Here is a 57,494-nt window from a genome sequence, read left to right on the forward strand (position 1 = left end):
GGGCTTGAGGCGTGTGATGAGGTCGCCAAGTGTTCGCCGCAGCAGTTTCAGCGCCTGTGAGACCGAGCGCCGCCCGCGCGGCGCATCGCGAGCTGCGCTCGCTCCTACGTTTTTTTCGGGCCAGTTACGCTTGTGACAGGCGCGCGCGACCGCTTTGTTCATACGACGCGAAATCGAGCCATGCGCCAAGGCGTTCGCGCGCAAATCCAACAGGAATTATTGGCCCGAAACAACCGTAGGAGCGAGCGTAGCTCGCGATGCGCCGCGCGGGCGGCGCTCGATCTCACAGGCGCTGAAACTATTGCGTCGAACACATGGCGGCCTTCATGCAACCTAAAGCCAACCCCTCACTGCCTCATGCCCAACATTGCCTGGGCTGGCCCTTTCGCGGGTAAACCCCCTCCACAGGTACGGTGCCACTCTTGAAGCCTGTGGTGAACCTGTAGGAGCGGGTTCACCCGCGAAAGGGCCAGCCCAGGCTACACATCAACGAAGCCTTACAGCAGACACCTGCCCCTGCATCGGGTTGGCTTCAAGAAAAGGGGGGATTTCAGAAACGGCCTATGCGCAACGGGAAAAAGCTGATTATTTCTCGGCAACCAGGTCAAGAATCGTAGCCCGCCCCGTGAGGGCTTCGCATTTATACCCACTAATGGCCGACGGGTATATGACGACAGTTTTGTTGCCTATCAGATCCAGGCAGACCTCAAGAGCAAGGCGATTACTCACAGGAAAAACTGGGCCTGCTTAGACCGATGGCGATCGCGCCCCCTGCTGAGCGATCGCAATCCCTTCAGATCTTTACTAAATATTTAGCCTCTCCAACCCTCAGAAAATGCTAACCGACTAATTATTAGTAGATTTTCTCTAGCCCTTGAAAAAATGTAGGAATCGAACTTCAAGTCCTAGTAAAAAATCCTACGACAGCTTTCCCCAACAAATCTCGAGCAGATCTTGAACCAATAAAAAAACAAGTGATACAACAGTGACGCGCTGAAAGGCGCACTCAAACCCACTCTATAGGAGCACTAGCCATGGGACGTCGTCGTTCTGAAATCCACACTCTGCAGATCCCACGCGTGATGAATTACACATTCACCGAGTCCGAGGTTGAATTTCTCAACCTTCTGTAAGTAACAAACCAGAAGGGGCTTAGCCCCTTCTGGCTCTACCAAGGAGCAGTACATGATTACCGAACGCGAGTTGAACATAGAAGAGGCCTACAACCGTCTGACAAGGCTGCATCATCACTTAGGGTTTCAATCGAAAACAGAACTATCAAAAAAGAGTAGCTTGGTCGCAACATGCCACTTATACGACAGCGCCTACCAAGAAGTTTCTTGCGGCGCAGGAAAAGGGGAACATTGCGAACTAGGAGCCCTTGCCGAGAGCCTAGAGCATTACTTCGTCGACAAGAGCACTCCACCCCTCATCGAAAGCGACCAAATTTTGCAATCGATAGCCCCATTTGACGATTGGCTCCTAAAATCCATTCCCCCGGATTGCCGAATACCCTATTTCAGTCTTCAGGCATTGAACAGCTACGACGAAATAGCCATCCCCGCGATATTGATAGCACCTTCCTCTAGAAACATTGATGAAATCGAAAAAACTGCAGCGGGCTTTCTTTCCAAATATTCGACAAACTCTGGCACAGCACTTGGCTGCACGGAGAACGAGGCTCTGCTCCACGCCATCAATGAAGCTATCGAACGTCACGCACTTTCCAGGTACTACCTATCACTTTGCGGCCTGACTTCGCCACCCAAACTTTACCAACCTTCGAGTTCTTTTCTGGAAGAAACATTTGCCCATGATACCAAACTTCTCCGCCGGGCCAAAAAACTAGAAATATACTTGACGCACGACCACTACGAAGTTTCATTTTGCATTGCTGTTTCTCGTAGTAAAAAAGAAGGCTCACTCAGCAGCATTGGCTCCGGCAGTTCCGTCAACCCCTCCATTGCAATGTACCGCGCCGTAACGGAGCAGATTCAGTGCGAGCAGCTTTCTGGGGCTACAGAAAATCAAGAAGATCTCTCTGCTGAAAAAATGCTTACTCATTCAACCCGCCTTTCAGCACTTATACACCCATGCCCCACATATGCTGTACCCGCTTTTCACCCTCCGCATACCGATCTCAGCGTGCGCGGGCAAGTCAAGCGAACACTGATCAACTTGGAAAAACATAATAAGTTCGCATTCTATCGCACACTTTATGAGCACCCGAATCTCGCTACGGTTGTTCAGGTGTTCATACCCGGACTTGAACGCTTCCACCTGATCAGATCAGGTATTCCAGTCGCGCCACAGAGTGCACTCAAAGGCATAAGGCAATGACATGCAAATCTATAGAGGAATTCTCGCCGCCCTCGGCGCGACACTGCTCCTGAAAATCGCGACCGTCGTACCTGCTCTAGTCTTGGCCGACATCATTGACAACCTGGCCACCTCAGCCGCGTCTTCCCAGCTTCTGCTAGGAGCCTTCATATGCCTTGTCGCATTACAAGCCTCAATGACCCCTCTACAAGCCTGGTGCCTGGCGCGGCTTTGCCAGGAACGCGTGAAGCAACTTTCCATCCGCTGGTGCCGCGAATTGCTGGACAAGCGCTTCGAGGCCTATGGACAACTCCATGGCGGAACACTGGTAAAAGTACTGGATAGGGGCATTACTGCACAGGAGCGGTGGTTAGGCTTTCTGATTGGCTCGGCATGGCCGGTGCTAGCCGAAGCTGCAGTGCTGATAACGCTCTTCGCTTACCTGGGGGCTACTTCGGTATTGATCGGCCTCATCCCTTTGAGCCTGGCCTACCTGTGGGCCAACGATCGCCTGGTGCGCTGGCGTCGGCCACATATCGAGGCAGTGAACGCGCGCGAGGATGAACTGGCGGAACAATGGGTGGATACCTTCGCCAGCGCGGCAACGGTCAAACTGGAAAAGGCCGAGGATGCCGCAATGCTCCCTGTCAACCAGACACTTTCGCACTATGCCGACTCAGCAGTGCAGGTAGCTCACAGTGGGGGTTGGATTCAGAGCCTGCGCACCCTGTTCATAGGACTGGGCAGCGGCGGTTTGCTCATGTGGGGTATCCATGATCAGGCTCTGGCAACACCGCAATTGAGCCTGGGCGAACTGGTTGCTCTCTTCACCTTGGTGAGCGGATTGCTGGCAGGGGTTGCGCAACTTGCTGAGGCCTGGCGATTGCTAGACCAGTTTCGACTAGACAAACGTAAACTCGAACACTGGCTCCAGCTCCCCTCGTTCGGCCCAGCATGCACTACTGAGGCGAAGTCCCAAGACAAGTACGCTGGCCTAAGCATCGTTCCGTGCCAGTTGAGCGCTCGAGATACTGTACAACTTCACATCGAAGAACCCTTGGTACTGCACAAAGGAGAACGGGTCGCACTGATCGGGCCCAGCGGATGTGGTAAATCGACACTTCTGCATACGCTGGCGGGAACGATATTCCCGTTGCGCAAGGATGTGCACCTGCACGGCAGGTGCCTGGCGTCGCTCGACGCTAGTGAACAATTCAATCGATTACGACTCTGCCCTCAGGATGCGCATTTCATACCCGGCCCCCTGCCCCGCGCGGTGCTGTTCGAGCAAGCTCATGATCGCACTCAAATCGAACGATGGCTTGAACGGTTGGGCCTGAGCAAAGACTGGTACGAACTTGATCTGGATGCACGCGCAGAGTCGATATCGGGCGGCGAAGCACGCAGGCTGACGCTGCTACGCCTTCTTAATAAGCCTGGGGAATTCAATTTCTTCGACGAACCCACAGCCGGGCTCGATGCCGCGTCGGCAGAGCGTACCTGGGACCTGTTGTTCGAAGCATTTAAAGGGCGAGGGCTGATTTGCGTGACGCATGATCAGAGCGCACTGTCGCGGTTTGACCGGGTGATCACCCTGAGCGAGGGACGGATCATCAGCCAAGGGCAAACGAACATCGCTCAGATTTCAGCGCTAGCAGGCGCACCGCAAACCTTGTAGGAGCGGCCCTGCTAGCTCAATGGGTTATTCATCATCATCAAAGTTGTACATCCCCGGCGCCAAGTTCTCGAACCGGGTGTACTTGCCGATAAACGCCAAACGCACGAAGCCGATGGGGCCGTTACGCTGTTTGCCGATGATGATTTCCGCCACGCCCTTGTGCTCGGTCTCGGGGTGGTACACCTCGTCGCGGTACACGAACATGATCACGTCGGCGTCCTGCTCGATTGCACCGGATTCACGCAAGTCGGAGTTCACCGGGCGTTTGTTCGGGCGCTGTTCCAGCGAGCGGTTCAGCTGCGAAAGGGCAATGACCGGGCAGTTGAATTCTTTGGCCAGGGCCTTGAGCGAGCGGGAAATCTCGGAAATTTCGTTGGTACGGTTGTCACCGGCCGACCCCGGAATCTGCATCAGCTGCAGGTAGTCGACCATGATCATGGCGATTTCACCATGTTCACGGGCCAGGCGGCGGGTACGCGCGCGCATTTCCGAGGGGCTGATACCCGCCGTATCGTCGATGAACAATTTTCGGTCGTTGAGCAGGTTCACCGCCGAGGTCAGGCGCGGCCAGTCGTCGTCGTCCAGCTGACCGGAACGCACCTTGGTCTGGTCGATACGCCCCAGAGACGAGAGCATACGCATGATCAGCGATTCACCTGGCATCTCGAGGGAGAACACCAATACCGCCTTGTCGGTTCGCAGTACGGCGTTTTCCACCAGGTTCATGGCGAAGGTGGTCTTACCCATCGACGGACGGCCGGCGACGATGATCAAGTCTGCCGCCTGCAGGCCGCTGGTCTTCTCGTCGAGGTCGGTGTACCCGGTGGAAATACCGGTGATGTCGCTGTCGGAGTTGAACAGCGTGTCGATGCGATCGATGGCCATGGTCAACAGCTCGTTGACCCCCACCGGGCCGCCGGTTTTGGGCCGCGCCTCGGCGATCTGGAAGATCTGCCGCTCGGCGTCGTCAAGAATCTCGGCAGCGTTGCGCCCCTGCGGGTTGAACGCGTTGTCGGCGATGTCGGTACTGATGCTGATCAGCTGGCGCAACGTGGCCCGCTCGCGAATGATCGCGGCGTAGGCCTTGATGTTGGCCACCGAAGGGGTGTTCTTGGCCAGCTCCGCCAGGTAAGCCAAACCGCCGATCTGCGAGGACAGGCCTTCCTTGTCCAACTGCTCGTGCAGGGTCACCACGTCGAATGGCTGGTTGGCGTCGGCCAACTTGTGCACAGCGCGGAAGATCAGCCGGTGGTCATGCCGGTAGAAATCGCCGTCCGACACCTGGTCCAGCACCCGCTCCCAGGCATTGTTGTCCAGCATCAGGCCACCGAGCACGGCCTGTTCGGCCTCGATGGAATGCGGCGGTACCTTCAGGGCTGCGGTTTGCAGGTCAAGCTGTTCGGAGGTGGTGATCTCGTTCATGGCCACGAAAGAATTCTGGAGGATGAAAAAGACAAAGGGCACGGCCTGTCGAAAACAGGACCGTGCCCGATGTTAACCGCCTGACTCGCAAGGAGCCAGCCAGTTAGCGCAGCTTAGGCAGCTACGACGACCACGCGTACGGTGGCTTCAACGTCGCTGTGCAGGTGCACGGCTACGTCGTATTCGCCAACCTGACGGATGGTGCCGTTCGGCAGACGAACTTCAGCCTTGGCCACTTCAACGCCGGAGGCGGTCAGGGCGTCAGCGATGTCGTGGGTGCCGATCGAACCGAACAGCTTGCCTTCGTCGCCAGCGGTGGCAGTGATGGTCACTTCCAGCTCGGCCAGTTGGGCAGCGCGGCTTTCAGCCGAAGCTTTCTTGTCAGCGGCTGCTTTTTCCAGCTCGGCACGACGCTCTTCGAACGCAGCCAGGTTGGCGGCGTTGGCAACGGTGGCCTTGCCGAATGGCAGCAGGAAGTTACGGCCGTAACCAGCCTTAACTTTTACTTTGTCGCCCAGGTTGCCCAGGTTAGCGACTTTTTCCAGCAGGATCAGTTCCATTTGGTAAAACCTCTTAACTTTTAACCTTCACCGTTCGCGGAGTCATTCCCCTTGGGGGACTTGCGACCGCGAAAATCAATCAGGCTGTCGACAATGGCCAAAACCACCAGCAACGGATAAATCAGCTGCATGATCAGCGGTAGCGTCACGTACATCCCCACCAGCCAGAAACCGGCCAGTCGGCCCTGTGCCACCAGCCCGTGCATCAAGGCGATGCCGGCCAGCACCAGTACCAGGCTGGAAGCCGATGCCAGGATGATGAACTGCGGGCCGATAAACGGCGCCACCACCATCACTGCCACCAAGACCGCCATGGTCTGTTTCGGCAACTTCAGTTCGCGAAACTCGCGACCGAAGCCTCCAGGGTTGTACAACGCTGCCTGCCAATAGCGCGCCAGCATCAACGCCAGCACACTGAACAATTGCACCGTCACTGCTGTGGAAGCGACCAGCACAGGGCGGATCAGCTCACCGGAGAGCACCGGCTGCCCTTCGATTTGCGGCATGGCTTCGGCAAACGCCTTGGCCAGCACATCGAAGGTTTGCGCCAGCGCCAGATCGAGCACGAGACTGAAAGCCACGGCGAACACGGCACTGGCGAGCAACACCCGGCTCCAGGGATGCTCGGCACGCAACATGGCGGCCAGGGCCAAGGCACCCGCAATCACCAGAAAGGTGATGGGATCGCCCATGACCCACACGGCCAGCCCGGCCAGCAAGCCGCCGGCGATGACCGATGTAGCATCCTTGAACCCACGCCGCAGCAGCACAAGGCTGCCGGCAGCGGCACTCAACCAGAACAGCAGCGGCAGTACCGCGCTGATGACCACCACCAGGGTGGCCTGCACACGACCGCGCATGATGAAACTTGCTAACGCTCGCATGCTTATCCCTTACTGCTTGTCGACGACCCGGTCTCAGCGGCCGTGGCTGTCGGTGTAGGGCAGCAGGGCCAGGAAGCGGGCGCGCTTGATAGCGGTAGCCAGCTGACGCTGATAACGAGCTTTGGTACCGGTGATACGGCTTGGAACGATCTTGCCGGTTTCGGATACGTAAGCTTTCAGGGTGTTGAGATCTTTGAAGTCGATCTCTTTCACGTCTTCAGCAGTGAAGCGGCAGAATTTACGACGACGGAAGAAACGTGCCATTTAATAGGCTCCTCTAAAGGTCCGTGGATTACTCGTCAGCGTTATCGCTGGAGTCGCTGTCATTGCTGTCGTCGCCTTCGGCGGAGTCAGCATGCTCAGGACGCTCGCGACGCTCACGGCGCTCGCTGCGGTTCTCTTCAGCCTTCAGCATCTCGGACTGGCCGGTAACGGCTTCGTCGCGACGGATGACCAGGTTACGGATAACGGCATCGTTGTAGCGGAAGTTGTCTTCCAGCTCGGCCAGGGCCTTGCCGGTGCACTCAACGTTCAGCATCACGTAGTGAGCCTTGTGAACATTGTTGATTGCGTAGGCCAGTTGACGACGGCCCCAGTCTTCCAGGCGGTGGATTTTGCCACCATCTTCTTCGATCAGCTTGGTGTAACGCTCAACCATGCCGCCGACTTGTTCGCTCTGGTCCGGGTGAACCAGGAAGATGATTTCGTAATGACGCATGAATGCTCCTTACGGGTTAGTAGTCTGCCAGTGAATCTGGTCAGACAAGGAGTGAATGACACTGTATGTCTTGCACGGAGGGGAGGCACATGAGCGCCTGCCAGCTCGGCAAGGGGCGCAATTGTAGAGAAACCGGGGCCCACAAGCAAGGTAATTGGTGAATATTTGAACAGCCTGAAACATATTCACAGGCTACCGGCCCATTCGTGGGTTTACCCGCGAATGAGCCGCAAGAGGCTTGAGGTCAGCGCTTGGCCTGACGCTGACGCACGGCTTCGAACAGGCAAACCCCGGTGGCCACCGACACGTTCAGGCTGCTGACGCTACCGCCCATCGGCAACTTCACCAGGAAATCGCAATGCTCACGGGTGAGCCGGCGCATGCCCTTGCCTTCCGCGCCCATGATCATCACCAGCGGCCCGGTCAGATCCTGCTGATAAATCTCCTGCTCGGCCTCACCGGCGGTACCGACCACCCACAGACCACGCTGCTGCAACTTCTCCAGCGTACGCGCCAGGTTGGTCACGGCCACCAGCGGAATGACCTCGGCAGCACCGCAGGCCACCTTGCGCACAACCGGGGTAAGGGTTGCCGATTTGTCCTTGGGCACGATCACTGCCGTGGCACCGGCCGCATCCGCGGTACGCAAACAAGCACCGAGGTTGTGCGGATCGGTCACGCCGTCCAGCACCAGGATCAGCGGTGGCGTTTCTGTGCGTTCAAGCAGCTCTTCGAGCATCAACTCGCCCCACACCTGGCTCGGGCTGACCTCGGCAACGACGCCTTGGTGAACTCCCTCGACCCAGGCATCCATCTCACGGCGCTCGGCCTGGCCCACCGCCACGCGGTTTTCCGCGGCCAGCGCCAACAGCGCCTGCAGGCGAGGTTCGCTGCGCCCTTCCGACAGCCAGATCTGCTTGACCCGCTTCGGATGGTGCTGCAGCAATGCCTGCACGGCATGCACGCCGTAGATCTTTTCCAGCTGACTCATGACTTGCTCTTGCTCTTGCGTGGCGCACCGGACTTCGGTGGGCCTTTACGGTGCTTGGTAGGCTTGCCAGTGGCCTTGCCACCTTTGTCCGACTTGCTGCTGGCATGGCCGCCAGTGCGCGCCTCACTCATCAGCGCCTTCTTCATTTCGCGGCTTTTGCGCACTTCGGCGTTACGCTGCACGGCATCTTTCGGGAAGTACGCCTCGGCGGCTTCGCTCTTGCGGCTGCGTGGCTTGGGCGTGGCTTTCGCTTCGCTCAGCGGCGGCTGCTCAACCTTGTCGCCAGCGGGTGCGGCGCTGCGCTGCTTGCGACCGATCGGTGCGGCAAGGGTCTTCTCCGACACTTCGAAGTCGATCTTGCGCTCGTCCAGGTCGACGCGCATCACCTTGACTTCGATGGTGTCGCCCAGGCGGAAGCTACGCCCGGTACGCTCGCCGGACAGGCGGTGGTGTACCGGGTCGAAGTGGTAGTAGTCACCCGGCAGCGCGCTGACGTGCACCAGGCCTTCCACATAGATGTCGGTCAGCTCGACGAACAGGCCGAAGCCGGTCACCGCAGTGATCACGCCCGGGAAGGTCTCGCCAACACGGTCCTTCATGAACTCGCACTTGAGCCAGTTGACCACGTCACGAGTTGCTTCGTCAGCGCGGCGCTCGGTCATCGAGCACTGCTCGCCGAGTTGCTCCAGGGTGTTTTCGTCGTACGGATAAATACGCGCCTTGGGGATGCTCATGGCACAGGCACGCTTGACGTGCGGGGTATCGACCTTGGAGCGGATGATGCTGCGGATGGCGCGATGCACCAGCAGGTCCGGGTAACGACGGATCGGCGAGGTGAAGTGGGTGTAAGCCTCGTAATTCAGGCCAAAGTGGCCATTGTTCTCGGTGCTGTACACGGCCTGGCTCAGCGAGCGCAGCATCACCGTCTGGATCAGGTGGAAGTCCGGGCGACCGGCGATGCTCGCCAGCAAGGCCTGGTAATCCTTCGGCGACGGGTCCTTGCCCTTGTGCAGGCTCAGGCCCAGCTCGCCGAGGAAGGCGCGCAGTTTTTCCAGGCGCTCCGGCGGCGGACCGTCGTGCACGCGGTACAGGGCCGGTACGCCGTGTTTCTGCAGGAACTCGGCGGTGGCCACGTTGGCCGCCAGCATGCATTCCTCGATCAGCTTGTGGGCGTCGTTGCGCACGGTCGGGCGGATTTCCGCGATCTTGCGCTCGTCACCAAAGATGATGCGAGTTTCCTGGGTCTCGAAGTCGATGGCACCCCGGGTGTGACGCGCCTCCACCAGCACCTTGTACAGGTTGTACAGGTTCTTCAGGTCCGGCACGACCTCCTTGTACTCTTCGCGCAGCGCCTTGCCCTCTCGGGTACGCGAGTGCTCGAGCATGCTGCTGACCTTGTTGTAGGTCAGGCGGGCGTGGGAGTGGATCACACCTTCGTAGAACTGGTAGTCGACCATCTGGCCGGCTTTGTTCATGGTCATTTCACAGACCATGGCCAGGCGATCGACATGCGGGTTCAGCGAGCACAGGCCGTTGGACAGCTCTTCGGGGAGCATCGGCACCACGCGCTCGGGGAAGTACACCGAGTTGCCGCGCTGCTGGGCCTCGACGTCCAGGGCCGACCCCAGGCGCACATAGCTGGACACATCGGCGATGGCCACGTACAGGCGCCAGCCACCGGAGAACAGGCGCAGCTTGCCGAGCGGTTCGCAATAGACGGCGTCGTCGAAGTCGCGGGCGTCTTCACCGTCGATGGTGACGAACGGCAGGTGACGCAGGTCGACGCGCTTCTCCTTGTCCTTGTCTTCGACTTCGGAGCGGAACTTGCGCGCTTCCTTGATCACGTCCTTGGGCCAGACATGCGGAATGTCGTAGCTGCGCAGGGCAACGTCGATTTCCATGCCAGGGGCCATGTAGTTGCCGATGACCTCCACCACGTCGCCTTGCGGCTGGAAGCGTGGGGTTGGCCAGTGGGTGATCTTGATCTCGACGAACTGGCCGATCTTCGCGCCACCGTTGCGCCCGGCAGTAACCAGCACTTCCTGCTGAATTTTCGGGTTGTCCGGGGTCACGTAACCGATGCCACCTTCTTCGAAGTAGCGACCGACCACGCTTTCGTGGGCGCGGGAGATGACCTCGACCAGCACGCCTTCGCGACGACCCCGGCGGTCGACGCCAGAAACGCGGGCTAGGCCCCGATCACCGTCGAACACCAGGCGCATCTGCGACGGGCTGAGGAACAGGTCTTCGCTGCCGTCATCCGGGATAAGGAAACCGAAACCGTCGCGGTGGCCGGAGACGCGGCCGCAGATCAGGTCCAGCTTGTCTACCGGGGCATAAGTGCCGCGCCGGGTATAGATAAGCTGGCCATCGCGTTCCATGGCACGCAGGCGACGGCGCAGGGCTTCGATCTGGTCTTCTTCATACAGACCAAACTCTTTCGCCAGCTCCTCGCGTGCAGCAGGTTCGCCACGGTCGGCAAGGCGCTGCAGGATCAGCTCACGGCTGGGAATGGGGTTGTCGTATTTTTCCGCTTCGCGAGCGGCCTCGGGATCGAGGGATTGCCAATCGGCCATCAGAAGGGGTTCACCTTGGGGTATATAGATAGGAATTCTGGCATAGGCGTATTGAAACCGGAAATGTCGGCCTTGGACAGCCCCCGCTGCAGTGCATGAACAGCAGGAATAGGCCTGTGGAATCAACAAGTTGGATTTTTTGAAATTTTTTTTGCCTTGGGGGTTTACAGCCCCCCGGACCGTCCGTATAGTGCGCACCACAACGACGGACAAGCCCGCAGTTGTAGTAGAGATTAGCGACGCTGTAAAGCATCAAATAATCTCGAATGTGTGCCCAGGTGGCGGAATTGGTAGACGCGCTGGTTTCAGGTATCAGTGACCGCAAGGTCGTGGAAGTTCGAGTCTTCTCCTGGGCACCAAGTATTTTCAAGTAACAGATGACCAAGGATCTGTTACTACTGTGTGAAAGCGAACGTTTTTCGCATTCATCAGATGATTCAAAGCTTTGCCCAGGTGGCGGAATTGGTAGACGCGCTGGTTTCAGGTATCAGTGACTTAACGGTCGTGGAAGTTCGAGTCTTCTCCTGGGCACCATACAAAAACCCACTAGCTTGCTAGTGGGTTTTTTCTTGCCTGCGTTTTTTGCCTCACGCCCTTCCCCGCTATCTCCTTGCCAATGAGGCGTAGACCTGTCGCGGCCTTTTCAGACCGTTGCACCATGGTCTGACCATGAATTTATCGTCACCCGGCCACTTGAGAAACGATTTCGTTTACCATTGTTTCCGAATATGTAGCCGTAAGCGAGGAAGTACCCGCATGACGATCCGCCCGCAACCGCTGATGCGCACCCTGGCCGCCGCCGTGCTGAGCCTGGTCATCGGCGCCCCGGCCGCCATGGCAGACGCACCGGTCACCCTGACCATGTACAACGGTCAGCACAAGGAAATCGGCGAAGCCATCGCCAAGGCCTACGAGGCCAAGACCGGCATTCACATCAATATCCGCAAGGGCAGCAGCAACCAGCTGGCCAGCCAGATCATCGAGGAAGGCGACCGCTCGCCGGCCGACATCATCTATACCGAAGAGTCCCCGCCACTCAACAACCTTGGCGAGTTGGGCCTGCTGGCAAAGATCGACGACGCCACGCTGAACATGCTGCCCAAGGAATATGTGGCCGCCAACGGCTCCTGGATGGGCGTTACCGCACGCACCCGGGTGGTGGTCTACAACCCGAAGAAGATCGACGAGAAAGACCTGCCGACCACCGTCATGGATTTCGCCAACCCTGAGTGGGACGGCCGCGTCGGCTACGTGCCGACCAGCGGTGCCTTCCAGGAACAGGCCGTAGCCATTCTGAAAATGCACGGCCGCGAAGCCACCGAAGAATGGCTGACCGGTCTGAAAGCCTTCGGCAAGACCTACACCAACAACATGGTTGCGCTGAAAGCCGTTGAAAAAGGCGAAGTCGCTGCCGTGCTGGTGAACAACTATTACTGGTACGCACTGGAGCGTGAGCGCGGCAAGCTCGACTCGAAGTTGTACTACTTGGCCGATGGCGATGCCGGCAACCTGGTGACTATCTCTGGCGCCGCTGCGGTCAAGGCCAGCAAGCACCCGAAAGAAGCCCAGGCTTTGCTCAACTGGATGGCCAGCGAAGAAGGCCAGCGCGTGATCACCCAGACCACCGCCGAATACCCGCTACATAAAGGCATGGTCTCCGACCGTGGCCTGAAACCGTTCGAGGAGCTGCGCCCACCGAAAATTTCGCCGGCTGACCTGGGCAATGCCGAGGAAGCTATCGAGCTTGAACGTGAGGTCGGCCTGCTCTGATGACCGCCGCCCTGTCCGAGCCGGCGCCGGTACTCTTCGTACCGCGCCGCAAGCGCCCCTCGATCTGGGTGCTGCTGCCTGTGCTGTTCCTGGTGGCGATGAGCCTGCTGCCATTGGCCTATGTCGCCATCAAAGCCTGGGAAGCCGGCTGGCGAGAGGCTTTGCACCTGCTGTGGCGGCCCTTTGTCTGGGGGCTGATGCGCAACACCCTGATGCTGATGGTCGGCGTGACACTGACCTGTATGGTGGTAGGTCTGGCCCTTGCCTGGCTGCTGGAGCGTAGCAACCTGGCCGGGCGCCGGCTGTGGGGCGTGGTGCTGTGCCTGCCATTCGCCGTACCGTCGTTCGTCAGCAGCTTTACCTGGGTGTCGCTCAGCTCGGACTTCGAAGGGCTTGGCGGGGCGATCATGGTCATGGCGCTGTCCAAGTACCCGCTGGTGTTCCTGCCGTTGGCCGCCACGCTGCGCAACCTCGATACCTCGCTGGAGGAGTCGGCGCGCACCCTGGGTTGCAGCCGCTGGGGCGTGTTCATCAAGGTCACCCTGCCGCTGTTGTGGCCATCGATGCTCGGTGGCGCGCTGCTGATTGCCCTGCACATGCTGGTGGAGTTCGGCGCCCTGTCGATTCTCGGCCTGCAAACCTTCACCACGGCGATCTACCAGCAGTTCGAACTGGAGTTCAGCAATGCCAACGCGGCCATGCTGTCTGCCGTGCTGCTGGCGATGTGTCTGGTGATGCTGTGGTTGGAGTTGCGCGTACGTGGCAAGGCCCGCCATGTACGCATCGGCCAGGGCGTAGCACGCCGCGCCCAGCCGGTGCGACTGCGCGGCTGGGCGGTGTTGGCGCAACTGTTCTGCGCGGCCTTGGCGGTGCTGGGCAGCGGTATTCCGCTGGCGATGCTTGGCTACTGGCTGAGCGTGGGTTCGTCGGCGGCGTTCCCGGTGGCGGCCATCTCGAAGGCGTTGTTCACCTCGCTGTCGGTGTCGCTAGGCGGCGCCGGCTTCTGCGTACTGCTGGCGCTGCCTATCAGCTTTTTGGTGGTGCGCTACAAAGGCCGTCTGGCGATCTGGGCCGAGCGTCTGCCCTATCTGCTGCACGCCCTGCCCGGCCTGGTGATTGCCCTGACCCTGGTGTTTTTTGCGCTGCACTACGTGCCGGCGCTGTACCAGACCACGGCCTTGCTGCTGCTGGCGTATGCGCTGCTGTTCCTGCCGTTAGCGCAATCACCGGTGCGCACCGCGCTGAACAAAGCTTCGCCAACGCTGGAAGAAGCGGCCCGTACCTTGGGTGCCAGCAGCTTTACCGCGTTCTGCCGGGTGACCTTGCCGATCATCTTCCCGGCCATGGCGGCGGCCTTCGCCCTGGTGTTCCTGGATGCCATGAAGGAGCTGACGGCGACCCTGCTGCTCAGCCCGACCGGCATGACCACCCTGGCCACCGAGGTGTGGGCCCACACAGCCAACGTCGAGTTCGCGGCGGCAGCGCCGTATGCGGCGTTGCTGATCGTGGTGTCGGGGTTGCCGGTTTACCTGCTGACCACGCGGATGTATCTGAACAAGGCCTGAAGATGCCGGGCCGCAGCACGGCCCGGCACATCCGCTTCAGCGAAGGAGCGACGTACGCATCGCCCCCTGTTCGGGCACTGCTTCGGGCGCACGCAACTCAAACACCGCAAACACCAGCAACACCGCTGCCAATGCCCAAAGGATGGGCGTGGCCCCCTGACTGAGGGCAAACAGTTGCAGAACAATCACTAGCAACCTCAAGAGCGCATTCAATCGGCCATTGGCAGCCGAAGGTTCACGCCAGCGGGCCACCCCCCAGGCCACGTAGGCCAGCGCACCCAGGTTGATAAAAAACAGCGACGTGGAATCAAGCGCCGCAAAAGCGGTGCCCAAGCCAAGCCAGGCATCCAGCCCGGCAAAGGCCTGCAACGCCAGACTGGCGACCACCGGCAAGGCAAAGGGTAGCGTGGCGATGATGTCGTACACCGCGCCGACACGAACGATGGTTGCGTAGCGGGACTGGCTCATGATGTTCAAACCTCCGTGTGCATACGTTCAAGAAGTTGCCTGACTTCGTAGAATTGCCCCGACTGCAGGGCCAAGGCATGGCGACAACCAAGCAAAGTGACAATATCTTCGGCGCGCTTGGCCGGGCTGACGATATAGCCAGGCTGGCCAGAGCGCTCGCGCAAGGCGACAAGCTCTGCAAAGCGCTCATCCGCGTTCAAGATGGTCTGGGCCACCAAGGTGTCGACGTTGCACAGGCCGAACACGGCAAAGAACACCTCTGGGTTTTCCAGGTGGTAGACCTTGGCAAGGGCATTCAGCGCGGCCTTCGACACACTGTAGGAAAGCATGCCCGCACGCTGGCGAATGCCTGACACCGACGCAGAAAACACCACCTGCCGAGGCTGCGAGTCTCGACACAAGAGCAAGTCGAGCACCCATTTGACGGCCACCACGTTCAAGTCCAACACCTCGCGAAAGGCATCTACCGAGGTGCTGACGGCCAGTTCCGGAGCGTGCCCGAACGTGCCGGCATTAAGGTAGGCGGTGTCGAAACAGGTTTCACCCAGAAACATTTGCAGCGCTGGATAGGCGCGCTCAGGTGCACACAGGTCCAGCGCCCGAAAATGAAACCCCGGATGCTGCTGCAAATCTTCTGGCACACGGCGCGACACGCCCCATACCTCATCCCCGCGCGCCAGGTGCAACGCGGCCAGCGCGTGGCCAATACCCGAGCTGACTCCGCTGATGAATACGTGCCTCATTCGAACTTGCCAATGTGGTACCCACCATCGACGCTCAACACACTGCCGGTGATGTAGCTAGCACTCGCGCCCAGCAGGAACAGCACGGCATCGGCCACCTCGCCAGGCTCGCCAAAGCGCTTCATCACGGTTGCATTGATCTTGCGTTGAGTGCCTGCAGGGTTGGCTGCCAGTCTTTCGGCTGAGTTCATCCCCCCCATGATCGGCCCTGGCGCTACAGCATTGACCCGCACCGCGTGTCGGCCGTCTTGATCACAGGCATTTTCCATCGCCACGACCTGAGTCAAGGCATTGAGCGCCGCCTTGCTGGCGACGTACGCAGCCTGGCTGGGCATGGCCATCACGCCGGCGCAGGATGAAACGTTGACGATCGAGCCCCCTGCTCGCCGGGCGATCAAGCGCAACTCCTGCTGCAGGCAGTACAACGGACCATGCAGGTTGATACGAATCACCCGGTCCCAGTCTTCCACCTGCAGGTCGGCCACCGGCGCATAGGGTGCAGTCACACCCGCCGCGTTGACAGCATGGTCAAGGCCACCGAAGCATCTTTCGATTTCACCGAACGCATCCCGCACGGCACCGGCTTCAGCCACATCACAGGCAATGAACTGCGCACCATCGCCCAATACCTGCAAGGCCGCTCGGCCCTTTTCCAGGTTACGTCCCAGTACCACCACGCGCGCTCCTTCTGCCAGGAGGCGCTGAGCGACGACCAGGCCGATACCGTTGGTGCCGCCCGTCACGGCGACCACTTTTCCTGCAAGTTGCATTGGACTCTCCTTAGTCGTATCGAATCGAATCGGGCCGTTTGTACTTGTCATTCACACAGCAATACACCCGGTCCAGGTTCGGGTTGCTCTTGTCACGGAAGCAATTTCCATCGAAGCGGCAGGCATTGACACTGTTGGCCTTGCCCGAGAGCGACTTGTTGACCAAGTCGTTGTCGGCGAACAGCGCCCGGCTCATGCCTACCAAGTCAGCCACGCCCAGGTCCAGCAAGGCTTCGGCCTGCGCCAGTGAGCCCGTGAACCCCGCGAACCCTACCGGCAACGCGGTCAACTCACGGATATGCCGCACCCCATGCACCAGCAAGGCGTGCACCTTGGGGTCTGCCTTCAACATGTAATGGAAGGTTTCCCGGATAGCCGCCGAGCACATCAGCGCGCTGATACCCGCCCGTTCCAGTGCGGGCACCACCTGCTCCAGCAACGCCGGTTGCTGACCTTTGTCACCCAGACAATCATCGATGCCAAGACGGACCGAAATGTCGACGCCGCCCTGGGTAGCCTCGGCAATCGCCTCGATCACCTCCAGTAGCAAGCGTGCCCGCCGCAGGGGCGAGCCACCATATCGGTCGATGCGGCGGTTGCTGTAAGGCGAAAGGAAGCTGCTGAGCAGGTAGCCGTTGGAGGCCTGCAACTGCACCGCTCGTGCGCCTGCCTGCTGTGCCAGCCGCGCGGCACTACCGAACTGGTTGCAGACAATGCGGGCATCCTCATGGGTCATTACCCGCACACCCGGCTGGCGCTTCCCTGGCAGGCGGCTAGGCGCAAGCATTGCACCGCCACTGCGGGCAAGATCACCTTGTGAACCGTAGTGCTGCAATTGCACGACAACCGGGCAGGCATGCTGCCGGCCGTAATCAATCAAGGGAGCCAGGTGCTCGGCATGCTTCTCTTCATACAGGCACAACCCCCCTTCATGCAGGCGCGTGGTGGCATCTATCGCCGAATTGGCCAACACCACCATCGCGCAACCACCCTCGACGATGCCGCGGTAGAACGCGAACATGTCATCGGTCAGGCAACCATCGCGGGCCAGGTCGATGCCCATGGGCGCGAAGTACACCCGGTTCTTCAATTGCAGGTGCTGCCCCAGATCGATGGGCTGGCGCGTGAGCGGATAACCCGACCCCACGCCGCTCATCCGTTCTGCCAGCTACACAGACTGGCCTGCGCGTCATTGCTGGCCGGGATCACGGCGGCATAATCCTGCAAAGGCTCATGGAAGCAATGGCACTTGATGACTTCCTTGAGCGTCGACAAGGTAGCGCGATCCAGCTTGGCGAACAGTGCCATCTCGACGCCGGAATGCCGGGAAGGCTGACAGTTGGCGATCGGGAAGCTGAGGAATCCAGTGTCCTTGACGTAGATCGACAACTGCCGAACCTGCAGGCCAGCATCCAGATTCACCCCACTGAAGCGCACCGCGCGCAATGACACATGTTCCAGGCGGGCTTCGATGCTCATCCCCTCGGCAGTTTGCAGCAGCACCTGCGGAAGCACCCGGTTGGATGGCGCAAACCAGTGATGCTCGGGGAAGTTGAGGGTACGCATGCGCTTGAACAGCGGCATCTTCATGGCACTGCCTCGCAGGCGCAGCGTCGTCACCAAGCTACCGTTCTGATAAAACTCGGCGGTTTTGTCGACGGTGCGTGGCTGGTACCGCTTCTCACCAGCGGTATGCTGGACGACCACCTCAACCGCGTAGGTCGACTCCGTGTAATTACTGAACGAAACCGACAGGTCCTCGATGGAAATCGACACATCACCACGACGGTAGCCCGAGTGGCTGTAGAAGTAGTGGTACATCGCTTGGCGCGCGACCTCGATGAGCATCAGCCCAGGGACATGCTCATGAGGCTTGTTGTAGAAAAAGTAGTTATTGGTGTCGTTCATCAACGTGTATGACGACAGGTTTGCGCGCCCCCAGCCCGGCAAGGCATACAGCCTGTCGGCCAGCAGCGCGACCTGCGCCTGTGCCACCACCGGCAGGCCATAGTGGCGCTGCAAGTAGTGTTCGACCTGACGTGGCAGCCAAGGCGCACTCAGGTGGTAGCCATCGTCACGGCGCTCATAGAAGCTTTTTACGTCCATCTCGAAGCCATTGACAACCAGCCAGTCCTGCTCGCTGATGAAGGCAGGCACGCTGACCAACACCCAGCCCTGCGACGGATGGCAACGGTATGAATGGTGCAGAGCCTCAAGCCCGGTGGAGTCGAGCGCCGTACAAAGAAGTTCATGCTCCGCCACAGTCAGGCGAGCGGGCAAGATGTCCTGAAAACCGGACAGAAGTACATCCTCCGTCGTGCCCTTATGCAGCACCTGCGGAGTCAACGGTAATTGACGATCCATGTTGATCACCTATGGGTTCAGACGGGAAAAACTGCCACGGCATTGCGCAACATGCGCTTGACGATAGGCCCGTGAGCCGGCCCGACCGGTAACATGTACAAGCGCCCGAATGTGTTGAAGCGCTGCACCGATGTGGTCACGCTCAGGCGCTGTACGCCGTCACCCAAGCGCTCCAGGTCCAGGCAAACCATCACCGCCAGATGCGTATCTCGTGAAGCCAGCACTAACTGGCTTTCGCTGATCGCTTCCACAGTGAAGAAATCCAGGCGCTCGCCAACTGCCGGTACTTGCTCCGGGCTGCGCGGCGAAAAACCCTGGATGTCGGCCACATTGAACCAACGCGAAACGAAATCGCGTACGCGAAAGGCCGAGGCCAACCAGGCAGGGATGTCCGAAGTCATCGCGCAGTAAGCCTGCAGCGCGCTCACCGGCGCTGCGATCTGCACGGCATCACAGTGCAGAAAGGCGAGCCGGTCAGCGGCAGCTACCAGCCGCACGCTATCGGGCGCCAGGGCCAGAACACGAGACATGGGCCACCCTCCGTATCATTGCTGCAGCAGTGCGATCGCAGCCAGCTCGGCCTTGAGCAGTAGTTTTTCGTACGCTTCGTCAGGCGATTCCTGGTTGCTGGTGATCAAACCGGCAATTTCGCGGGCCGCCTGGTCGAGAGCCTCATCAGCGATGAATACCGACTCGAACAGTGGGATCGGCGGCAGGTAGTGCCCTTTGACATACGCGACCGTCTGCTGCATGGGACGCAGCAGCTCGTCGAGGGTGTAACGGTTGAAACCGCCCGCACGATAGCCCGACGCCGGTGCCCCCACGCTCGTCACGATCATGAATTCCTTGCCCTGCAGTTTGTCGCCACCACGAGCATAGGCAAAACCTGGCGTGAACACTTCATCGATCCAGCGCTTCATCAACGCTGGGCATGAATACCAGTACAGCGGGAACAGCAACACGATGCGCTCGTGCTCACACAAGAGTCTTTGCTCGGCGGCGATATCGAAACCATTGTCGCCAAGTGCTGCGCTGAGTGGATGCAGGGTCACCTTGCTGTCGCGCAGGGCCTCTACGATAGCTGCGTTGGCGCGGGAAGTGCTCAGGTCCGGATGACCGATGACGACTAGAATGTTGTCCATGCTCAAACTCCCTTTAAGTGGTTATCGTCAAGGCGCAAGAATGGCGCCTCAGGCGGCGCGGTGCATTGAACGACAGCGCTGGGGCTTTGTAACCTCACCAATTGTGTAGCTACGCCCGGCGACATCGATCCAGCAGGCGAACAGCCAATGCTTGCCGACCTGCATCGGACTTGCCGCCCGATGGGCCGCGTAACCGGCCCGACGCAGCAGGCGTTCGATGCCCAGCGGCGACACGGTGATCAGGCGCCGGGCCCCACGAGCCCCAGCGCAGCGCAACACCGCGTCGAGCAAACAGATGGCAACCGCCGATGAAAACTGGCCGCCCAACGGCTGGCCATTGGGGCTCAGATCCATCGCCGAAAACCTGGAAAGTTCCCATACTTCGGCACTGCGAGGTAGCTGCTGGCCAGCCATCAGCTCTGGGAATACCTCATCAAGCAAATAGGGGCGATGAGTCGGCAGCAGGCGCGCCATGCCGACGATCTCATCCTGCTCGTTGCAGGCCAGCAGGTATAAAGTGTGCTCGTGATCGAACTGGTCGCGCTCACAACCCGGCTCACAGGCCAACTCCCAGCCCAACGCATCGACGAACACCCGATAGCGGTAGCTGTCCATTTGCGCCAGCCGTGCACGTCCCAATTCTTGCTGTGTACCGATGACGATGTGCATACCGCGTCCTCTTGCCAGTTGCGTAGGGACGGGTATTCGACTTGAAGCGCTATTTCAGGAAAACTCCACTATTTGGCAGGTAGCTGACTGGCTGTCAGCCTAGCAGGCCCAGGAGAGCAGCCCTGGCCACTGCCGCAGTACGGTTGGCAGCCCCTAGTTTCACCGCAGCATTGCGGGTATGAAACTTCACTGTTTCCATCGACAACGTGAGAATGTCGGCGACCTCGTTAAGGGTTTTGCCATCCGCGGCCCAGCGCAGGACCTCACGCTCACGGCTGGACAAAGGCGTGGCCAGAGCGGGCTGCCAAGTGGGCGACAACAGTCGTGAAAAGCCTTGGTGTGCAACATTGGCCAGCCAGCGCATCTTCGCCTCGTTGCAACGCAGCTCAGGTTCGCCAACGGCTTCGGCAGAGCGTGCCAGCGTCAACATGCCACCGGCATTGCGCCCTTCAAGAGAGGATTGAGCCCAGCCATGGCACAAGCCCGCCTCCCGCGCATCCTCCCAGAGCTGTGGCGCGTTACCGAACACCTGATCGCCCCACACCACCGGCTGTGTGGACTGCTGGCAGTGCAGCACGGTGGGGTCCATCGCCAGGTAGCCTGAGCGGCGGTAGTGCTCGCACCAGCTCCGGCTGTAGGTGCTAAGCAGGGTCACTCGCGGGTTGGTCACGGGCAACGGGGCGCGTAGGCCATAAGCGCAGTAATCGAAGCCCAAGGTACGCGCAGCTGCCTGGACCCGGTCCAACAGTACGTGTGTATTATCAGCCTCATAAACCGCTGACAACATATCGCCCATCCATTGCATTCTTATTTTCTCCCTGAATGTTCAAACAAACTCTGTGTGCTTCCGAGCCCGCATGGCGCAGGCGAGCTTAGCGCGCGTTGCCGAATTTGACATTGAGTAATATCAATTTGCTACTTACTTTCTACGTATCACGCGCCCGTACATTTATTCAGCCTTCGAGCCAGTCGTCGCATGACGGCAAAGGGCCCGCCCCACATGGCCGCAAAATTGTTAAAGCAGTTTTACAGCGACCTCATCCACTAGGCCCTCATGCCCTGAACTGCCCGAGACTCGCCCGCAGCTGCGCCGCCAACTCATCCAGCACCTTGCTGCTAGCCGTGGTCTGCATCACCACCTCGGCCGAGCGCTCGGCCTGAGCGTGTATCGTTTCCACCCGCCCACGCACTGCCTGCGCGCCATTCGCTTGCTGCTCGGCTGCACGGGTAGCCAGGCCGATGGCCGCATGCACCTGCTCCACTGCGGCCTGCACCGACTGCTGGCGGCGCTCGTTGTCACGCAGCACCAGCAAGCCTTCGCTAGCCTTGAGCCCAGCCTGGCTGATGGTGGCCACGGCTTCCTTCGCGCCCTTCTGCAGCGCTGCGATGTGCGCCTGGATATCGCCCGTAGAGCTCTGCGTTTTGCTCGCCAGCGCTCGCACCTCGTCGGCCACCACGGCAAAGCCGCGGCCGGTTTCGCCAGCACGGGCTGCCTCAATGGCGGCGTTCAAGGCCAGCAGATTGGTCTGCTCGGCAATACCGTGAATCACCGTCAGCACCACTTCAATCTGCTCGCTCTGCTTGGCCAGGCGCTCGATCACCTGGGAGCCGGCATCCACCTGCCCAGCCAGGTTCTCGATCAAACCGGCAAGCTGCGTCGAGGTGCGGCTGTTTTCATCGGTCGCCTGGCGGATATCCACCACCTGCTGCAAGGCCGCCTGCATCGCATGACTTTCGGCTTGTGCTTCATCAGCCATGCTCGACAGGTCGCGCAGGCTGGCGGCCACTTCATCGCGCTGCAATGCGGCGGCAGCATCCGCGCCAGCGTTGCGCTGGGCCATCGCGCCAATCTCCACACCCGTGCGCTGCGCCACCTCGCCGGCTTCGCGCACAATCGGCTGCAACTTGTCGACAAAGCGGTTCACAGCCGAAGCCATGTCGCCAATTTCGTCGCGGCTGTCGAGCGGCACGCGCTTGGTCAGGTCACCCTCACCCGCCGCCAGGTCGTCCAGGGCGGTAATCAGCAGACGCAGCTTGCTCAGTACCCGACGGCCAAGCACCACGGCCACCACCAGCAACACGCCCAGGCCTACCAGTACCAGGCCCAGGCCGATACGCCAGCGCAGCTCGGCAGCAGCGTCGCGCACGGTCTGCGCGGTATTGGCCTGCATGGCCGCAGCACTGCCCTGAGCCTTTTCCAGACGCTGGCGCAGCGTCTTGCCACTGTCGGCGGCAGCACCGACCAAGCTGTCGCCGACCAGTTGCTCACCACTGGCGATCAGCGCCGCGAAGCGCTGGTCGAGGGCCTTGAGTTCCTGGTCGATGCCGGCAGTGGATACACCCATCACCACCTTGCCGATTTCTGCACCATTGGGGTTGATCGAGGCTTCGACGAAATACACCCCCGGGTCGCGTCGAGCAGCATCGATCACTTTGTCCAAGGCGCGCTCACCCTGGCCTTTTTCCATCAGTGCCTGGTTGATCGGATTCTGCCGGTTCAGGTAACGGGTCAGGTGCTGGCCCTGGGCATCGTCGTAGACAACGAACAGCACATTGGGATTGCGCTGGGCACGGCGAGCGAAATCGGAGAGCACTGGCACATCGTTGTCCCAGATTGCCCGCGGGGCAACCGAAGCCAGCAGCTCGGCCATGTCATTGGCAGAATCCTTGAGGTTCTTTTCCAGGGTGCTGCGCAATTGCTGCTGTTCGCTTTGCAGGCGCTCCGACAACCCGGCACTCAGGCGCTGACGGGTGCTGCTGGAAAGGCTGTCCAGGCCCGCGCGCACGTCCTGCCCGGCCTGTTCCAGGTCGCTGGCGAGCTGGCGGCTGTCATCACCAAGGCGTTCACCCAAGTCGGCTTCCAAGGCGGTGACCGTGCTGCGAGTGAGGGCAACTGCGACCAGTACCTGCACCAATAGAGCGATACCAAGGGCAACAAACACAGGCCGCAAAAGGCGGCTTCGTAACAGAGAGAGGATGGCAGACACGGTGTAACCCTCGTGTTTTCTGGCGCCACTATTTTGATGGCATCTTCAGAAACTTCTTACAGCAAGGGTTGTGCCGGAGGCAGCAGGGATAAACGCCAAGGTTCAGCAAGGGTAGCTGCCTGTCGTGGCGTACCGCACAAACGAAAACGCCGCAGCCCCTTTCAGGACCGCGGCGTCAGATCAGCCTGGAGGGCGGATCAGGCGAACGGGTGGCGCAGCACGATGGTCTCGTTGCGGTCCGGGCCGGTCGAAATGATATCGATCGGTGCACCTACCAGCTCTTCGATGCGCTTGATGTAGTCACGCGCAGCTTGCGGCAGCTCTTCCAGAGTTTTCACGCCCAGGGTCGACTCGCTCCAGCCTGGCATCTCTTCGTACACCGGCTCCAGGCCAATGTAGCTGTCGGCATCGGATGGCGCGTCGATGACAGCACCGTTCTCGTTCTTGTAGCCAACACAGATGTTGATGGTTTCCAGGCCGTCCAGTACGTCCAGCTTGGTCAGGCAGATGCCCGAGATGCTGTTGACGTCGATGGCGCGACGCAGGATCACGGCATCGAACCAACCGCAGCGGCGAGCGCGGCCGGTGGTGGAGCCGAACTCGTGGCCACGCTTGGCCAAGGTAGCGCCAGTCTCGTCGAACAGTTCGGTCGGGAACGGGCCGGAACCTACGCGAGTGGTGTAGGCCTTGGTGATGCCGAGGATGTAGTCGAGGTACATCGGGCCAACGCCGGAACCGGTGGAGATACCGCCAGCAGTGGTGTTGGAGCTGGTGACGTACGGGTAGGTACCGTGGTCGATGTCCAGCAGCGAGCCTTGGGCGCCTTCGAACATGATGTCCTTGCCGGCGCGACGCAGGTTGTGCAGCTCGGCGGTGACGTCGAGCATCATCGGCTTGAGCTGTTCGGCGTAAGCCATGCACTCGTCCAGCGTCTGCTGGAAGTCGATGGCTGGCTCTTTGTAGTAGTTCACCAGCTGGAAGTTGTGGTAGTCCAGCAGCTCACCCAGCTTGGCGGCGAAACGCTCGCGGTGGAACAGATCGCCCACGCGCAGGCCGCGACGTGCCACCTTGTCTTCGTAAGCTGGGCCGATACCACGGCCGGTGGTGCCAATCTTGGCTTCGCCACGGGCTTTTTCGCGGGCCTGGTCCAGGGCCACGTGGTACGACAGGATCAGCGGCGCAGCCGGGGAGATGCGCAGGCGCTCGCGCACGGGTACGCCCTTCTCTTCCAGCTTGGTGATTTCACGCATCAGCGCATCCGGGGCAACGACCACGCCGTTACCGATCAGGCACTGTACGCCCTCACGCAGGATGCCGGACGGAATCAGGTGCAGAACGGTCTTTTCACCGTTGATCACCAGGGTGTGGCCCGCGTTGTGACCACCCTGGTAGCGCACTACGGCGGCAGCATGTTCGGTCAGCAGATCGACGATCTTGCCTTTGCCCTCATCACCCCACTGGGTGCCCAGGACGACGACATTCTTACCCATTACATTGGTCCTCATTCACGCAAACTTGGTTGCCGGCCTGTTGCCGACGCAGAAACTCACTGGGCCAGCGGCAGAACCTGCCAGCGCCCGTCTTGCTGAATCAATTGCCGATCACAATCCGCCTCGAGAGCAGCACTCAACGGCTGGCCAGGCAAAGCCTGGACCACACGCTGGCCCTCGTTGCGCAACTGGCAGACTTGCTGCCAGAGGGCCGCGTCGCCACTGTCCGGCATCCAGATGCCGCCAGTTGGCAATACGACCTCCGCTCGCCCCAGTGTGACCAGGGTCTTCAAATCCGTGGAGAAACCGGTAGCCGGGCGCGCCCGGCCAAAGTCGGCGCCGATGTCGTCGTAGCGCCCGCCCTGGGCGATCGATTGACCTTCGCCCGGGACGAACACGGCGAACACCACGCCAGTGTGGTAGTGGTAACCGCGCAGCTCGCCGAGGTCGAAGTACAGCGGCAGGTCCGGGTAGCGCGACGCCAGGCGGTCAGCGATGGCCAGCAGGTCGTCCAGCGCTGCCAGCACGCTGGCCGGGGCACGGCCCAGGCGCACGCGGGCTTCAGCCAGCACTTCGCGACCACCACACAACTCGACCAGCGCACGCAGCATGTTGCCCAAGTCCTTCGGCAGGTCGGCGGTGAGCGCTTGAACTTCATCGACGGCCTTGCGTTGCATGGCGTCGAACAGCTGTTGCTCGACCGCACCGGACAGGCCGGCAGCACGGGCCAGGCCGCGGTAGATACCGACGTGGCCGAGGTCCATGTGCACATCCGGTACGTCGGCCAGCTGCAGCGTAGCGAGCATCAGGCTGATGACTTCAACGTCGCTGGTCGGACTGGCATCGCCGTACAGCTCCGCACCCAGCTGAATCGGGCTGCGCGAGGTGGACAGTGCCCGCGGCTGGGCGTGCAGCACGCTGCCGGCATAGCACAGGCGGCTCGGGCCCTCACGGCGCAGGGTGTGGGCGTCGATGCGCGCCACCTGCGGGGTGAAGTCGGCGCGGAAGCCCATCAGGCGGCCGGACTGCGGGTCCACCACCTTGAAGGTGCGCTGATCCAGGTCCTGGCCGGCGCCGGTCAACAGCGACTCCAGGTACTCGATATGCGGGGTGACGACCAGTTCGTAGCCCCAACTCTGGAACAGGTCCAACACCTGGCGGCGCGCGATCTCGATGCGCGCAGCCTCAGGTGGCAGTACTTCCTCGATGCCATCTGGCAGCAGCCAGCGGTCTACCGTTGCCATTACGCCATTTCCCCTCTGGTCCGGGCGGCTAGCCAGCAGGCGAGCCGTCAGTAAAGCCGGTATCGCGCACAGCAGCGGGCAGCACTGATCCCAGCGCAGCCACCGTACCCGATACCCTCGAATTGCCTTGCGAGCTGACCAAATCGTCAACTGGCGCTGTGCCAATCAACCTTGCAGACGCAAAAAAGCCGGGAAATTTCCCGGCTGCCTCATCATACACCCCTTTTCATTCAGGATGCACCCCGCCTGGTGTTTTAGCTGCCAGGCGGGGCGCCGCTGCTCGAAAATCAGGGCCTGAGCATCACGGCTTGCTCTTGTCCAGGAAGCGGAAGAACTCGTTCTTCGGGTCCAGGACCAGCACGTCGCTCTTGCTCGAGAAGCTCTCGCGGTACGCTTGCAGGCTACGGTAGAACGCGTAGAAATCCGCGTCCTGGGTGTAAGCCTTAGCGTAGATGGCGGCCGCCTGGGCGTCACCGTCACCGCGGGTTTCTTCTGCTTCACGATAAGCCTCGGCCAGCAGCACGCGGCGCTGACGGTCGGCATCGGCACGAATACCTTCAGCCAGCTCGTTACCCTTGGCACGGTGCTCGCGAGCTTCACGCTCACGCTCGGTGCTCATACGGTCGAACACGCTGCGGTTGACTTCCTTCGGCAGGTCGATGGCCTTGACGCGCACATCGACCACTTCGATACCCAGCTCTTTGTTGGCCATGCGGTTCAGCGATGCAGTGATGTCAGCCATCAGTGCATCACGCTCACCGGATACCACTTCGTGCAGGGTGCGTTTACCGAACTGGTCACGCAGGCCGCTTTCCAGACGACGGGACAGGCGCTCGTCGGCGATCTGCTTCATGCCGGAGGTGGCGGTGTAGAAGCGCTCGGCATCCTTGACGCGCCACTTGGCGTAGGCGTCGACCATCACCGCTTTCTTCTCCAGGGTCAGGAACCGCTGGGTAGGGGCGTCGAGGGTCATGAGGCGGGCGTCGAACTTGCGCACCTGGTTCACGTACGGGATCTTCACGTGCAGGCCTGGCTGGACATCCGCCTGGACCACCTTACCGAAACGCAGCATGACTGCACGCTCGGTCTGGGACACGATGTAGAAGCTGTTCCAGGCCACGATGGCCAGGACCACGGCAGCGATCAGGGCGATCAGCGATCTATTGCTCATCAGCGGCTCTCCCTAGTACGCAGCTGCTGCTGTTGCTGTTGCAGGTCCTGCGCTGCACGCGCGGCCGCATCGTTGGCCGATGGCGACACAGTGGCAGCTGGCGCGGACGTGTTGCGACTGCCTTCGACCATCTTGTCCAGCGGCAGGTAGAGCAGGTTGTTCTGCCCGTCCTTGGTCGCCACCATGACTTTGCTCGAATTGCTGTAGACCTCTTGCATGGTCTCCAGGTACAGACGCTGACGGGTCACATCAGGTGCCTTGTGGTACTCGGTGACCAGCTTGCTGAAGCGGTCGGCCTCACCCTTGGCACGAGCGATGACTTCGTCGCGGTAACCGTTGGCGTCCTCGATGATGCGCTGGGCCTGACCACGGGCTTCCGGCACCACGCCATTGGCGTAGGACTCGGCCTGGTTGCGGGCACGCTGCTCGTCTTCGCGGGCACGGATCACGTCGTCGAAGGCTTCCTGCACTTCACGCGGGGCTGCCGCGCTCTGTACGTTGACCTGGGTAACGGTGATACCGGTACGGTAGTTGTCGAGGAAGCGCTGCAGGCGTTCGCGGATATCCACGGCCATCTGCTCGCGGCCTTCGGTCAATACCTGGTCCATCGAGGTGGAACCCACCACGTGGCGCAGGGCACTGTCGGTCGCGTGCTGCAGGCTGACCTCAGGCTGGTCGACGTTGAGCACGAAGTCCTGCAGGTTGCTGATCTTGTACTGGACGGTCAGCGGCACCTCGACGATGTTCTCGTCTTCGGTCAGCATCTGCCCCTGCTTGGTGTAGGCACGCTCGCGCGTGACGTTTTCCATGTACTTGCGATCGAGCGGCGGGAAGTAGATGTTCAGGCCGGGACCGACCGTCTCATAGTACTTGCCGAAGCGCAGCACCACGGCCTGCTCCTGCTCGTCGACCACGTACACGGCACTGTACAGCCAGATGGCAGCCAGCACCGCCAGGCCTATGCCCAGCAGGCCAAGGCCACCGCCCTTGCCGACATTGCGGTCACCGCCGCCACGTTTCTTTTTACCGCCGAACATGCCGTTCAGGCTGTCCTGCAGTTTGCGGAAGGCCTCGTCCAGATCCGGCGGACCTTTCTTGTCACCACCACCGCCACCGCCACCACGGCGGCCGCCCCAGGGATCCTGATTGTTCGAGTTGCCACCCGGCTCGTTCCAAGCCATAGCGCTCTCCATCTGATAAAGCAAAGACGCGCCCACGGCGCGCCGTCCAATGCTACAGAATGCCTGTCACTGCTGCCCGGCGACCTCGACGGGCATTTATTGCAAAGTGTGTTGCTCGACAAACACTTGCGGCTCCATGCCTTCGCGGCTGACCAGGCGATTCAGTTCGACCATGGGCAGTCGCACGCTCAGCAGGCTGCGCCCTTCTTCATCATGCTCTTCACTCTGCACCGCTCCCAGGGCAAAGAATTGCGCGCGCAAGCGGGCAAAACGCTGCTCCAGGCACAGGGTGCCGACAAACAGATCATCCCCCAGCAACTCGGCAATCGCCTGGCCAACCAGCTCCAGGCCACGCCCATCACGTGCCGATACCCAGACCCGTTCCGGCTTGCCATCGGCATTGCGCTGGATCTGCGGCTCGACATCTTCGAGCAGGTCGAGTTTGTTATACACCTCGAGGATCGGCAACCCTTCGGCACCAATCTCGCCCAATACCGCCAGCACTTGCTCGATCTGTTCCATGCGCTCTGGCTCATGGGCGTCGATCACATGCAGCAGCAGATCGGAATTGCTCGACTCTTCGAGCGTAGCCCGAAATGCCTCGACCAGCTTGTGCGGCAGGTGGCGAATGAAGCCCACGGTGTCGGCCAGCACGATCGGCCCCAGGTCGTTGAGCTCAAGCCGGCGCAGGGTCGGGTCGAGGGTGGCGAACAGCTGGTCCGCGGCGTATACCTCGGATTGGGTCAACGCGTTGAACAACGTGGATTTGCCGGCGTTGGTATAACCTACCAGCGACACCGAAGGGATATCCGCGCGTTTGCGCCCGCGACGCGCCTGCTCGCGCTGGCTGCGCACCTTCTCCAGGCGCGATTTGATCTGGCGAATGCGCACTCGCAACAGGCGGCGGTCGGTTTCCAGCTGAGTTTCACCCGGACCGCGCAGGCCGATACCACCTTTCTGGCGTTCAAGGTGAGTCCAGCCGCGCACAAGCCGCGTGCTCATGTGCTCCAGCTGGGCCAGTTCGACCTGCAGCTTGCCTTCATGGGTACGCGCCCGTTGGGCGAAAATATCGAGGATCAGCCCGGTACGGTCGAGCACACGGCACTCGAACACACGTTCAAGGTTGCGCTCCTGACTGGGCGTGAGGGTGTGATTGAAAATCACCAGGTCTACCTGTTCGGCATGGACCAGGTCGTGCAGCTCTTCGACCTTGCCACTGCCAATCAGGTATTTGGCGGAAGGCTGATGCCTTGACACCGTGACCAGAGAGACGATGTCGGCACCGGCCGACAATGCCAGTTCCTGAAACTCCTGCGGGTCTTCGCGCGCCTCAGGGTTCTGACCTTCCAAGTGAACGAGCAACGCCCGCTCACCACCACCGTGGCGCTCAAAGAACAATGCAGGCTCCTATCAGGCGTTGCCTGGCTCGCTGTCGCCGTGCTCGCCGTCGGTCGGGCTTGGCAGGCGGACCGGACGGGCCGGAACGACGGTCGAAATGGCGTGCTTGTAGACCATCTGGCTGACAGTGTTCTTCAGCAGTACCACGAACTGGTCGAACGATTCGATCGAACCCTGCAGCTTGATACCGTTGACCAGGTAGATGGAAACCGGGACCTTTTCTTTTCTCAAGGTGTTCAAGTAAGGGTCTTGTAGCGAATGCCCTTTTGACATATGCCGCACTCCTGTAAGGATAAATAATAGAAAATCAATAAAATCGATATATTAGGCCGCCCCTTCGCAAGAATAGACGGCAATCAGCAGGGACTCAGCTCAATATGGAGACGGCCCCAAGGTATTTCAAGGTGCGGGACAGATTGTCGCAGGCCAGGCTGTCAAGCCAGTGTACGTCAGGCCAGCCACGCAACCAGGTGAACTGCCGCTTGGCCAGCTGCCTGGTAGCAATGATACCGCGTTCACGCATCTCATTCTCAGTCAGCTTGCCGTCCAGGTAATCCCAGACTTGCCGATAACCCACTGCCCGTATAGACGGCAGCCCGGCGTGCAAGTCACTTCTGGCTCGCAGCGATCGGACCTCGTCAACGAAGCCCTGTTCCAGCATCTGCGAAAATCGTAACGCAATTCGCTGATGCAAAATGTGACGATCTGTAGGAGCAATCGCCAAACTGGCGACAGTATAGGGCAAATGCCCGTCAGCGCCTGCGTCTGCGCCGCGACTTTCCGCGAATTGACGTTGGCGATGTGCCGTCATGCTCTGGCCGCTCACCCGGTAAACCTCCAGCGCCCGGATAAGCCGCTGCGGGTCGTTGGGGTGAATGCGCGCCGCCGACTCCGGGTCGACCTCGGCCAGCTGGCGGTGCAGCTCGGCCAGGCCCAACGCTTCGGCTTGGGCTTCCAGCTCGGCGCGTACCGTGGCATCGGCCGCCGGCATGTCGGCCAGGCCATCGATCAACGCCTTGTAATAGAGCATGGTGCCACCGACCAGCAGCGGGATCTTGCCGCGCGCAGTGATCTCGGCCATGGCCTCGAGGGCGTCGGCGCGAAACTGCGCGGCCGAGTAGCTCTCGGCCGGGTCACGGATGTCGATCAACCGGTGCGGGTGGGCGGCGAGGATTTCTTTCGAGGGCTTGGCCGAACCGATGTCCATGCCACGGTAGACCAGCGCCGAATCGACACTGATCAGCTCACACGGCAGCACTTTGGTCAGTTCGATGGCCAGATCGGTCTTGCCGGCCGCCGTCGGGCCCATCAGGAATATTGCAGGGGGCTTGCCGCTCATTTCATCGACCGCGCAGGAAGAGTTTGTCCAGGTCGTCCAGGCCCATCTGGGTCCAGGTAGGCCGGCCATGGTTGCACTGGCCGCTGCGTTCGGTGTTTTCCATGTCACGCAGCAGGGCATTCATCTCGGGAATGGCCAGGCGCCGGTTGGCGCGCACTGCGCCGTGACAGGCCATGGTACCGAGCAGTTCGTTGAGGTGCGCCTGGATACGATCGCTGGTGCCGTATTCCATCAGATCGGCAAGCACGTCCTGCACCAGGCGGTTGGCCTCGGCCTGCTTGAGCAAGGCCGGAATCTGGCGGATCGCCAAGGTTTCCGGGCCCAGGCGCTGCAATTCGAAACCCAGGCGCTGGAACCATTGCGCGTGCTCCTCGGCACAGTCGGCCTCACGCTGGCTGAGGGCGAGGGTTTCCGGCACCAGCAACGGCTGGCCGCTGAGGCCTTCGCTGGCCATCGCCACCTTCAGGCGCTCGTACATGATCCGCTCGTGGGCGGCGTGCATGTCAACCAGCACCAGGCCAACGGCGTTCTCGGCGAGGATGTAGATGCCCTTGAGCTGCGCCAGCGCGTAGCCCAGCGGGGGAATATCACCCTGGCTTTCGGGTAAGGCCGTCCCCGAGCCCGCAGTATTCTCCAGCGGCTTGTAAAATTCGCGATACACCGCCTGCGTCTCGGCGACAGGCAACGGCTGCGAAGGGCGTGGGGTGTACTGGTACTGGTAACCGGCACCGCTTCCGCCATTGGAGATCGTATGCTGCGGCGCCTGTGGTCGTTCAAGCACAGGTGAGGCCAGGCGCATTTCACCCTGGGGCCCGAACTCCCCGGCCTGCTGGCCGGTGGGGCGCACCAGTTCAGGCACGGCAGCGGGCGCTGCGAGTTGGTCCTCCGGGCGGACATCGGCCAAGGCACGGTGCAAGGTGCCGTAGAGGAAGTCGTGCACCGAGCGCCCTTCGCGGAAGCGCACTTCATGCTTGGTGGGGTGCACGTTGACATCCACGCCGTTGGGCTCGAGCTCCAGGAACAGCACGAAAGTCGGGTGCCGGCCATTGAACAGCACGTCTCGGTAAGCTTGGCGCACGGCGTGGGCGACCAGCTTGTCGCGCACCGCTCGGCCGTTGACGAAGAAGTACTGCAGGTCGGCCTGGCTGCGCGAGAAAGTTGGCAGACCGACCCAGCCCCACAGGCGCAGGCCGTTGCGCTCGACGTCGATCGGCAGCGCCTGCTCCATGAAGCCTGGGCCGCAGATGGCGCCCACCCGCCGCGCACGCGCCACTTCATCATGGGCTTCGTGCAGGCTGAGAATGCTTTTGCCGTTGTGGCGCAGGTGGAAGCCCACATCGAAACGCGCCAGCGCCAACCGACGGATCACTTCCTGCAGGTGATCGAACTCGGTTTTCTCGGCCTTGAGGAATTTGCGGCGCGCCGGGGTATTGAAGAACAGATCGCGGACTTCCACCGAGGTGCCGACGGGGTGCGCCGCCGGCTGCACCCGCGGCAGCATGTCACGGCCTTCAGTTTCTACCTGCCAGGCCTCTGTAGCACTCGCGGTGCGCGACGTCAGGGTCAGGCGCGCCACCGAGCTGATCGAGGCCAAGGCCTCGCCTCGGAAGCCTAGGCTCAACACGCCTTCAAGGTCTTCCAGCTCGCGGATCTTGCTGGTGGCGTGACGGGCCAGGGCCAATGGCAGGTCGTCCGCGGAAATACCGCTGCCGTCGTCGCGCACTTTCAGCAGCTTGACGCCGCCCTGCTCCACTTCCACATCGATGCGCCGGGCGCCGGAGTCCAAGCTGTTTTCCAGCAGCTCCTTGGCCACCGAAGCCGGCCGCTCGACAACCTCGCCAGCGGCAATCTGGTTGGCCAGCCGCGGGCTAAGCAGCTGGATGCGCGAACCGCCACTCATTGCGAGGCCAGTGTGGTGGCAGGGATGTCGAGGCGTTGGCCTACCTTCAGCTCATCGGTCTTGAGGCTGTTGCTGCTGCGCAGGCTGGCCACGCTGACCTGGTAGCGCACCGCGAGCATCGCCAGGGTTTCGCCTGGGCGCACGGTGTGCTCGCGCGGGCCGGCGGCGATCTTGCCGGTGTCCCGCAGCCAGGCGATATAGGTGCCAGGCGGCGGATTCTGCTGGAAGTACTGGCGCACGCCGGTGTGGATCGAACGCGCCAAGGCCTGCTGGTGGCTGGCAGTGGCCAGTTTGGCAGCTTCGTTGTTGTTTGAGATGAACCCGGTTTCAACGAGGATCGATGGAATATCCGGCGACTTCAGCACCATGAAGCCTGCTTGCTCCACCCGCTGCTTGTGCAGCGAGGTGATGCGGCCCATATTGCCCAGTACCTTTTGCCCGACATTCAGGCTGGAGCTGAGCGTGGCCGTCATCGACAGGTCGAGCAGCACACCGGCCAGCATGCGGTCCTTGTCGTCGAGGCTGACGTTACCGGCCCCCCCGATCAGGTCGGAGCGGTTTTCCGTGTCGGCCAGCCAACGTGCGGTCTCGGAGGTGGCACCGCGGTCAGACAAGGCGAATACCGAGGCACCGAAGGCAGCGCGCGACGGCGCGGCGTCGGCGTGAATCGAGATGAACAGGTCGGCGCCCTTCTTGCGGGCGATTTCCGTGCGCTTGCGCAGCGGAATGAAGTAGTCGCCGGTACGCGTCAACTCGGCACGGAAGCCTTTTTCGGTATTCAGCTGGCGCTGCAGTTCCTTGGCGATCTGCAGCACGATGTCTTTTTCGTGCTGGCCACGCGAGCCCGAGGCGCCAGGGTCTTCGCCGCCGTGACCGGCGTCGATGGCAACCACGATGTCACGCTTGCCGCTGGGTACGGGTGGCAGCTTGATGGCGGGCTGGGCCGGGCTCACTGGCACCGCTGGCGTGGTCGCAGGCGTCTGCACCGGGGCCGGCGCCGGGGTTGGCGCGCTGGCCGCGATCGCATCGGCTTCCTGGTCGTACAGGTCAACCACCAAGCGGTTGCCGTACTGGGCATTGGGCGCCAGGGTAAAGCTTTTCGGGGTAACCGACTTTTTCAGGTCGACCACCACGCGCAAATCGGTCGGGGTACGCTGGGCCGAACGCACACTGCTGATCGGCGTATTGGAGGTCGCCACGTTCAACGGCGCGGCCAGGGTCGCCCCATTGATGTCGATGACCAGGCGATCAGGCGCACTCAGGGTGAAGACGCTGTGCTGCACGGGGCCAGACAGGTCGAAGACCAGCCGCGTGTTGTCTGGCGCGCGCCACAGGCGCATGCTCTTGACTTGAGTGACGGCCAGAGCGTCAACGGTCACCGTTGTCAGCAGCAGCCCAACGATGGCGACCAGCGCGCGTATGCGCATACCTACCCCACTTACTGTTTATAGTGTTCGGCCAGTGCCACGCACCAGGCCTCGCCGCGAGCCCCCTGCGGCGAAAGGATCAGCGAGCGTCCGCCCGCTTGGGGGCTTATGGTAATGGTCAGGTCAGGCTTTGGCAAAACGCCCGCACCCTTTTGTGGCCATTCGAACAGGCACAGCGGGTCGCCTTCGAAATAGTCACGAATGCCCATGAACTCCAGCTCCTCCGGATCGACCAGGCGATACAGGTCGAAGTGAAAAGCTCGGACCTCGCCGATCTCGTAGGGTTCGACCACGGTGAAGGTTGGGCTTTTCACTGCACCAGTATGGCCCAGGCCGCGGATCAGGCCACGCGACAGGGTGGTTTTGCCCGCCCCCAGGTCGCCCTCGAGGAAAATAACGCCGCGACCACCGGTCACCTCGGCCATCTTCGCACCAAAGTCGACCGTGGCCGCTTCATCGGCCAGAAACAGATTTAAGCCAGACACGCAGAATGCTCCTCCAACAACTCACGAATGACCGGCGCCAGATCACTGGCCGCCAGGCCTCTACCTTCTACCCCCAGACGCTCGCCAGCACAGGCATGCAGCCAAGTGCCCAGGCAGGCCGCGCTCCAGGCGTCCAGGCCTTGGGCCAATAGCGCCGCCAGAACGCCAGTCAGCACATCGCCCAGGCCGGCCCCGGCCATTGCCGGGTGGCCACGCTCGCACAGCGCCAGCTGGCCGCCCGGGTTCGCCACCAGCGTGCCGGCCCCCTTCAGGACACAGACGCTGTTGTAACGGCGCGCCAGCTTGCGTGCCGCCCCCGGGCGGTCAGCCTGCACCGCCTCGGTGGATATGCCCAGCAGACGTGCTGCCTCCCCAGGGTGCGGGGTCAGGATGCTGCCACTGGGCAGGGCCAGCGGAGTGCGCGCCAGCAGGTTCAAGGCGTCGGCGTCCCACACCTGCGGCCGCTCGGCATGGGCCACGGCCGACAACAGGCTACGGCCCCACGCCGCCTGCCCAAGGCCAGGGCCGACCACCAGCACCGTGGCGCGCTCCAGCACCCCCATCAGCTGGTTGGCCGAACTGGCGCCCAGGCACATGACCTCAGGCAGGCGCGCCAGGCTCGCGGCCACATGTTCGGGCCGGGTCGCGACGCTGACCAACCCGGCGCCGCAGCGCAGGGCGGCTTCGGCGCTTAGCAATACCGCGCCACCGGTGCCGAGGTCGCCACCGACCACCAGCACATGGCCAAAGTCGCCTTTATGCGCATGCGCATCCCGCGCCGGCAGGTGTGCGACGGTCACGCTGCTGAGCTGTTGCGGGGCATTGTCGGGGTGTTTGGTCTGCGGCATGGGGTCAAAGGCTCCAATGTCTGGCAGAATTATACGCACCTGAGCCCGTATTGCCTTGCCCATCCATGTCCGCGTCTACACCTGACCTCGCCCAACTGGCCCAATCGATCAAGAACTGGGGCCAGGAACTCGGTTTTGCCCACGTTGGCATCGCCGGGGTCGACCTTGGCGAACACGAACACCACCTGCAGCGCTGGCTCGACGCCGGCTACCAGGGCGAAATGGAGTACCTGGGCGCCCACGGCAGCAAAAGGTCGCACCCCGACCAACTGATCCCGGGTACGGTGCGCGTGGTCTCGCTGCGCATGGACTACCTGCCCGGCGACACCCAGATGGCCCAGCGCCTGGCCCAACCAGAGAAAGCCTACGTGTCGCGCTACGCGCTGGGCCGCGACTACCACAAGCTGGTACGCAAACGCGTGCAGTTCCTGGCTGACCGCATTCAGGAAGCCATCGGCCCGTTCGGCTACCGAGCTTTCGTCGACAGCGCCCCGGTACTGGAAAAAGCCTTGGCCGAGCAAGCCGGGTTGGGCTGGATCGGCAAGAATACCCTGCTGCTCAACCGCAAGGCGGGCAGTTACTTCTTCCTCGCCGAACTGTTCGTCGACCTGCCGCTGCCGGTGGACGAAGCCACCACCAGTGAACACTGCGGCCGCTGCCAGGCCTGCCTGGACGTCTGCCCGACCCAGGCTTTTGTCGGGCCCTATGTACTGGACGCGCGGCGCTGCATCTCGTACCTGACCATCGAGCTGAGGGGGCCGATCCCGGTGGAGTTGCGTTCGATGATGGGCAACCGGGTGTTCGGTTGCGATGACTGCCAGATCGTCTGCCCGTGGAACCGCTTTGCCAAGCACAGCCAGGAGCAGGACTTCCAACCCCGGCACGGGCTGGAGAATGCCGAGTTGGCGCAGATGTTCCTGTGGGATGAGCGCACCTTCCTGCGCAAGACCGAGGGCGGGCCGTTGCGGCGGGCGGGTTATGAGCGGTTCTTGCGCAACCTGGCGGTGGGGTTGGGCAACGCGCCATCGACGATTCCGGTGATCGAGGCGCTGAAGGCACGGCGTGACGATGAATCGGAACTGGTGCGCGAGCATGTCGAGTGGGCGCTAGCCCGACACGGAGCGCAATAGCGACCAGCCTCAGCGCTCAAACAGGGGCCATGTTGCGCCCGCAAACTCCGTCACTGCTGGTCGTTGTAGTGGAACTTGGGCATTTCCCAGTGAAAGCGGATCGCCAACAGCCGCACCAGAAAGCCACCAAACAGGGTCAGCAGCATCGCCTGCTCTGCCGGCACCTTGAAATATACGCACCCCAGGTAGAACCAAGCCGCTGCAAACGACACGCTGGCATACAGCTCACGGCGGAAGACCAGCGGGATGTCGTTGCAGAAGATGTCGCGCAAGATCCCGCCAAACACCCCGGTGATCACCCCGCTGATCGACGCCACCAGCATGCCCTGCCCCATCTCCAGCGCGGTCATGCAGCCAATCAGGGTAAACGCCACCAGGCCCAGGGCATCCAGCACCAGGAACAGCGAACGCAGGCGGCGCATCATCGGCGCGATGAAGATGGTCAGCAATGCGGCCAGGCTGGTCAGGACCAGGTACTCAGGGTGCTTGACCCAGGTCAGCGGGTAGTGCCCGAGCAGCACGTCGCGCACCGAGCCGCCCCCCAGGGCGGTGACACAGGCGATCAGCACCACGCCAAACCAGTCCATGCCTCGACGCCCGGCGGACAGCGCACCGGTCATGGCTTCGGCGGTGATGGCGATGAGGTAGAGCATCAACAACATGGTGCAGGTCCGTGCGAGAAGGGCGCGCAGTCTAACCAGTTGCCCAAGGCACCAAAAGGGGGCGCAGACAGAATATCTGCGCCATTACGGCTCACACCTTGATGAAGTGCTGGCGGTAGTGCCGCAGCTCGGCGATCGATTCGCGGATGTCGTCCAGCGCTAGGTGGGTATTGCCCTTCTTGAAGCTGTCACGCACATCTGGCGCCCAGCGCGCGGCCAGCTCTTTCAGCGTGGAGACATCCAGGTTGCGGTAGTGGAAGTAGTTTTCCAGGTTGCGCATGTGGCGGTAGAGGAAGCGTCGATCCTGGCAGATGCTGTTGCCGCAGATCGGCGACTTGCCTTTCGGCACCCACTGTTCAAAGAAGGCGATGGTCTGCGCCTCGGCCTCGGCCATGCCGACCTGGCTCTCGCGCACGCGCTGGGTCAGGCCCGAGGCGCCGTGGGTGCGGGTGTTCCACTCATCCATGCGCGCCAGCACTTCATCACTGTGGTGGATGGCAATCACCGGGCCTTCGGCCAGGGTGTTCAGTTCACTGTCGGTGACGATGGTGGCCATCTCGATAATGACGTCGCTGTCCGGATCCAGGCCGGTCATTTCCAGGTCGATCCAGATCAGGTTCTGTGGGTTTTGCATGCAGAGGCTCCTCATATAGGCCGTCATATTAGCCTAGTGGCCAAGGCGCGCCCATTCACTGCGCGGCCACAACACACAAGGTAAGCCAAATAGTCCAACGCCTGGCGTGCTAAACTGCATGCCGTTTTCAATGCCCTACCCCGGGCCTCTCTCACGGTACTTTCATGGCCAAACGCCAGCTCAATCGCCGCCAGAACTGGCGGATCGAAAAAATCCAGGGTGAGCGCGCCGCTCGCGCCGCCAAACGCGAGCAGCACGTGCTGCAGGAACTGGAAGGCGGCGACCTGGGGCCAGAGCAATTGGGCCTGGTGATCGCGCACTTTGGCGTGCAAGTAGAAGTTGAAGCCCAGGATGGCGAAACCGCGGGCCAGGTGTTCCGCTGCCATTTGCGCGCCAACCTGCCGGCGCTGGTCACCGGCGACCGTGTCGTGTGGCGTGCGGGTAACCAGGGCATCGGCGTAATCGTGGCGCAAATGCCGCGCAGCACCGAGCTGTGCCGGCCGAACAACCATGGTCAACTCAAGCCGGTGGCTGCCAACGTCGACCTGATCGTGATCGTGTTCGCCCCGGCCCCGGAACCACACCCGAACCTGATCGACCGTTATCTGGTAGCGGCCGAGCACGCCGGCCTGCGCCCGCTGCTGCTGCTGAACAAGGCCGACCTGATCAACGACGAGAACGGCCCTGGCCTGCATGCGCTGCTGCAGGTGTACCGCGAGCTGGGCTACCCGCTGCTGGAAGTATCGGCGCACTACGGTGATGGCATGCAGCGCCTGCAACAGCAGCTTGACGGCCACATCAGCGTGTTCGTCGGCCAGTCGGGGGTGGGCAAGTCGTCACTGGTCAACAGCCTGCTGCCGGAGGCTGGCACCCGTGTCGGCGACCTGTCGGAATGGTCGGGTCAGGGCACTCACACCACCACCACTGCGCGCCTGTACCACTTCCCCAACGGTGGCGACCTGATCGACTCGCCGGGTATCCGCGAGTTCGGACTTGGCCATGTCAGCCGCGACGACGTGGAGGATGGCTTCATCGAGTTCCGCGACCTGTTCGGCACCTGCCGCTTCCGCGATTGCAAGCATGACCGTGAACCGGGCTGCGCATTGCTCAAGGCGCTGGACGAGGGGCGGATCAAGCCGCAGCGCATGAACAGCTACCGCTCGATCATCGCCAGCTTGACTTGAAACAGCTGCTCTCGCCGTCGGATTTGCGCTCGCTCTCACAGGCGCTTCAACCTTTCCGCCAAGCCCCTGTCAGCCCTGATGCCGCCAAGGACCTACTGCTCCTTGGTTTCATCCATCTTCAGCGTGCCATCTTCAAAGATGTTCAGCTTCTGGCGCAGCTCACGCGGTTGCATCGGCGGCTGTTCAGTTGCCCCTGGAGCAGCCGGTGCCGAAGCCCCTGGCGCAGCACCACTGGCTGGCGCTGCAGGAGCAGTTGGCGCCGCTGGAGGTGTTTCCGGCGCACCCTGCTCACCTTCGATATTGCGCTGGGCCTTCTTGGTCAGCACGATGATGTCGATACGGCGGTTAACCGGGTTGAACGGGTCCTTGCGGTCGAACAGCGATGACGAGGCGTAACCCACCACCCGCGCCACCTGGCCATCCGGGTAACCCCCGGCTACCAAGGCTCGGCGCGCGGCATTGGCACGATTGGCCGACAGTTCCCAGTTGCCGAACTCGCCACTGCCAGCGTACGGCTTGGCGTCGGTGTGGCCGCTGATGCTGATCTTGTTCGGCACTGCCTTGATGGTGTCTGCCATGGCCAGCAGGATGTCTTCGAAGTATGGCTGCAAGCGCGCACTGCCGATGTCGAACATCGGCCGGTTCTCGGCGTCCATGATCTGAATACGCAAGCCGTCCTGGGTGATTTCGAACAGGATCTGGTCCTTGAACTTCTGCAGCTGCGGGTTCTCTTCCACCTTGTTCTGCAGTTCTTGCAGCAGCAGCTCCAGGCGCTCACGCTCGACCTGCTCGGCCATGGTCTCGACCTGCTCCTTGTTCAGCTCGACCGTGGTGTCGGGAGTAGGTTCGGACTTCACTTCCGGATTGATGGTCTTTTCCGGTGCCAGCTCAGGAGAGCCGCCCAGGTCGATGACATAGGGCGTACCGCTTTCCGAAAAGCCGATCGGGTCCTTGAAATAGCCGGCAATCGCAATCTTCTGTTCCGGCGTGGCCGTGGACATCAGCCACAGCACCAGGAAGAACGCCATCATCGCCGTGGCGAAGTCGGCGAAGGCGATTTTCCAGGCGCCGCCGTGGTGGCCGCCGCCAAAGCGCTTTACGCGCTTGACGATAATGGGCTGGTTGTTCTCCATGACTCAGCGACCGCGAACCGCTTGTTCCAGTTCGGCGAAGCTCGGGCGGTGCTTGGGGTACAGCACCTTGCGCCCGAACTCGACCGCCAGCGAAGGCGGCATGCCCGAGGCCGAGGCTACCAGCGAAGCCTTGATCGATTCGTACAGGTTCAGCTCTTCCTTGGCATCGTGCTCCAGGCACTTGGCCAGCGGGCCGAAGAAGCCGTAGGCCGCGAGAATACCGAAGAAGGTACCGACCAGCGCCGCACCCACGTGCATGCCGATGGCTGCCTGGTCACCCTCGCCCAGCGAAGCCATGGTCACCACGATACCCAGTACCGCCGCAACAATACCGAAGCCAGGCATGCCGTCAGCGATGCCGGTCACCGCGTGGGACGGGTGTTCCAGCTCTTCCTTCATGCTCAGCAGCTCCATGTCGAACAGGCCCTCGAGCTCGTGGGGGGCCATGTTGCCGGTGGACATGATGCGCAGGTAGTCGCAAACGAACGCGGTCATGCGCTCGTCGGCCAGCACCGTCGGGTACTTGGCAAAGATCGGGCTGGCTGAAGCGTCCTCGATGTCGGCCTCGATGGCCATCATGCCTTCGCGACGGCTTTTGTTGAGGATCTCGTATACCAGCCCAAGTACCTCCAGGTAGAAGGCATGGCTGAAGCGCGAGCCGAACATCTTCATCGACTTCTTGATGACGTGCATGGTCATGTGGCCAGGGTTGGCCTGCAGGAATGCACCAAAGGCCGCACCGCCGATGATCAGTACTTCGAACGGCTGGATCAGCGCTGCGATCTTGCCGTGGGAGAGCACGTAGCCGCCGAGCACGCTCGCGAATACGACGATGATGCCGATAATTTTAGCCATAGGTTCAAAGCACTTGCTGTCGTGGTCAAGGGGAGAGACGAGAGCTTTAAAACTCTTCTTCTACTTATCGGCAGAACTGCGCCAGACTATAGCCACATAATACGAAAAGCCAGTTCGGACTGATGTCAATATGCCAATTGAAACCAAGGTGCCCGCTCAGGCCCCGCGTACGCTAGAGGCCTGGGTAAAACTGCTCGAAAGCGTTCGTATTCCCGTGCCGAAGCATAGCTACGACCGGGTCATGGCCGCCATCCACGATAGCCGCCGCTCACTGCGCGACATCGCCGAACTGATGCAGGATAGCCCGGCCTTGGTACTGTCGGTGATGCGCGAAGCCAATCATCCCACCAATGCGAGCCTGGCAGAGCCCGCCGAGAGCCTGGAAGTCGCCCTCAACCGCCTGGGCCTGGAACGCAGTGAAGAACTGCTCAAGCGCCTGCCTGCGGTGCCTGTCGAAGAGATCCCGCCAGTGCTCAGCCAGTTCCAGCTGATCAGCCAACACGCCTCGCAGCAGGCCAGCGGCTTGTTCGCCAGTCGCCTGGCGCGGCTGTGGCAGGAGATTCACTGGGGCAGCCTGTTGTTCCTGTCACCCCTCTGGCCGCTGGCCCTCGCCTACCCCAAGCTGCTCGACACCTGGGAGTTGCGGGTTATCCACAAAGGGGAAGAGGCCGCCCACGTCGAGGAAGAACTGTTTGGCGTGCGCATCATGGCGCTGTGCCGGACCATGGCCGAGTACTGGCGCTTGCCCCAGTGGGTCACCCAGGGGTACCGCCTGCTGCTGGAAGAGCGCGAGCAACTGGCCCAGGTGCTGAGCATCGCCCGCGACGAAGACCTGCTCAGCCAGCAGCACCGCCTGGACGCCGAGCCCGGCCTGCGCCGCTGGTTCAACCAGCCGGCCAATACCGTACTACTGGCCAACAACCTGGCCCTGGCGGCACAGGTCGGCTGGGACAACCCGCACCTGCTGCGCTGGCAGCTACTGACTGCGCTGTACCTGCAAACCTCGCTGGAAGACGTCCAGCAGCAGGTGCACCAGCAGGCTGCCGCGAGCGCCCGGCGCCACGCCCGACACGCGCTGTTCCATCCGGCCGAAGCGCTGATCTGGCCGTGGCACCAGCGCCGCCCGCATCCGGACATGCTGGCCCCGCCACCGCCCAGCAGCGAGGAGTTGGCGCGCTGGCGCACTCAGTGCCAGCACCTGCTGGCCCAACCCAGCCCGTTCACCAATACCGTGCACCTGGCCACCCAGGCCAAGGAAGCCCTGCTCGCCTGCGGCATGCAACGCATCATGCTGCTGGGCCTGGACAAGGCCAGCGACTACCTGCGGGTGCAGCAGATTGCCGGCCTGCCCAAGGAAGCTGGCGCGCTGGCGCTCCAGGTATCGGAGAACAAACTGCTGCAAAAGCTGCTGAGCCAGGCCGGGCAATTGCGCATCACCCCGGAAAACCACAGCCAGTTCTCGGTTCTGCTGCCCGCACCGCTGCGTGCCCTGTTCCGCAGCGAACATGTGCTGCTGCGCTCGCTGGCGGTCAACGACCAGGTGCTGATGCTGCTGGTGGCCGACCAGGGTTGCCGGCCATTGGCCGATATCAGCGTGCAAGCCTTCGGCAAGACCGCGCAATGCATCGAGCGGGCGCTGTCGGTGTTTGCCAACCGCAAAGTCTGAGCCTTGCGCTACAATCGCCCTTCTTTCCACACTGGAGACCGTGGATGACTGACTTTTCCGGCCTGCCGCTGGTGATCGACGCCGCAGACCTGCTGCCACGCCTGGACTCACCGCAGCTGATCCTGGTCGACCTGAGCAGCGCCAACCGCTATGTCAGCGGGCATATCCCTGGCGCGCGCTTTGTCGAAGGCAAGCGCACGCAGCTTGGCCAGCCACCCGCGCCCGGGTTGCTGCCAGCCTTGGGTGATCTGGAAAAGCTGTTCAGCGAACTCGGGCATCGTGACGATGCGGTCTATGTGGTGTACGACGATGAGGGCGGCGGCTGGGCCGGGCGCTTCATCTGGATACTCGACGTGATCGGCCACACGCGTTACCACTACCTCAATGGCGGTATCCAGGCCTGGCCGGCAGACAAGCTGTCCACCGAAGTGCCCGCCAACGGCAACAGCCCGGTGCACCTGCGCATCGACACCGCCCCCACCGCCACCCGCGAGTACCTGCAGAGCCGCCTGGGCGCCGATGACCTGGTCATCTGGGACGCTCGCGGCCCGCAGGAATTCAGCGGTGAGAAGGTACTGGCAGCCAAAGGGGGGCACATCCCCGGGGCGATCAACTTCGAATGGACCGCCGGCATGGACCTCAACGACCACCTGCGCATTCGCAAGGACATCAAACAAGTCCTCGAGCAACTGGGCATCACCCCTGACAAGGAAGTGATCACCCATTGCCAGACCCACCGCCGCTCCGGCTTCACTTATCTGGTGGCCAAGGCCCTCGGCTACCCACGCGTCAAGGCCTACGCCGGCTCGTGGAGCGAATGGGGCAACCACCCGGACACGCCTGTAGAAGTTTAAGGAACCTGCATGAAATCCCGTTTGTTCATCATCAGCCAGTACCTGCTGCCGCACCACCTGCTGTCCCGGCTGGCCGGCTGCATCGCCGAGTGCCGCGTGCGCTGGTTCAAGAATGCCTTTACCGCCTGGTTCGCCAAGCGCTACCAGGTGAACATGTCCGAAGCCCTGGTCGAGGACTTGAGCGCATACGAGCACTTCAATGCGTTCTTTACCCGCGCCCTGAAACCGGGTGCCCGACCGCTGGACGAAACCCCGGGCGCCATCCTGTGCCCGGCCGACGGCGCCGTCAGCCAGCTCGGCCCGATCGAGCACGGCCGCATCTTCCAAGCCAAGGGCCACGGTTTCAGCGCCCAGGAACTGTTGGGCGGTGATCCGGCCATGGCCGCACCGTTCATGGGCGGCGAGTTTGCCACCATCTACCTGTCCCCCAAGGACTACCACCGCGTGCACATGCCGCTGGCCGGCACCCTGCGCGAAATGGTGTATGTGCCGGGCCGGCTGTTCTCGGTCAACCAGACCACCGCAGAGAACGTCCCTGAGCTGTTCGCTCGTAACGAGCGCGTGGTCTGCCTTTTCGATACGGAGCGCGGGCCGATGGCCGTGGTGCTGGTGGGTGCGATGATCGTCGCCTCGATCGAAACCGTGTGGGCCGGGCTGGTGACGCCGCCAAAGCGCGAGCTGAAGACCTTCCGTTACGACGAAGCCAGCCGGGCGCCAATCCACCTGGAAAAAGGTGCCGAGCTGGGCCGCTTCAAGCTGGGCTCGACCGCCATCGTGCTGTTTGGGCCGGAGCAGGTGAAGTGGGCTGAAAACCTGGGCGCTGGCTCCGCAGTGCGCATGGGCCAGTCGTTGGCGGCGCCTGCGCAGGCTTGATCACGGTTTTAGCATTGGGGTGCATGTCGGGGTTTAGTTTGCGCCTGTAAGATCGAGCGCCGCACGGGCGGCGCTGGATTTCACAGGCGCTGCAGATTAGACGGCAAACTAGCCCCGCGCGTCGCGGTCGCGCAGGCCCAGCAGGTACAGCACCCCGTCCAGCCCCAGGGTAGAAATCGCCTGCTTGGCCGACTGGCGCACCAGTGGCTTGGCGCGGAATGCCACGCCCAGGCCGGCCAGCGACAACATCGGCAGGTCGTTGGCGCCATCCCCTACGGCAATGGTCTGCTCCAGCTGCAAGCCTTCCTCGCTCGCCAGTTTCTGCAACAGCTCGGCCTTGCGCTGGGCATCGACGATTGGCTCGACCGCCACGCCAGTCACCTTGCCATCGACCACTTCCAATTCGTTGGCGAATACATAGTCGATACCCAGGCGCGCCTGCACCTGGCGGGCAAAGTAGGTAAAGCCGCCGGACAGAATCGCGGTCTTGTAACCCAGGCGCTTGAGCTCGGCGAAAAGGTTCTCGGCGCCCTCGGTCAGGCGCAGCGATGCACCGATCTCGTCCAGCACGCCTACATCCAGGCCTTTGAGCAGTGCCATGCGCTCCTTGAAGCTGGCGCGGAAGTCCAGTTCGCCACGCATGGCGCGCTCGGTGATCGCCGCCACCTGCTCACCCACGCCAGCGGCCTTGGCCAGCTCATCGATGACTTCGGCTTCGATCAGGGTAGAGTCCATGTCGAATACCGCCAGGCGGCGGTTACGGCGGAACAGGTCGTCCTTCTGGAAGGCAATGTCGATGCTCAACTCCTCAGCCAGGGCAAAGAAATCGGCACGCAGGGCCTGGGCGTCGCTCGGCACGCCACGTACGGAAATTTCAACGGCCGCCTTACCCTTGTCGGTCTCGGCATCCAGCGCCACACGGGCCGACAGGCGCTCGATGCGCTCGATGGTGAGGCCGTACTGGCTGATGACCGCACTCACCCGCTGCAGTTGCTCGGGGGTGATCTTGCGGCTGAGCAAGGTAACGATGTGGCGCGCCTCGCCATGGCCATCGGCCCAGTGCTGGTAATCCGCCTCGGAAATCGGCGTGTAGCGTGCCTGCAGGTTCAGCTCATGGGCCTTGGCTTGCACGCCTTGCAGCAGTGCGGTCGCCACTTCGTTGTCCGGGATATCGACCAGGATGCCGAACGACAAGGTGCCGTGCATGACCGCCAGGCCGATGTCTAGGATGCTCACACCGCCCTGCAGCAGGACGCCGGTGATAGCGGCAGTGAGACCTGGACGGTCCTCACCGGTGATGTTGATCAGGACGATTTCGCGCACAACCTGGCTCCGGCTTCGATGAAAAATGCGCATTCTACCGATTTTCCATGACCATCGGGCGCCAACGATACTTTGCCGACAAAACCCGGCTCGCTATACTCCCCCCACTTTCAAGCCATAAAGAGCCGAGCTCAGTGAACCGGCCCACGCCCGTCAAACCAGACAACTTCTTCCTGATGATCTATCGTGCCCTGAGTCAACGTCGCGTGCCGCTGGCACTGCGCATCGCCTGCACCAACATCTTCCTGGTGGCGCTGGCACTGGTGATCTACGCCTGTGTGATGGGCCTGCAGTTCAAGCAGGCCATGCATGAGCAGGCCGATGCCTTGGGCCAGAGCCTGACAACGCAGACGGCCACTTCGGCGACCGAACTGCTGGTAGCCAATGACATCCTCAGCCTCAATGTGCTGCTGGGCAACCTGGTGAAGAACCCATTGGTAGCCCATGCAGCGATCTACAGCGTGGACAACCGTATCCTCGCCGAAGCTGGCCAGCGCCCACGCAATGGCCTGCTGGGCGAGGCCGAAGGTGTGTACCAGACCAAAATCAGCTTCCAGGACGTGGCTGCCGGGCAACTGCGCATCAGCCTGGACATGAGTCAGTTCCAGCAACCGATGCTGATCAGCCTGCAGAGCATGGGCATCCTGGCCGCCATTCTGTTGGTCCTGGCACTGACCCTGAGCCTGCGCCAAGGCCGCCACATCACGTTGCCGTTGCTGCAGCTACGGGTGTGGCTGCGCGACCCGCAGCACTACACCCCGGCCACCGACCGCCAAGACGAGATCGGCGACATTGCTCGCCAGCTGCATGCGCGCCTGGCGCCACCACCGCCGCCGGAGCCCGAGCCTGAGGAAGAAGACGACGAGCAGTTCGACGACCTGCACGACGCGGCCCCGGCGCCCAAGGCTGTGCCGCGCTCCCGGGTAGCTGCCGTGGAAGACGAAGATGACGATGAGGCCTTCGCCGGCCTGCTGGACGACGACAATGCGCCAAAAGCCGCCGTGGTCGAGTCTGACGAGCCTCAATTCAGCGCCGTGCTCGCCGTACAGCTGGGTTCGCAGGAGCAACTGCGCCGCCTGCCACGGACACGCCTGACTGAGCTAACCGAGCGCTACAGCGATTGCCTGGAGCACGCGGCCTCACTCTACGACGGTGAAACCCATACGCTGAACGACGGCAGTACCCTGGTACTGTTCCATAGCCGTGTGTGTGGCGAGGACTACCTGACCAACGCCATTTGCTGCGGCGAACTGTTGCGGGCCCTGGGCCATGCGCTGCAAATCGAGGTGGCTGACAGTGGCATCACCTTGCAACTGCAGCTTGGTCTGGCGCTGGGCAACGACCTGCACGGGCTGGAACTGGTCGACCTGCTGATGGCAGAGAAGGCCCAGGATGCCTTGGCGCTGTCGCAGCATAGCCGCAACCTGTTGCTGGTGGAGCGTCCGATCAGCGACGACACGCTGATTCGCCAACGCGCGCGTATCCGCCCGATTGCCAGCCCGGAGGGTGCCTGCTGCGTAGAGCGCCTGATGGAGCCCTACCCGTCGATGCTGGAACGCCAGCTGGCGCGGATGCACGAGCGCCGGGCTTGAGATAGTCAGCCTTGGGGCGCTGAGCGCCCCATCGCCGGCAAGCCTGGTGCCCACAGGCGCTATGCACAACTGGCGATGGCTGCACAGCCGCCCCGGCACTTTCAGAAAGCCACAAAAAAGCCCGCATCAATGCGGGCTTTTTTGTGGCACTTCGATCAGAACCGATAGACTTCCATGTCGGTACGGATTGGCGAAGCCATCGGAATCTTGGACTTCTCCGGCGCCTTCTTCACCTGCACCGGAGCAGCGGGCTTTTTAGGCGACTCCTCGGCAATGGCCGGCTGGTTGGCCAGCGGCTTCAACGCCGTGCTCAGTTGCTCGGCCAGTTTTTGCAGCAGTTGGCCCTGGGCCTGCACCTGCGACGACTCACTGCCCTCGTGCGGCTGCTCAAGGTGAACGATACGGTTGTCACGGACATGGCCACGACGGTCCAGCAGACGCCACTGGGCGTCGAGGATGGCCGGCTGGTCCTTGCCCGAGTCCAGGCGAGTGATCGACAACAAGACTTGCACGTCGGGGCTGAAACCAGCAGTCGCCGGGGCCAGCACTACCCGCTGGCTGTCCAGTCGCCAAGCCAATTGACGTACCAGCAGCTGGTCGATATCCGACGAAAGGCTGCCAGCCCAGCGACCGTCGGTCGCCGCACTGAGGCTGCCATCGGCCTGACGTTGCAGGAACGTCTCGCGCTGCAGGTAGTCGGCCACCGATACCGGGCCAAGCACCACGGCCATGCCGGCACTCTGCGACGGCTGGCCAGGATCACCGCTGTCTAGCTGGTACAGGGCAACCGGCTGGTGCATGGTGCACCCGCCAAGGCCCAGCAGGCCAGTCATCAACAGCGCAAATGGAAGGCGCAGAAATTTCATCATCCCATCCAGGCGGCCGCCTACAGGCACACCGCAGTGATACATATAAATTCAAACGTGCACACGGCCACGCCGGCACCACAGGGGCCATATCATCCGCGAAATAACCGTCCGACTCCAGCATTTCTGCCCGGAACGGCGCTGAAATTGCCGTTCCAGACATTTCTGCCGATTACGCCGGCACTTCCACCTGCAACCCGTCGACACGCTGGAACCCGCGTGGCAGCTTGCTGCCGCGCCGTCCGCGCTCGCCCTTGTAATGCTCCAGGTCGTCCGCTTTCAAAGATAGGGTACGCTTGCCCGCTTGCAATACAAGGGTCGCGCCTTCGGCAATCACGGCCAGATCGGTGACATATTCTTCACGGTTGGCTACCCGGTCGCCCGGCACGCCAATGATCTTGTTGCCCTTGCCCTTGCCCAGCTGCGGCAGGTCGCTGACCTTGAACACCAGCAGGCGGCCTTCGGTGGTCACGGCTGCAAGCCAATCCTGCTCGCGATTGGCCACCGGGCGCGGGGTCATGACTTTGGCCCCGTTGGGCAGGCTGAGCAGGCCCTTGCCGGCCTTGTTCTTGGCCTGCAGGTCTTCACCCTTGACCACGAAGCCGTAGCCGGCATCCGAAGCCACTACGTACAGCGCGTCGTCTTCGGGCAACAACACGCATTCGAAGGTGGCCCCCGGTGGCGGCGTCAGGCGGCCGGTAAGGGGCTCGCCCTGGCCACGCGCCGATGGCAAGCTGTGGGCCGCCAGCGAGTAGCTGCGACCGGTAGAGTCGATCAGTACGGCAAACTGGTTGGAACGCCCGGCAGCGGCGGCCTTGAAGCCGTCGCCAGCCTTGTAGGAAAGGCCGGTGGCGTCGATATCATGGCCCTTGGCGCAGCGCACCCAGCCCTTTTCCGACAGCACCACGGTAACCGGCTCGGTCGGCATCAGTTCGTTTTCCGACAGGGCCTTGGCTTCGGCGCGCTCGACGATTGGCGAGCGGCGGTCGTCACCGTAGGTTTCGGCGTCCTTGATCAGTTCGCTGCGCACCAGCTTGCGTAGCTTGGCTTCGCTGCCCAGCAGCGCCTGCAGCTTGGCCTGCTCCTTCAGCAGCTCGTCCTGTTCACCGCGGATCTTCATCTCCTCCAGGCGCGCCAGCTGCCGCAAGCGGGTCTCGAGGATGTAGTCGGCCTGGATCTCGGTCAGGTCGAAGCGCGCGATCAGCGCCTGCTTGGGGTGCTCTTCGGTGCGGATGATATGAATCACTTCATCCAGGTTGAGGAACGCGGTGAGCAAGCCGTCCAACAGGTGCAGGCGCTTCTCGACCTTGTCCAGGCGGTGCTGGAGGCGGCGACGAACGGTATTGGTGCGGAACTCCAGCCACTCCACCAGGATCGCCCGCAAGTTCTTCAACTGCGGCCGGCCGTCAAGGCCGATGATGTTGACGTTGACCCGGTAGCTGCTTTCCAGGTCGGTAGTCGCGAACAGGTGTTGCATCAGTTCGTCGGCATCCACGCGATTGGAGCGCGGGATGATGACGATGCGGCACGGGTTCTCGTGGTCCGACTCGTCGCGCAGGTCGGCGACCATCGGCAGCTTCTTGGCTTGCATCTGCGCAGCGATCTGCTCCAGTACCTTGGCCCCGGAGACCTGGTGCGGCAGCGCGGTGACGACGATGTCGCCGTCTTCTACGCGGTAGACCGCGCGCATACGGATAGAGCCACGGCCGCTTTCGTACATCTTGAGGATTTCGGCACGCGGCGTGACGATTTCGGCCTCGGTCGGGTAGTCCGGCCCTTGGATGTGCTCGCACAACTGCTCGATGGTGGCTTTGGGCTCGTCGAGCAGGCGTACGCAGGCACTGGCCACTTCACGCAGGTTGTGCGGCGGCACGTCGGTGGCCATGCCCACGGCGATACCGGTGGTGCCGTTGAGCAGGATGTTGGGCAGGCGCGCCGGCAGCACGGCTGGCTCCTGCAAGGTGCCGTCGAAGTTCGGCACCCAGTCGACGGTGCCCTGGCCAACCTCGCTGAGCAGCACTTCGGCGTAGCGCGACAGGCGTGCCTCGGTGTAACGCATGGCGGCGAACGACTTCGGATCGTCCGGCGCACCCCAGTTACCCTGGCCATCGACCAGGGTATAGCGGTAGCTGAACGGCTGCGCCATCAGCACCATGGCCTCGTAGCAGGCCGAGTCGCCGTGGGGGTGGAACTTGCCGAGCACGTCACCGACGGTGCGCGCCGACTTCTTGTGCTTGGCATCGGCATCCAGCCCCAACTCGCTCATGGCGTAGACGATGCGGCGCTGCACCGGCTTCAGGCCATCGCCGATATGCGGCAAGGCACGGTCCATGATCACGTACATGGAGTAGTTGAGGTAGGCCTGTTCGGTGAAGTCAGCCAGCGAGCGGCGTTCGACGCCGTCCAGGCTGAGTTCCAGTGAGTCGCTCATGCGGGCCTCGTCATTTCAGGTTCTGGCGCAGCAGCATGGTGCCACCGCGCTGGGTAAATTCAAGTTGTTGCAGGGCACTCATGCCCAGTAATACGGTAGGCCCATCCAGGCCGGGCACGACGATGGCGCGTACGTCCTGCAGGCGGATATCGCCCAGTTGCAGGCTGGCCAGGCGCGTGCGGTAGCCTTCGGTGCGACCGTTGGCAGTGCTCAGCAGCACCGGGCTGCCGCGCTCCAGGTTCAAATCACGGGCCAGCGCCTCGGGGATCGCAACGTCCGTGGCACCGGTATCGAGCATGAAATGCACGACCTGGCCATTGATCGCTCCATCCACAACGAAGTGGCCCTGGCCATTACCGAGCAGACGCACCTCGATGAAGCCTTGGCCATGCTCGGACTGCACTTGGCTGTTGGGGTTGCGCCGACTGTCTTCCCACTGGCCGAAAAAGCGCGTGGCCAGGAACATGGCTGCCGCCCAGGCAAGGACCATCAGCACCCGCCCCGCGCGCTTGCCCGGCGCCTGGCTCATGGTTTGGCGCTCCAGCCACCTTCCGGCGCGTCGAAGCGCCAGACGATCGGGCGGCTCTCGCCATCGGCGCGGTCGCCGTTGTTGTTGTCCAGACCGATCCAGGCGCCGTGGGCGTCGATCACCAGTGCTTCGGCCAGACCGAACGGCTGATCGTAACGGCGCATGGGCTCCAACGCCTCGGCGGCGAACGACCAGCAACGCTCGACCTTGCCGCTGTCAGCGTCACGCCGGCATACCCGGTAGGCATTGCGCTCAAGGGTGAACAGCTTGCCCTCGAACCAGGCCAGGTCGGCAAAATCGCGCGACAGGGCGCGGGCATTTGGCATTTGCGCCGGCTGCATCTCGACCCCGGCCTCGCTCAGCAGTACGCAACTGCGCCCGCAGGTCCATACCGACTGCTGGCGTTCGATGGCCACCAGGCCACGGCGCTCACGCTCGGCGGCCAGCCACAGGCGATCGCCTGCGGGGTTGATCGCCAGGCCTTCGAACAGGGCATTGAAGTTCAGCAGCATGCCGCTGGCCCTGGCCTGGCGAACCATGGCCTGATCAATTTTCAACCAGTCCGGCTGGCCCTCCTGCGGCAGTTGCAGCACGGCGGCGTGGGCCTCGCTGACCAGGTACATGTTGCCCGCCTGGTCGCAGCTGATGCCTTCGAAATCCAGCTCGCCGCCACGTATGTAGGAAGCCGCCCAGTTACGTGACTTCAAGCCCCACGGCAGGCCACTTTCCGGCACGGGTGGCGGGGTGAAGGTCAGCGGCTGCGCACGCCAGGTGGCGTTTTGCTGGTCGAAACGGTAGATGCGGTCGTCATCACGATCGGAGACGCCCCACAGCCCGCCCCGGCATTCCGCGAGCCCAGACAGGTTGCCACCGCGCATGCCGTCGATCGGGTGCTCGGCACTCAGCTTCAGCTCCGGCCAATTGCCCGCCAGGCTTGGCAGGGCAACCAGCGCCAGACAGGCCGACAGAAGCAGACGAATCAAACCATGACCTCAGCCAGGTTGCCTTTGGTTTCCAGCCAGCTCTTGCGGTCACCGGCGCGTTTCTTGGCCAGCAGCTTGTCCATCAGCTCGCAGGTCGCCTGTACGTCGTCCAGCGTCAGCTGCACCAGGCGCCGCGTGTTCGGGTCCATGGTGGTTTCACGCAGCTGTGGCGGGTTCATCTCGCCCAGGCCCTTGAAGCGCGTTACCTGAGGCTTGCCGCGCTTCTTCTCGGCAACCAGCCGGTCGAGAATGCCGTCACGCTCGGCTTCGTCGAGGGCGTAGTAGATTTCCTTGCCCAGGTCGATGCGGTACAGCGGCGGCATGGCCACGTATACGTGCCCGGCCTCGACCAGCGCGCGGAAGTGCTGGACGAACAACGCACACAGCAGGGTGGCGATGTGCAAGCCGTCGGAGTCGGCGTCGGCGAGGATGCAGATCTTGCCGTAGCGCAATTGCGCCAGGTCGGTGGCACCCGGATCGACACCAATGGCCACGGCAATGTTGTGCACTTCCTGGCTGGCGAGGACTTCGCCACCATCCACTTCCCAAGTGTTGAGGATCTTGCCGCGCAGCGGCAGGATGGCCTGGAATTCCTTGTCCCGCGCCTGCTTGGCCGAACCACCGGCCGAGTCACCCTCGACCAGGAACAGCTCGGCGCGCATCGGGTCCTGGCCGGCGCAGTCAGCCAGCTTGCCGGGCAGCGCCGGGCCCTGGGTGACGCGTTTGCGCTCGACTTTCTTGCTGGCCTTGAGGCGGCGGCCGGCATTGCTGATGGCCAGTTCTGCCAGTTGCATGCCCAGCTCAGGGTGGCCGTTGAGCCACAGGCTGAAGGCGTCCTTGACCACCCCGGAGACGAACGCCGCCGCCTCACGCGAGGACAGCCGCTCTTTGGTCTGCCCGGAGAACTGCGGGTCCTGCATCTTCATCGACAACACGAAGGTAATGCGTTCCCAGACGTCTTCCGGCGCCAGCTTTACCCCACGCGGCAGCAGATTGCGGAACTCGCAGAACTCGCGCATGGCATCCAGCAGGCCCTGGCGCAGGCCGTTGACGTGGGTACCGCCCTGCGCGGTGGGGATCAGGTTGACGTAGCTTTCCTGGATGCTGTCGCCGCCTTCAGGCAGCCACAGCAAGGCCCAGTCCACGGCCTCCTTGTTACCGGCCAGGCTGCCACAGAACGGCTCTTCGGGCAGGCGCTGGAATTCGTTGACCGAATCGACCAGATAGGAGCGCAGGCCATCCTCGTAGTGCCATTCGACCTTCTCACCACTGCCCTTGTCCTCGAAGCTGACCAGCAGGCCCGGGCACAAGACCGCCTTGGCCTTGAGCACGTGCTTGAGGCGGCTGATGGAGAACTTGGGCGAGTCGAAGTACTTCGGGTCTGGGCTGAAGTACACGCTGGTGCCGGTATTGCGCTTGCCGACCGAGCCGACCACTTCCAGCTCGCTGGCCTTGAAGCCGTCGGCGAAGGTCATCTGGTATTCGTTGCCGTCACGCTTGACGCGCACGCGCACCTGGGTCGACAGGGCGTTGACCACCGAAATGCCCACACCGTGCAAACCACCGGAGAACTGGTAGTTCTTGTTGGAGAACTTGCCGCCAGCGTGCAGTTTGGTGAGGATCAGCTCGACCCCGGACACACCCTCTTCCGGGTGGATGTCCACCGGCATGCCACGGCCGTCATCGCTGACCTCCAGCGAATGGTCGGCATGCAGGATGACCTGCACCGAACGGGCGTGGCCGGCCAGGGCTTCGTCGACACTGTTGTCGATGACTTCCTGGGCCAAATGGTTGGGGCGGCTGGTATCGGTGTACATGCCCGGCCGCTTGCGGACCGGGTCAAGGCCCGAGAGGACTTCGATGGCGTCTGCGTTATAGGCGCTAGCGCTGGGATTGGCCATAAGGTCTCGTCGTCAGTCTGGTGAATGCAAAAAAGTCAAAATACAGAAAAATCGAGCGCCGCATACTGCCCGCGGGCAATTCCGGCAAAGGCCAGCAGGGCCGGCAGACGCTCGGCAAAGCCCTGGAAGCTGTGGTCACCGCCGGCCTGGATACGCAGGGCACAGGCACGGTAATAGCGCTCGGCGTGGCGATAGTCCAGGGTTTCATCGGCGGTTTGCAGCCATACCTGATAGCGATTGGCATCTACCGGGGCTGGAACTTCCAGCTCGGCCAGGGCCTGCACGTGATCAAGGGTCAGCTCCCAGGTTTCATCGGTGTAGTGATTGCGCTGGGTACCCAGGTAGCCGTCGAAATGCTTGTGCGGGGTTACCGCCGGGTTGACCAGCAGGGCCTTGAGACCCTGTCGCTCGGCCAGGTGGGTGGCATAGTAGCCGCCGAGCGAACTGCCCACCAGCAATGGCGCACCGAGCTCGGCGATGGCTGCTTCGAGCTGGACCATGGCCTGGCGTGGGTGATGGTGCAAGGCGGGCACCCGCAGCTGGTCGGCGAGGCCGAGCTGCTGCATGACGGCTTCGAGTTGGCGCGCCTTGGTTGAAAGCGGCGAGCTGTTGAAGCCATGGATATAGAGGATGGAACCCGACATGCTGCCCCCGGAATCTGTGGCTTCGCGCCTGATGATGCGGGCGCAGGGACGCGCAGTGTAGCGCGTTCGCCGGGTTTTGACGCAGTGTCACGGGTTTCGCAACAATTTCTTCAAGAGCGCCGGCAGCTGCGCAGCAGCCCCGTGGTTTTCAATACCCCGGGCTGTCGAAGTCGAGCTTCACTTCAAAGTCCTGGGCCCGCTCCACCCCGGTTTCCAGCCGACCGTCGGCGTGCAGTCGCAGCCAGCGGTAGCCTGGCTGTTCTTCGCTCACCTGAAAGTCCTCGCTGCGCGCCGCGAACTGAATGCAGGTCGACGGCGTAGCCAGCAGCCGCCGGGCATCGCGCTGTTCATCCCACGCTTGATGTACATGCCCCCACAGCAACGCCCGCACCTGTGGATAACGCTCGACTATATCGAACAGGACCTGGGCATTGCGCAAGCCAATCGGCGCGATCCAGGCACAGCCGATATCCACCGGCTGATGGTGGCAGCACACCAGGCAATGCCGCTCGCCCGCGTCTTTCAAGGCTGCCTCGAGCAGTAGCAGCTGGTCATCTGCCAAAAAGCCATGGGTCGCCCCCGGCACGGCAGTGTTGAGCATGACAATGCGCCAAGCGCCAATATCGGTCACCGCCTGCACCAGCTCTGGCGCGACCTGCGCCATGACCTGGGCCTCGTCGTGATTGCCCGGCAACCAGCGAGTCGGCACGGCAAACGGCGCAGTCAGCTCACGGAACGCCTGGTAAGAAGCAACGCTGGCGTCCTGCGACAGGTCGCCGGTGCACAACAGCACATCGACAAGCGGTTGCTCGCGCCGCGCCTGGGCGACCACATGGCGCAGGCTGTCGCGGGTGTTGAGGCCCAGCATGCTGCCCGCCGGGTCGGCGAACAGGTGGGCATCGGTCAGTTGCACCACATGCACGGGGCGCGATTGGTCTGGCTGCGGCAACGGCCGTCTCCTCGAACGGTTTCAGCAGGAATTATGGCTGGGCAACGGTCGCGAGCAAACACCCGCAAACGACCTGCGTCACACTTCAGCGAACACTCGCCAGTTCGTGGCCGCACGCCAGGCAGTGGCTCAGCCATTCACCGAGGAACAGGTTGAGCTGGGCTTTCTCATCTGGCTGGTGCATGGCTTCGTTCGGGTACGGGTAGATGCTGCGCAGGCGCCGGGTGTGTTCGGCACTGACCACTTCGGCCATGCGCGCATCGTGGTAAACCTGCACTTCCAGGTGCGGCACCGGCAGCCACGGCAAGCTGTGCTCCTGACGCACGTGCAGGGTGGTGGTGTAAGGGCAGGCCAGGACTACGTCGAGCACGAGCACGCCGAGCATCTGGTCGCCCTGGGTCATACCAATGCGGCGCGAGCTCTGGGTAGTGCGCATATCGGGCAGCAGGCGCATCAGCCGGGCGTAGTTGGCCTCGCAGGCCGCCTGCAGCCCGACCAGGTCGACTCGATAGCGCTCGCGCAACAGGTTCACTTCCACATACCTCGTACTTCGTCACGGTTCAGCGCCAGCCATTGCAGGCCAATGATGGTCGCGGCATTGCAGATGCGCCCATCGCGCACTGCCTGCAAGGCATCCTCGAACGACCACACGCGCACGCGGATGTCTTCGCCCTCTTCTTCAAGACCGTGCAGGCCACCGGCCCCTTCGCTGGTGCAACGACCAAGGAACAGGTGGACGTACTCGTCACTGCCGCCGGGCGAAGGGAAGTAGCGGGTCATCGGCCACAGGGCACTGAAGGTCAGGCCGGCCTCTTCCTGGGCTTCGCGGTGGGCAACCTCTTCGGGTTGTTCATCCTTGTCGATCAACCCGGCCACCATTTCGATCAGCCAGGGGTTGTCGGTCTTGCCCATGGCGCCCACGCGGAACTGCTCGATCAGCACCACTTCATCGCGCTGCGGGTCGTAGGGCAGCACGCACACCGCATCATGGCGCACAAACAGCTCACGACTGATCTCGCGGCCCATCCCCCCGGCGAACAGCTCGTGGCGCAGGTGCACCTTATCGAGCTTGTAGAAGCCCTGGAAGCAATTGGCCCGCTTGACGATCTCGACCGCCTTGGGCACTGAGTTCAACGTGTTTGACATGGAAATCCTCATTACCTCACTTACTGCATC

The 57,494-nt window shown here is 62.1% G+C and carries 52 protein-coding genes, 2 tRNA genes and 1 pseudogene; 12 read left to right on the forward strand and 43 right to left on the reverse strand.

What is annotated here, in order from left to right; translation table 11 throughout:
* Positions 1-1,185 precede the first annotated feature (1,185 nt).
* Both DMX11_RS19050 and DMX11_RS19055 read left to right on the forward strand, forming a co-directional pair.
* The gene (locus DMX11_RS19050; RefSeq protein WP_110745920.1) at positions 1,186-2,340 is read left to right on the forward strand and encodes a YcaO-like family protein; all 1,155 of its coding nucleotides are present in this window, start codon (positions 1,186-1,188) and stop codon (positions 2,338-2,340) included.
* Position 2,341: 1 nt separating this feature from the next.
* The gene (locus DMX11_RS19055; RefSeq protein ID WP_110745921.1) at positions 2,342-3,997 is read left to right on the forward strand and encodes an ATP-binding cassette domain-containing protein; all 1,656 of its coding nucleotides are present in this window, start codon (positions 2,342-2,344) and stop codon (positions 3,995-3,997) included.
* 24 nt (positions 3,998-4,021) lie between these two features.
* Here DMX11_RS19055 and dnaB read toward each other — a convergent pair whose 3' ends face one another.
* The 7 genes from dnaB to rnr form a co-directional block, all read right to left on the reverse strand.
* A complete protein-coding gene (dnaB, locus tag DMX11_RS19060; protein ID WP_003249571.1) occupies positions 4,022-5,419 on the reverse strand; it encodes a replicative DNA helicase in 1,398 nt (465 codons plus the stop codon).
* A gap of 113 nt (positions 5,420-5,532) precedes the next feature.
* On the reverse strand, positions 5,533-5,979 hold the full coding sequence (gene rplI, locus DMX11_RS19065) for a 50S ribosomal protein L9 (RefSeq protein ID WP_003249568.1): 447 nt from the start codon (positions 5,977-5,979) through the stop codon (positions 5,533-5,535).
* A gap of 20 nt (positions 5,980-5,999) precedes the next feature.
* Positions 6,000-6,863 (reverse strand): hypothetical protein, encoded by an 864-nt coding sequence (locus tag DMX11_RS19070; RefSeq protein ID WP_110745922.1) that lies wholly within the window; start codon positions 6,861-6,863, stop codon positions 6,000-6,002.
* A gap of 33 nt (positions 6,864-6,896) precedes the next feature.
* Positions 6,897-7,127 carry a 30S ribosomal protein S18 gene (rpsR, locus tag DMX11_RS19075; RefSeq protein WP_003249563.1) on the reverse strand — a complete coding sequence of 77 codons (231 nt, stop codon included), beginning with the start codon at positions 7,125-7,127 and terminating at the stop codon, positions 6,897-6,899.
* A 28-nt stretch (positions 7,128-7,155) separates the two neighbouring features.
* Positions 7,156-7,581 carry a 30S ribosomal protein S6 gene (rpsF, locus tag DMX11_RS19080; protein ID WP_003249557.1) on the reverse strand — a complete coding sequence of 142 codons (426 nt, stop codon included), beginning with the start codon at positions 7,579-7,581 and terminating at the stop codon, positions 7,156-7,158.
* A 244-nt stretch (positions 7,582-7,825) separates the two neighbouring features.
* Complete coding sequence (gene rlmB / locus DMX11_RS19085) at positions 7,826-8,572, reverse strand: 23S rRNA (guanosine(2251)-2'-O)-methyltransferase RlmB (protein ID WP_110745923.1); 747 nt, start codon at positions 8,570-8,572, stop codon at positions 7,826-7,828.
* Entirely contained in the window at positions 8,569-11,148 is a 2,580-nt protein-coding gene (gene rnr / locus DMX11_RS19090; protein WP_110745924.1) for a ribonuclease R, read from the reverse strand. The genes rlmB and rnr overlap by 4 nt, the downstream gene beginning before the upstream one ends.
* Positions 11,149-11,420: 272 nt before the next feature.
* Here rnr and DMX11_RS19095 point away from each other — a divergent pair.
* The 4 genes from DMX11_RS19095 (at position 11,421) to DMX11_RS19110 (ending at position 14,483) form a co-directional block, all read left to right on the forward strand.
* Positions 11,421-11,507, forward strand: a tRNA-Leu gene (locus DMX11_RS19095).
* Between the two features lie 88 nt (positions 11,508-11,595).
* A tRNA-Leu gene (locus tag DMX11_RS19100) sits at positions 11,596-11,682 on the forward strand.
* A gap of 222 nt (positions 11,683-11,904) precedes the next feature.
* Positions 11,905-12,918, forward strand: coding sequence for an extracellular solute-binding protein (locus tag DMX11_RS19105; RefSeq protein ID WP_110745925.1), 1,014 nt, complete (start codon positions 11,905-11,907; stop codon positions 12,916-12,918).
* Positions 12,918-14,483, forward strand: a complete 1,566-nt coding sequence (locus DMX11_RS19110) for an iron ABC transporter permease (RefSeq protein ID WP_110745926.1) — start codon at positions 12,918-12,920, stop codon at positions 14,481-14,483. Before DMX11_RS19105 ends, DMX11_RS19110 begins: the two co-directional genes overlap by 1 nt.
* A gap of 36 nt (positions 14,484-14,519) precedes the next feature.
* Here DMX11_RS19110 and DMX11_RS19115 read toward each other — a convergent pair whose 3' ends face one another.
* The 22 genes and pseudogenes from DMX11_RS19115 to DMX11_RS19215 all read right to left on the reverse strand — a co-directional run bounded on the left by DMX11_RS19115 (position 14,520) and on the right by DMX11_RS19215 (position 36,109).
* On the reverse strand, positions 14,520-14,960 hold the full coding sequence (locus DMX11_RS19115) for a hypothetical protein (RefSeq protein WP_146230369.1): 441 nt from the start codon (positions 14,958-14,960) through the stop codon (positions 14,520-14,522).
* Positions 14,957-15,694 (reverse strand): SDR family oxidoreductase, encoded by a 738-nt coding sequence (locus tag DMX11_RS19120; RefSeq protein ID WP_110745928.1) that lies wholly within the window; start codon positions 15,692-15,694, stop codon positions 14,957-14,959. The genes DMX11_RS19115 and DMX11_RS19120 overlap by 4 nt, the downstream gene beginning before the upstream one ends.
* Positions 15,691-16,464: an SDR family NAD(P)-dependent oxidoreductase gene (locus DMX11_RS19125; RefSeq protein ID WP_110745929.1), complete on the reverse strand. Its 774-nt coding sequence runs from the start codon at positions 16,462-16,464 to the stop codon at positions 15,691-15,693. The genes DMX11_RS19120 and DMX11_RS19125 overlap by 4 nt, the downstream gene beginning before the upstream one ends.
* A gap of 10 nt (positions 16,465-16,474) precedes the next feature.
* Positions 16,475-17,620, reverse strand: a complete 1,146-nt coding sequence (locus tag DMX11_RS19130) for an NADH:flavin oxidoreductase (protein WP_110745930.1) — start codon at positions 17,618-17,620, stop codon at positions 16,475-16,477.
* Complete coding sequence (locus DMX11_RS19135; RefSeq protein WP_110745931.1) at positions 17,617-18,828, reverse strand: AfsA-related hotdog domain-containing protein; 1,212 nt, start codon at positions 18,826-18,828, stop codon at positions 17,617-17,619. The genes DMX11_RS19130 and DMX11_RS19135 overlap by 4 nt, the downstream gene beginning before the upstream one ends.
* 17 nt (positions 18,829-18,845) lie before the next feature.
* Entirely contained in the window at positions 18,846-19,358 is a 513-nt protein-coding gene (locus tag DMX11_RS19140; RefSeq protein WP_110745932.1) for a DUF2867 domain-containing protein, read from the reverse strand.
* Positions 19,359-19,373: 15 nt separating this feature from the next.
* Entirely contained in the window at positions 19,374-19,970 is a 597-nt protein-coding gene (locus DMX11_RS19145; RefSeq protein WP_110745933.1) for an NAD(P)H-dependent oxidoreductase, read from the reverse strand.
* Positions 19,971-20,018: 48 nt separating this feature from the next.
* Positions 20,019-20,639, reverse strand: a complete 621-nt coding sequence (locus DMX11_RS19150) for an acyl-homoserine-lactone synthase (protein WP_110745934.1) — start codon at positions 20,637-20,639, stop codon at positions 20,019-20,021.
* Between the two features lie 94 nt (positions 20,640-20,733).
* Complete coding sequence (locus DMX11_RS19155; RefSeq protein WP_218278965.1) at positions 20,734-21,426, reverse strand: autoinducer binding domain-containing protein; 693 nt, start codon at positions 21,424-21,426, stop codon at positions 20,734-20,736.
* 265 nt (positions 21,427-21,691) lie between these two features.
* The gene (locus DMX11_RS26515) at positions 21,692-22,576 is read right to left on the reverse strand and encodes a methyl-accepting chemotaxis protein (RefSeq protein WP_371921800.1); all 885 of its coding nucleotides are present in this window, start codon (positions 22,574-22,576) and stop codon (positions 21,692-21,694) included.
* A gap of 21 nt (positions 22,577-22,597) precedes the next feature.
* Positions 22,598-23,290 (reverse strand): annotated as a pseudogene (locus tag DMX11_RS26520) (methyl-accepting chemotaxis protein); the annotation flags it as partial.
* Positions 23,291-23,823: 533 nt separating this feature from the next.
* Positions 23,824-25,116 carry an adenylosuccinate synthase gene (locus tag DMX11_RS19165; RefSeq protein WP_003249542.1) on the reverse strand — a complete coding sequence of 431 codons (1,293 nt, stop codon included), beginning with the start codon at positions 25,114-25,116 and terminating at the stop codon, positions 23,824-23,826.
* Positions 25,117-25,172: 56 nt separating this feature from the next.
* Positions 25,173-26,360, reverse strand: a complete 1,188-nt coding sequence (locus tag DMX11_RS19170) for an ATP phosphoribosyltransferase regulatory subunit (RefSeq protein WP_003249540.1) — start codon at positions 26,358-26,360, stop codon at positions 25,173-25,175.
* A 301-nt stretch (positions 26,361-26,661) separates the two neighbouring features.
* Positions 26,662-27,531, reverse strand: coding sequence for a protease modulator HflC (gene hflC / locus DMX11_RS19175; RefSeq protein WP_110745937.1), 870 nt, complete (start codon positions 27,529-27,531; stop codon positions 26,662-26,664).
* The gene (gene hflK, locus DMX11_RS19180; RefSeq protein WP_110745938.1) at positions 27,531-28,712 is read right to left on the reverse strand and encodes an FtsH protease activity modulator HflK; all 1,182 of its coding nucleotides are present in this window, start codon (positions 28,710-28,712) and stop codon (positions 27,531-27,533) included. Before hflK ends, hflC begins: the two co-directional genes overlap by 1 nt.
* A 96-nt stretch (positions 28,713-28,808) precedes the next feature.
* Positions 28,809-30,110 (reverse strand): ribosome rescue GTPase HflX, encoded by a 1,302-nt coding sequence (gene hflX, locus DMX11_RS19185; RefSeq protein WP_110745939.1) that lies wholly within the window; start codon positions 30,108-30,110, stop codon positions 28,809-28,811.
* A 12-nt stretch (positions 30,111-30,122) separates the two neighbouring features.
* Positions 30,123-30,383, reverse strand: a complete 261-nt coding sequence (hfq, locus tag DMX11_RS19190) for an RNA chaperone Hfq (protein ID WP_012274457.1) — start codon at positions 30,381-30,383, stop codon at positions 30,123-30,125.
* A 94-nt stretch (positions 30,384-30,477) separates the two neighbouring features.
* On the reverse strand, positions 30,478-31,449 hold the full coding sequence (gene miaA / locus DMX11_RS19195; RefSeq protein WP_110745940.1) for a tRNA (adenosine(37)-N6)-dimethylallyltransferase MiaA: 972 nt from the start codon (positions 31,447-31,449) through the stop codon (positions 30,478-30,480).
* A 1-nt stretch (position 31,450) separates the two neighbouring features.
* On the reverse strand, positions 31,451-33,349 hold the full coding sequence (mutL, locus tag DMX11_RS19200) for a DNA mismatch repair endonuclease MutL (protein ID WP_110745941.1): 1,899 nt from the start codon (positions 33,347-33,349) through the stop codon (positions 31,451-31,453).
* Positions 33,346-34,776, reverse strand: a complete 1,431-nt coding sequence (locus DMX11_RS19205) for an N-acetylmuramoyl-L-alanine amidase (protein ID WP_110745942.1) — start codon at positions 34,774-34,776, stop codon at positions 33,346-33,348. Before DMX11_RS19205 ends, mutL begins: the two co-directional genes overlap by 4 nt.
* A gap of 11 nt (positions 34,777-34,787) precedes the next feature.
* Entirely contained in the window at positions 34,788-35,246 is a 459-nt protein-coding gene (gene tsaE / locus DMX11_RS19210) for a tRNA (adenosine(37)-N6)-threonylcarbamoyltransferase complex ATPase subunit type 1 TsaE (RefSeq protein WP_256667174.1), read from the reverse strand.
* A 2-nt stretch (positions 35,247-35,248) separates the two neighbouring features.
* On the reverse strand, positions 35,249-36,109 hold the full coding sequence (locus DMX11_RS19215; RefSeq protein ID WP_110745943.1) for an NAD(P)H-hydrate dehydratase: 861 nt from the start codon (positions 36,107-36,109) through the stop codon (positions 35,249-35,251).
* Positions 36,110-36,174: 65 nt separating this feature from the next.
* Here DMX11_RS19215 and queG point away from each other — a divergent pair, with 65 nt between their 5' ends.
* Positions 36,175-37,239: a tRNA epoxyqueuosine(34) reductase QueG gene (gene queG / locus DMX11_RS19220; protein WP_110745944.1), complete on the forward strand. Its 1,065-nt coding sequence runs from the start codon at positions 36,175-36,177 to the stop codon at positions 37,237-37,239.
* A 50-nt stretch (positions 37,240-37,289) separates the two neighbouring features.
* Here queG and DMX11_RS19225 read toward each other — a convergent pair whose 3' ends face one another.
* Positions 37,290-37,901 carry a trimeric intracellular cation channel family protein gene (locus DMX11_RS19225; RefSeq protein WP_021783871.1) on the reverse strand — a complete coding sequence of 204 codons (612 nt, stop codon included), beginning with the start codon at positions 37,899-37,901 and terminating at the stop codon, positions 37,290-37,292.
* A 91-nt stretch (positions 37,902-37,992) separates the two neighbouring features.
* Positions 37,993-38,535, reverse strand: a complete 543-nt coding sequence (gene orn / locus DMX11_RS19230) for an oligoribonuclease (protein ID WP_110745945.1) — start codon at positions 38,533-38,535, stop codon at positions 37,993-37,995.
* Positions 38,536-38,699: 164 nt separating this feature from the next.
* Between orn and rsgA the strand changes: the two genes are divergently transcribed.
* Complete coding sequence (gene rsgA / locus DMX11_RS19235; protein ID WP_110745946.1) at positions 38,700-39,719, forward strand: small ribosomal subunit biogenesis GTPase RsgA; 1,020 nt, start codon at positions 38,700-38,702, stop codon at positions 39,717-39,719.
* A 92-nt stretch (positions 39,720-39,811) separates the two neighbouring features.
* On the opposite strand, the gene motB is transcribed toward rsgA, so the two are convergent.
* On the reverse strand, positions 39,812-40,852 hold the full coding sequence (gene motB / locus DMX11_RS19240; protein WP_110745947.1) for a flagellar motor protein MotB: 1,041 nt from the start codon (positions 40,850-40,852) through the stop codon (positions 39,812-39,814).
* Between the two features lie 3 nt (positions 40,853-40,855).
* Entirely contained in the window at positions 40,856-41,707 is an 852-nt protein-coding gene (gene motA, locus DMX11_RS19245; RefSeq protein WP_110745948.1) for a flagellar motor stator protein MotA, read from the reverse strand.
* 130 nt (positions 41,708-41,837) lie between these two features.
* Between motA and DMX11_RS19250 the strand changes: the two genes are divergently transcribed.
* The 3 genes from DMX11_RS19250 to asd are packed head-to-tail and all read left to right on the forward strand — an operon-like array spanning position 41,838 to position 45,100.
* Positions 41,838-43,373, forward strand: coding sequence for an HDOD domain-containing protein (locus tag DMX11_RS19250; RefSeq protein ID WP_110745949.1), 1,536 nt, complete (start codon positions 41,838-41,840; stop codon positions 43,371-43,373).
* A 44-nt stretch (positions 43,374-43,417) separates the two neighbouring features.
* Entirely contained in the window at positions 43,418-44,227 is an 810-nt protein-coding gene (locus DMX11_RS19255; RefSeq protein WP_110745950.1) for a rhodanese-like domain-containing protein, read from the forward strand.
* A 9-nt stretch (positions 44,228-44,236) separates the two neighbouring features.
* Positions 44,237-45,100, forward strand: a complete 864-nt coding sequence (gene asd, locus DMX11_RS19260; protein WP_110745951.1) for an archaetidylserine decarboxylase — start codon at positions 44,237-44,239, stop codon at positions 45,098-45,100.
* Positions 45,101-45,208: 108 nt separating this feature from the next.
* On the opposite strand, the gene serB is transcribed toward asd, so the two are convergent.
* Positions 45,209-46,423 (reverse strand): phosphoserine phosphatase SerB, encoded by a 1,215-nt coding sequence (serB, locus tag DMX11_RS19265; RefSeq protein WP_177410766.1) that lies wholly within the window; start codon positions 46,421-46,423, stop codon positions 45,209-45,211.
* A gap of 134 nt (positions 46,424-46,557) precedes the next feature.
* Here serB and DMX11_RS19270 point away from each other — a divergent pair, with 134 nt between their 5' ends.
* Complete coding sequence (locus DMX11_RS19270) at positions 46,558-48,015, forward strand: AhpA/YtjB family protein (RefSeq protein WP_110745953.1); 1,458 nt, start codon at positions 46,558-46,560, stop codon at positions 48,013-48,015.
* A gap of 155 nt (positions 48,016-48,170) precedes the next feature.
* Here the strand turns inward: DMX11_RS19270 and DMX11_RS19275 are convergent, their stop codons facing one another.
* The 9 genes from DMX11_RS19275 to DMX11_RS19315 form a co-directional block, all read right to left on the reverse strand.
* Positions 48,171-48,881, reverse strand: a complete 711-nt coding sequence (locus DMX11_RS19275; protein WP_110745954.1) for a membrane integrity-associated transporter subunit PqiC — start codon at positions 48,879-48,881, stop codon at positions 48,171-48,173.
* A 172-nt stretch (positions 48,882-49,053) separates the two neighbouring features.
* Positions 49,054-51,312 (reverse strand): DNA topoisomerase IV subunit A, encoded by a 2,259-nt coding sequence (parC, locus tag DMX11_RS19280; RefSeq protein WP_110745955.1) that lies wholly within the window; start codon positions 51,310-51,312, stop codon positions 49,054-49,056.
* A gap of 10 nt (positions 51,313-51,322) precedes the next feature.
* Entirely contained in the window at positions 51,323-51,841 is a 519-nt protein-coding gene (locus DMX11_RS19285; protein WP_110745956.1) for a TIGR02281 family clan AA aspartic protease, read from the reverse strand.
* Positions 51,838-52,824: an esterase-like activity of phytase family protein gene (locus DMX11_RS19290; protein ID WP_110745957.1), complete on the reverse strand. Its 987-nt coding sequence runs from the start codon at positions 52,822-52,824 to the stop codon at positions 51,838-51,840. The genes DMX11_RS19285 and DMX11_RS19290 overlap by 4 nt, the downstream gene beginning before the upstream one ends.
* Positions 52,821-54,725, reverse strand: a complete 1,905-nt coding sequence (gene parE / locus DMX11_RS19295) for a DNA topoisomerase IV subunit B (protein WP_110745958.1) — start codon at positions 54,723-54,725, stop codon at positions 52,821-52,823. The genes DMX11_RS19290 and parE overlap by 4 nt, the downstream gene beginning before the upstream one ends.
* A gap of 35 nt (positions 54,726-54,760) precedes the next feature.
* Positions 54,761-55,369: a YqiA/YcfP family alpha/beta fold hydrolase gene (locus tag DMX11_RS19300; protein WP_110745959.1), complete on the reverse strand. Its 609-nt coding sequence runs from the start codon at positions 55,367-55,369 to the stop codon at positions 54,761-54,763.
* A 148-nt stretch (positions 55,370-55,517) separates the two neighbouring features.
* The gene (gene cpdA, locus DMX11_RS19305) at positions 55,518-56,318 is read right to left on the reverse strand and encodes a 3',5'-cyclic-AMP phosphodiesterase (protein WP_110745960.1); all 801 of its coding nucleotides are present in this window, start codon (positions 56,316-56,318) and stop codon (positions 55,518-55,520) included.
* A gap of 85 nt (positions 56,319-56,403) precedes the next feature.
* Positions 56,404-56,856, reverse strand: coding sequence for a DUF1249 domain-containing protein (locus DMX11_RS19310; protein WP_016501905.1), 453 nt, complete (start codon positions 56,854-56,856; stop codon positions 56,404-56,406).
* Positions 56,847-57,464, reverse strand: a complete 618-nt coding sequence (locus DMX11_RS19315; protein WP_110745961.1) for an NUDIX domain-containing protein — start codon at positions 57,462-57,464, stop codon at positions 56,847-56,849. Before DMX11_RS19315 ends, DMX11_RS19310 begins: the two co-directional genes overlap by 10 nt.
* Positions 57,465-57,494: the final 30 nt, after the last annotated feature.

Source organism: Pseudomonas sp. LB-090624 (assembly GCF_003205205.1).
Lineage (GTDB): Bacteria > Pseudomonadota > Gammaproteobacteria > Pseudomonadales > Pseudomonadaceae > Aquipseudomonas.

Coding starts and splice junctions, on each gene's coding strand:
- DMX11_RS19050 (WP_110745920.1), top strand. CDS start 1,186: ATGATTACCGAACGCGAGTTGAACATAGAAGAGGCCTACAACCGTCTG.
- DMX11_RS19055 (WP_110745921.1), top strand. CDS start 2,342: ATGCAAATCTATAGAGGAATTCTCGCCGCCCTCGGCGCGACACTGCTC.
- dnaB (WP_003249571.1), bottom strand. CDS start 5,419: ATGAACGAGATCACCACCTCCGAACAGCTTGACCTGCAAACCGCAGCC.
- rplI (WP_003249568.1), bottom strand. CDS start 5,979: ATGGAACTGATCCTGCTGGAAAAAGTCGCTAACCTGGGCAACCTGGGC.
- DMX11_RS19070 (WP_110745922.1), bottom strand. CDS start 6,863: ATGCGAGCGTTAGCAAGTTTCATCATGCGCGGTCGTGTGCAGGCCACC.
- rpsR (WP_003249563.1), bottom strand. CDS start 7,127: ATGGCACGTTTCTTCCGTCGTCGTAAATTCTGCCGCTTCACTGCTGAA.
- rpsF (WP_003249557.1), bottom strand. CDS start 7,581: ATGCGTCATTACGAAATCATCTTCCTGGTTCACCCGGACCAGAGCGAA.
- rlmB (WP_110745923.1), bottom strand. CDS start 8,572: ATGAGTCAGCTGGAAAAGATCTACGGCGTGCATGCCGTGCAGGCATTG.
- rnr (WP_110745924.1), bottom strand. CDS start 11,148: ATGGCCGATTGGCAATCCCTCGATCCCGAGGCCGCTCGCGAAGCGGAA.
- DMX11_RS19105 (WP_110745925.1), top strand. CDS start 11,905: ATGACGATCCGCCCGCAACCGCTGATGCGCACCCTGGCCGCCGCCGTG.
- DMX11_RS19110 (WP_110745926.1), top strand. CDS start 12,918: ATGACCGCCGCCCTGTCCGAGCCGGCGCCGGTACTCTTCGTACCGCGC.
- DMX11_RS19120 (WP_110745928.1), bottom strand. CDS start 15,694: ATGAGGCACGTATTCATCAGCGGAGTCAGCTCGGGTATTGGCCACGCG.
- DMX11_RS19125 (WP_110745929.1), bottom strand. CDS start 16,464: ATGCAACTTGCAGGAAAAGTGGTCGCCGTGACGGGCGGCACCAACGGT.
- DMX11_RS19130 (WP_110745930.1), bottom strand. CDS start 17,620: ATGAGCGGCGTGGGGTCGGGTTATCCGCTCACGCGCCAGCCCATCGAT.
- DMX11_RS19135 (WP_110745931.1), bottom strand. CDS start 18,828: ATGGATCGTCAATTACCGTTGACTCCGCAGGTGCTGCATAAGGGCACG.
- DMX11_RS19140 (WP_110745932.1), bottom strand. CDS start 19,358: ATGTCTCGTGTTCTGGCCCTGGCGCCCGATAGCGTGCGGCTGGTAGCT.
- DMX11_RS19145 (WP_110745933.1), bottom strand. CDS start 19,970: ATGGACAACATTCTAGTCGTCATCGGTCATCCGGACCTGAGCACTTCC.
- DMX11_RS19150 (WP_110745934.1), bottom strand. CDS start 20,639: ATGCACATCGTCATCGGTACACAGCAAGAATTGGGACGTGCACGGCTG.
- DMX11_RS19155 (WP_218278965.1), bottom strand. CDS start 21,426: ATGTTGTCAGCGGTTTATGAGGCTGATAATACACACGTACTGTTGGAC.
- DMX11_RS26515 (WP_371921800.1), bottom strand. CDS start 22,576: ATGGCTTCGGCTGTGAACCGCTTTGTCGACAAGTTGCAGCCGATTGTG.
- DMX11_RS19165 (WP_003249542.1), bottom strand. CDS start 25,116: ATGGGTAAGAATGTCGTCGTCCTGGGCACCCAGTGGGGTGATGAGGGC.
- DMX11_RS19170 (WP_003249540.1), bottom strand. CDS start 26,360: ATGGCAACGGTAGACCGCTGGCTGCTGCCAGATGGCATCGAGGAAGTA.
- hflC (WP_110745937.1), bottom strand. CDS start 27,531: ATGAGCAATAGATCGCTGATCGCCCTGATCGCTGCCGTGGTCCTGGCC.
- hflK (WP_110745938.1), bottom strand. CDS start 28,712: ATGGCTTGGAACGAGCCGGGTGGCAACTCGAACAATCAGGATCCCTGG.
- hfq (WP_012274457.1), bottom strand. CDS start 30,383: ATGTCAAAAGGGCATTCGCTACAAGACCCTTACTTGAACACCTTGAGA.
- miaA (WP_110745940.1), bottom strand. CDS start 31,449: ATGAGCGGCAAGCCCCCTGCAATATTCCTGATGGGCCCGACGGCGGCC.
- mutL (WP_110745941.1), bottom strand. CDS start 33,349: ATGAGTGGCGGTTCGCGCATCCAGCTGCTTAGCCCGCGGCTGGCCAAC.
- DMX11_RS19205 (WP_110745942.1), bottom strand. CDS start 34,776: ATGCGCATACGCGCGCTGGTCGCCATCGTTGGGCTGCTGCTGACAACG.
- DMX11_RS19215 (WP_110745943.1), bottom strand. CDS start 36,109: ATGCCGCAGACCAAACACCCCGACAATGCCCCGCAACAGCTCAGCAGC.
- queG (WP_110745944.1), top strand. CDS start 36,175: ATGTCCGCGTCTACACCTGACCTCGCCCAACTGGCCCAATCGATCAAG.
- DMX11_RS19225 (WP_021783871.1), bottom strand. CDS start 37,901: ATGTTGTTGATGCTCTACCTCATCGCCATCACCGCCGAAGCCATGACC.
- orn (WP_110745945.1), bottom strand. CDS start 38,535: ATGCAAAACCCACAGAACCTGATCTGGATCGACCTGGAAATGACCGGC.
- rsgA (WP_110745946.1), top strand. CDS start 38,700: ATGGCCAAACGCCAGCTCAATCGCCGCCAGAACTGGCGGATCGAAAAA.
- motB (WP_110745947.1), bottom strand. CDS start 40,852: ATGGAGAACAACCAGCCCATTATCGTCAAGCGCGTAAAGCGCTTTGGC.
- motA (WP_110745948.1), bottom strand. CDS start 41,707: ATGGCTAAAATTATCGGCATCATCGTCGTATTCGCGAGCGTGCTCGGC.
- DMX11_RS19250 (WP_110745949.1), top strand. CDS start 41,838: ATGCCAATTGAAACCAAGGTGCCCGCTCAGGCCCCGCGTACGCTAGAG.
- DMX11_RS19255 (WP_110745950.1), top strand. CDS start 43,418: ATGACTGACTTTTCCGGCCTGCCGCTGGTGATCGACGCCGCAGACCTG.
- asd (WP_110745951.1), top strand. CDS start 44,237: ATGAAATCCCGTTTGTTCATCATCAGCCAGTACCTGCTGCCGCACCAC.
- DMX11_RS19275 (WP_110745954.1), bottom strand. CDS start 48,881: ATGAAATTTCTGCGCCTTCCATTTGCGCTGTTGATGACTGGCCTGCTG.
- parC (WP_110745955.1), bottom strand. CDS start 51,312: ATGAGCGACTCACTGGAACTCAGCCTGGACGGCGTCGAACGCCGCTCG.
- DMX11_RS19285 (WP_110745956.1), bottom strand. CDS start 51,841: ATGAGCCAGGCGCCGGGCAAGCGCGCGGGGCGGGTGCTGATGGTCCTT.
- parE (WP_110745958.1), bottom strand. CDS start 54,725: ATGGCCAATCCCAGCGCTAGCGCCTATAACGCAGACGCCATCGAAGTC.
- DMX11_RS19300 (WP_110745959.1), bottom strand. CDS start 55,369: ATGTCGGGTTCCATCCTCTATATCCATGGCTTCAACAGCTCGCCGCTT.
- DMX11_RS19315 (WP_110745961.1), bottom strand. CDS start 57,464: ATGTCAAACACGTTGAACTCAGTGCCCAAGGCGGTCGAGATCGTCAAG.